General features: G+C 35.8%; 43 protein-coding genes, 1 pseudogene and 1 riboswitch (2 of these 45 only partly in view). Of the genes and pseudogenes, 35 read left to right on the forward strand and 9 right to left on the reverse strand.

The genetic code is table 11. From position 1 onward, the window contains the following. From D2K60_RS00805 to mqo, 3 genes are all read left to right on the forward strand, one after another. Nucleotides 1–327 carry the 3' portion of an efflux RND transporter permease subunit gene (locus tag D2K60_RS00805; RefSeq protein WP_117168101.1) on the forward strand. The gene continues 1,734 nt to the left of window position 1, outside the view, so the window shows 327 of its 2,061 coding nt (coding positions 1,735–2,061); its start codon lies off the left edge, out of view; its stop codon occupies nucleotides 325–327. A 27-nt stretch (nucleotides 328–354) separates the two neighbouring features. Beyond that, entirely contained in the window at nucleotides 355–2,178 is a 1,824-nt protein-coding gene (locus D2K60_RS00810) for a YhgE/Pip domain-containing protein (RefSeq protein ID WP_162880659.1), read from the forward strand. Nucleotides 2,179–2,480: 302 nt separating this feature from the next. Further along, a complete protein-coding gene (gene mqo / locus D2K60_RS00815; protein ID WP_117168103.1) occupies nucleotides 2,481–3,983 on the forward strand; it encodes a malate dehydrogenase (quinone) in 1,503 nt (500 codons plus the stop codon). A 113-nt stretch (nucleotides 3,984–4,096) separates the two neighbouring features. Here mqo and D2K60_RS00820 read toward each other — a convergent pair whose 3' ends face one another. Beyond that, nucleotides 4,097–4,816, reverse strand: a complete 720-nt coding sequence (locus D2K60_RS00820) for a MurR/RpiR family transcriptional regulator (RefSeq protein WP_117169059.1) — start codon at nucleotides 4,814–4,816, stop codon at nucleotides 4,097–4,099. A 245-nt stretch (nucleotides 4,817–5,061) separates the two neighbouring features. On the opposite strand from D2K60_RS00820, the gene D2K60_RS00825 reads away from it, so the two are divergent. From D2K60_RS00825 to D2K60_RS00855, 7 genes are all read left to right on the forward strand, one after another. Then, a complete protein-coding gene (locus tag D2K60_RS00825) occupies nucleotides 5,062–6,516 on the forward strand; it encodes a glycoside hydrolase family 1 protein (protein ID WP_117168104.1) in 1,455 nt (484 codons plus the stop codon). Nucleotides 6,517–6,835: 319 nt separating this feature from the next. Beyond that, nucleotides 6,836–7,972 (forward strand): N-methyl-L-tryptophan oxidase, encoded by a 1,137-nt coding sequence (solA, locus tag D2K60_RS00830; RefSeq protein WP_117168105.1) that lies wholly within the window; start codon nucleotides 6,836–6,838, stop codon nucleotides 7,970–7,972. 102 nt (nucleotides 7,973–8,074) lie between these two features. Beyond that, a riboswitch (SAM riboswitch) is annotated at nucleotides 8,075–8,176 on the forward strand. 120 nt (nucleotides 8,177–8,296) lie between these two features. Then, nucleotides 8,297–9,331: a methionine ABC transporter ATP-binding protein gene (locus D2K60_RS00835; protein WP_117168106.1), complete on the forward strand. Its 1,035-nt coding sequence runs from the start codon at nucleotides 8,297–8,299 to the stop codon at nucleotides 9,329–9,331. Beyond that, on the forward strand, nucleotides 9,321–9,983 hold the full coding sequence (locus D2K60_RS00840) for a methionine ABC transporter permease (RefSeq protein ID WP_117168107.1): 663 nt from the start codon (nucleotides 9,321–9,323) through the stop codon (nucleotides 9,981–9,983). Before D2K60_RS00835 ends, D2K60_RS00840 begins: the two co-directional genes overlap by 11 nt. A gap of 58 nt (nucleotides 9,984–10,041) precedes the next feature. Further along, nucleotides 10,042–10,854: a MetQ/NlpA family ABC transporter substrate-binding protein gene (locus D2K60_RS00845; RefSeq protein WP_117168108.1), complete on the forward strand. Its 813-nt coding sequence runs from the start codon at nucleotides 10,042–10,044 to the stop codon at nucleotides 10,852–10,854. Between the two features lie 381 nt (nucleotides 10,855–11,235). Beyond that, complete coding sequence (gene rpsN / locus D2K60_RS00850) at nucleotides 11,236–11,505, forward strand: 30S ribosomal protein S14 (RefSeq protein ID WP_117168109.1); 270 nt, start codon at nucleotides 11,236–11,238, stop codon at nucleotides 11,503–11,505. Between the two features lie 86 nt (nucleotides 11,506–11,591). Further along, nucleotides 11,592–12,665, forward strand: a complete 1,074-nt coding sequence (locus tag D2K60_RS00855) for a metal ABC transporter solute-binding protein, Zn/Mn family (RefSeq protein ID WP_117168110.1) — start codon at nucleotides 11,592–11,594, stop codon at nucleotides 12,663–12,665. A 175-nt stretch (nucleotides 12,666–12,840) separates the two neighbouring features. Here the strand turns inward: D2K60_RS00855 and D2K60_RS00860 are convergent, their stop codons facing one another. Beyond that, nucleotides 12,841–14,043, reverse strand: a complete 1,203-nt coding sequence (locus tag D2K60_RS00860) for a spr1629 family repressor/antitoxin (RefSeq protein WP_117168111.1) — start codon at nucleotides 14,041–14,043, stop codon at nucleotides 12,841–12,843. 38 nt (nucleotides 14,044–14,081) lie between these two features. Beyond that, nucleotides 14,082–14,808: pseudogene (locus D2K60_RS00865) on the reverse strand (spr1630 family ClpXP-sensitive toxin). 279 nt (nucleotides 14,809–15,087) lie between these two features. On the opposite strand from D2K60_RS00865, the gene D2K60_RS00870 reads away from it, so the two are divergent. From D2K60_RS00870 to D2K60_RS00895, 6 genes are all read left to right on the forward strand, one after another. Then, the gene (locus tag D2K60_RS00870) at nucleotides 15,088–16,215 is read left to right on the forward strand and encodes a YibE/F family protein (protein ID WP_117168112.1); all 1,128 of its coding nucleotides are present in this window, start codon (nucleotides 15,088–15,090) and stop codon (nucleotides 16,213–16,215) included. Continuing rightward, on the forward strand, nucleotides 16,212–16,982 hold the full coding sequence (locus D2K60_RS00875) for a YibE/F family protein (RefSeq protein WP_117168113.1): 771 nt from the start codon (nucleotides 16,212–16,214) through the stop codon (nucleotides 16,980–16,982). Before D2K60_RS00870 ends, D2K60_RS00875 begins: the two co-directional genes overlap by 4 nt. Nucleotides 16,983–17,125: 143 nt before the next feature. Then, nucleotides 17,126–17,761 carry an FMN-dependent NADH-azoreductase gene (locus tag D2K60_RS00880; RefSeq protein WP_117168114.1) on the forward strand — a complete coding sequence of 212 codons (636 nt, stop codon included), beginning with the start codon at nucleotides 17,126–17,128 and terminating at the stop codon, nucleotides 17,759–17,761. A gap of 236 nt (nucleotides 17,762–17,997) precedes the next feature. Further along, nucleotides 17,998–19,467, forward strand: a complete 1,470-nt coding sequence (locus D2K60_RS00885; protein WP_117168115.1) for a protein adenylyltransferase SelO — start codon at nucleotides 17,998–18,000, stop codon at nucleotides 19,465–19,467. A 129-nt stretch (nucleotides 19,468–19,596) separates the two neighbouring features. After that, complete coding sequence (locus D2K60_RS00890; RefSeq protein WP_117168116.1) at nucleotides 19,597–19,947, forward strand: zinc ribbon domain-containing protein YjdM; 351 nt, start codon at nucleotides 19,597–19,599, stop codon at nucleotides 19,945–19,947. Between the two features lie 148 nt (nucleotides 19,948–20,095). Beyond that, nucleotides 20,096–21,118: an NADP-dependent oxidoreductase gene (locus D2K60_RS00895; protein ID WP_117168117.1), complete on the forward strand. Its 1,023-nt coding sequence runs from the start codon at nucleotides 20,096–20,098 to the stop codon at nucleotides 21,116–21,118. A 67-nt stretch (nucleotides 21,119–21,185) separates the two neighbouring features. Here the strand turns inward: D2K60_RS00895 and D2K60_RS00900 are convergent, their stop codons facing one another. From D2K60_RS00900 to D2K60_RS00910, 3 genes are all read right to left on the reverse strand, one after another. Continuing rightward, on the reverse strand, nucleotides 21,186–21,317 hold the full coding sequence (locus tag D2K60_RS00900; protein WP_117168118.1) for a DUF4023 family protein: 132 nt from the start codon (nucleotides 21,315–21,317) through the stop codon (nucleotides 21,186–21,188). 218 nt (nucleotides 21,318–21,535) lie between these two features. Continuing rightward, nucleotides 21,536–22,147 carry a response regulator transcription factor gene (locus D2K60_RS00905; RefSeq protein WP_117168119.1) on the reverse strand — a complete coding sequence of 204 codons (612 nt, stop codon included), beginning with the start codon at nucleotides 22,145–22,147 and terminating at the stop codon, nucleotides 21,536–21,538. After that, nucleotides 22,144–23,955 (reverse strand): sensor histidine kinase, encoded by a 1,812-nt coding sequence (locus D2K60_RS00910; protein WP_240335251.1) that lies wholly within the window; start codon nucleotides 23,953–23,955, stop codon nucleotides 22,144–22,146. The genes D2K60_RS00905 and D2K60_RS00910 overlap by 4 nt, the downstream gene beginning before the upstream one ends. 198 nt (nucleotides 23,956–24,153) lie before the next feature. On the opposite strand from D2K60_RS00910, the gene D2K60_RS00915 reads away from it, so the two are divergent. The 3 genes from D2K60_RS00915 (at nucleotide 24,154) to D2K60_RS00925 (ending at nucleotide 30,977) form a co-directional block, all read left to right on the forward strand. After that, entirely contained in the window at nucleotides 24,154–24,510 is a 357-nt protein-coding gene (locus D2K60_RS00915; protein ID WP_117168121.1) for a nucleotide excision repair endonuclease, read from the forward strand. 122 nt (nucleotides 24,511–24,632) lie between these two features. Further along, the gene (locus D2K60_RS00920; protein WP_420818799.1) at nucleotides 24,633–25,592 is read left to right on the forward strand and encodes a TRM11 family SAM-dependent methyltransferase; all 960 of its coding nucleotides are present in this window, start codon (nucleotides 24,633–24,635) and stop codon (nucleotides 25,590–25,592) included. Between the two features lie 528 nt (nucleotides 25,593–26,120). Beyond that, complete coding sequence (locus D2K60_RS00925) at nucleotides 26,121–30,977, forward strand: LamG-like jellyroll fold domain-containing protein (RefSeq protein ID WP_117168123.1); 4,857 nt, start codon at nucleotides 26,121–26,123, stop codon at nucleotides 30,975–30,977. A 93-nt stretch (nucleotides 30,978–31,070) separates the two neighbouring features. Here D2K60_RS00925 and D2K60_RS00930 read toward each other — a convergent pair whose 3' ends face one another. Further along, a complete protein-coding gene (locus D2K60_RS00930; protein WP_240335204.1) occupies nucleotides 31,071–31,919 on the reverse strand; it encodes a methyl-accepting chemotaxis protein in 849 nt (282 codons plus the stop codon). 163 nt (nucleotides 31,920–32,082) lie between these two features. Between D2K60_RS00930 and D2K60_RS00935 the strand changes: the two genes are divergently transcribed. The 12 genes from D2K60_RS00935 (at nucleotide 32,083) to D2K60_RS00990 (ending at nucleotide 50,257) form a co-directional block, all read left to right on the forward strand. After that, the gene (locus D2K60_RS00935) at nucleotides 32,083–32,991 is read left to right on the forward strand and encodes an ion transporter (protein WP_240335205.1); all 909 of its coding nucleotides are present in this window, start codon (nucleotides 32,083–32,085) and stop codon (nucleotides 32,989–32,991) included. A 93-nt stretch (nucleotides 32,992–33,084) separates the two neighbouring features. Then, the gene (locus tag D2K60_RS00940) at nucleotides 33,085–33,375 is read left to right on the forward strand and encodes a DUF202 domain-containing protein (RefSeq protein ID WP_162880660.1); all 291 of its coding nucleotides are present in this window, start codon (nucleotides 33,085–33,087) and stop codon (nucleotides 33,373–33,375) included. 27 nt (nucleotides 33,376–33,402) lie between these two features. Continuing rightward, a complete protein-coding gene (locus D2K60_RS00945) occupies nucleotides 33,403–34,116 on the forward strand; it encodes an EcsC family protein (RefSeq protein ID WP_117168125.1) in 714 nt (237 codons plus the stop codon). A 267-nt stretch (nucleotides 34,117–34,383) separates the two neighbouring features. Next, nucleotides 34,384–35,418: a LacI family DNA-binding transcriptional regulator gene (locus tag D2K60_RS00950; RefSeq protein ID WP_117168126.1), complete on the forward strand. Its 1,035-nt coding sequence runs from the start codon at nucleotides 34,384–34,386 to the stop codon at nucleotides 35,416–35,418. 230 nt (nucleotides 35,419–35,648) lie between these two features. After that, nucleotides 35,649–36,908, forward strand: a complete 1,260-nt coding sequence (locus D2K60_RS00955; RefSeq protein ID WP_117168127.1) for an extracellular solute-binding protein — start codon at nucleotides 35,649–35,651, stop codon at nucleotides 36,906–36,908. A 75-nt stretch (nucleotides 36,909–36,983) separates the two neighbouring features. Then, nucleotides 36,984–38,267, forward strand: coding sequence for a sugar ABC transporter permease (locus D2K60_RS00960; RefSeq protein WP_117168128.1), 1,284 nt, complete (start codon nucleotides 36,984–36,986; stop codon nucleotides 38,265–38,267). Further along, nucleotides 38,267–39,109 (forward strand): sugar ABC transporter permease, encoded by an 843-nt coding sequence (locus D2K60_RS00965; protein ID WP_117168129.1) that lies wholly within the window; start codon nucleotides 38,267–38,269, stop codon nucleotides 39,107–39,109. The genes D2K60_RS00960 and D2K60_RS00965 overlap by 1 nt, the downstream gene beginning before the upstream one ends. Nucleotides 39,110–39,160: 51 nt before the next feature. After that, a complete protein-coding gene (locus D2K60_RS00970) occupies nucleotides 39,161–41,554 on the forward strand; it encodes a glycoside hydrolase family 31 protein (protein ID WP_117168130.1) in 2,394 nt (797 codons plus the stop codon). Between the two features lie 270 nt (nucleotides 41,555–41,824). After that, a complete protein-coding gene (locus D2K60_RS00975) occupies nucleotides 41,825–44,785 on the forward strand; it encodes an alpha-amylase family glycosyl hydrolase (RefSeq protein WP_117168131.1) in 2,961 nt (986 codons plus the stop codon). Between the two features lie 392 nt (nucleotides 44,786–45,177). Continuing rightward, nucleotides 45,178–48,411 (forward strand): DEAD/DEAH box helicase, encoded by a 3,234-nt coding sequence (locus tag D2K60_RS00980; protein ID WP_117168132.1) that lies wholly within the window; start codon nucleotides 45,178–45,180, stop codon nucleotides 48,409–48,411. Between the two features lie 157 nt (nucleotides 48,412–48,568). Continuing rightward, entirely contained in the window at nucleotides 48,569–49,546 is a 978-nt protein-coding gene (gene mmuM / locus D2K60_RS00985; protein WP_117168133.1) for a homocysteine S-methyltransferase, read from the forward strand. Nucleotides 49,547–49,639: 93 nt separating this feature from the next. After that, complete coding sequence (locus D2K60_RS00990; protein ID WP_117168134.1) at nucleotides 49,640–50,257, forward strand: acetate uptake transporter; 618 nt, start codon at nucleotides 49,640–49,642, stop codon at nucleotides 50,255–50,257. Nucleotides 50,258–50,322: 65 nt separating this feature from the next. Here the strand turns inward: D2K60_RS00990 and gdhA are convergent, their stop codons facing one another. After that, complete coding sequence (gene gdhA, locus D2K60_RS00995; RefSeq protein WP_117168135.1) at nucleotides 50,323–51,705, reverse strand: NADP-specific glutamate dehydrogenase; 1,383 nt, start codon at nucleotides 51,703–51,705, stop codon at nucleotides 50,323–50,325. A gap of 143 nt (nucleotides 51,706–51,848) precedes the next feature. On the opposite strand from gdhA, the gene gltC reads away from it, so the two are divergent. Both gltC and D2K60_RS01005 read left to right on the forward strand, forming a co-directional pair. After that, the gene (gene gltC, locus D2K60_RS01000; RefSeq protein WP_117168136.1) at nucleotides 51,849–52,742 is read left to right on the forward strand and encodes a glutamate biosynthesis transcriptional regulator GltC; all 894 of its coding nucleotides are present in this window, start codon (nucleotides 51,849–51,851) and stop codon (nucleotides 52,740–52,742) included. 183 nt (nucleotides 52,743–52,925) lie between these two features. Next, nucleotides 52,926–53,321, forward strand: a complete 396-nt coding sequence (locus D2K60_RS01005; RefSeq protein WP_117168137.1) for a (deoxy)nucleoside triphosphate pyrophosphohydrolase — start codon at nucleotides 52,926–52,928, stop codon at nucleotides 53,319–53,321. A gap of 48 nt (nucleotides 53,322–53,369) precedes the next feature. Here D2K60_RS01005 and D2K60_RS01010 read toward each other — a convergent pair whose 3' ends face one another. Then, nucleotides 53,370–56,273, reverse strand: a complete 2,904-nt coding sequence (locus D2K60_RS01010) for a DEAD/DEAH box helicase (RefSeq protein ID WP_117168138.1) — start codon at nucleotides 56,271–56,273, stop codon at nucleotides 53,370–53,372. 480 nt (nucleotides 56,274–56,753) lie between these two features. Between D2K60_RS01010 and D2K60_RS01015 the strand changes: the two genes are divergently transcribed. Then, nucleotides 56,754–56,984, forward strand: a complete 231-nt coding sequence (locus D2K60_RS01015) for a hypothetical protein (RefSeq protein ID WP_117168139.1) — start codon at nucleotides 56,754–56,756, stop codon at nucleotides 56,982–56,984. Between the two features lie 113 nt (nucleotides 56,985–57,097). Next, a protein-coding gene (locus D2K60_RS01020; RefSeq protein WP_117168140.1) for a GNAT family N-acetyltransferase crosses the window boundary here: on the forward strand, nucleotides 57,098–57,671 show its 5' portion. It continues 185 nt past the right edge of the window; 574 of the gene's 759 nt are visible here — the first part of the coding sequence; its start codon is at nucleotides 57,098–57,100; its stop codon lies off the right edge, out of view.

Below are 57,671 nucleotides of genomic sequence, written 5' to 3' on the forward strand. Positions count from 1 at the left end.
CAGCTTGCTGCGACAGTTGATTATGCGATCCTACTGATGGAAGCATATAAAGAAAATCGCAAGGAAATGCCTGCGCTTGAGGCGATTAAGAAAACAATCGACGAGAAAATTTTCTCAATTGCGATTTCAGCTTCGATTTTATCAAGTGTTGGTTTTATTTTATGGATCACGTCAAGCAATCCGATTGTAGGATCAATTGGGTTATTACTTGGACGGGGAGCGTTATTAGCGTTCATTATGGTTCTTTTATTCCTTCCTGCTATGCTGTTAGTGTTTGATAAAGTTATTGATAAAACAACTTGGAGAGCAAATTTTTTCAAGAAATAAGAAGAGAATGATTAAAGGGGAATGATGATGAGAAACAAACGGATACTTTATGTTTTAATGGCTATAATCCTTGTCGTGCCGTCATTTCTAGTAACTGCTAATTTGAGCAAGCATGTGGAAGCGGCAGAAGATGCAACCGGAGAATATGCTTCAAAGGATGAAGTTGTGTATGCAACACTAAGTCCTACTGGTGAACGGCAAGAAGTCTATGTTGTAAACATTTTTGATGTGATTAAAGAAGGAAAAATTGTCGATAACGGATTGTATTCTAATCTTAAAAATCTAACCAATCTATCGGAATTGGAACAAACAGAAGATAATACAGTCGCGTTTACTGCACCAGAGGATAAATTTTATTATCAAGGTAACCTAGAAAACGCAGAATTACCGTGGGATATTACAATTACTTATTTATTAGATGGTAAAGAAACAGAGGCAGCGGAACTTGCAGGACAAGACGGAAAAGTAGAAATAAAAATAGAAACGTCTGCCAATGAGAATGTTGATCCTGTATTTTTTGAAAACTATTTATTACAAATTTCACTTAACCTCGAACCAGAAATTTATGACAATATTGTAACGGAAGGTGGAGTGGTTGCAAATGCGGGTAAAAACAAGCAAGTAACGTTTACCGTTATGCCCGAACAAGCAGGAGAACTTACTGTCAAAGCGGATGTAGTTGATTTCGAATTACAGGGTATGGAAATTGCAGCTGTTCCACAATCAATGTCAATTGATGCACCAGATATGGATGAGATGACGGGTGAAATGGATACATTAACGAAAGCGATTAGAGACATTAGCAATGGAGTTGGGGAACTAAATACCGGCGTTTCTGATTTAAATAGTGGTGTAGCAAGTTTGCGTGATGGATCTGGTCAATATCTAGAGGGCATAACTGACGTCAACGGAGCATCTGATGGACTTATTGATGGTTCCATAGCAATTAACGAAGGTTTAACGCAGATGAGTAATTCGCTTCGTAATGGCTCGAGTGAAATGGACTTAAGCGGATTAAAAGAGCTACCAAATGGGCTTTCGCAATTAGCAGAAGGCTTGCATCAAACGTCGGATGGCTTAACGAAACTAAACGAGAACTACACTGTTGCTTATAGCTCATTAGATGAAGCGATGCTGGCAATTCCTGATTATAAGCTAACAGATGAAGAGATTGCAGACTTAAATGCGAGCGATGCGAATAGTGAAGTGGTTAAAAAGTTGCTTGAAACGTATCAGGCAACTCGTAATGCAAAAGGAACGTATTCCGCTGTAAAGGAAGCTTTTGCTGCAGTGGATCCAACACTTAATGAAGTGAGTGGATCAGTTACAGAAATAGCAAACACAATGGAAAGAATAGCTGCTGAAATTACAACGTCGCTAGAAGGTATGAATATGGCAGACTCTATCGGAGAGTTACAAGCAGGATTGGCAACCTTGTCTGCCAATTATAAAACGTTTCATGCCGGACTCGTAAGCTATACAGATGGTGTTGGACAATTATCAAGTTCGTACCAAGATGTTCATACTGGGATTGTGGAATTATCAGGAGGTACTAGTGAATTAGAATCTGGAGTAGAGGAGCTTGACGATGGTACAGATACATTGTATCAATCTACGAAAGATATGCCTGATGAGATGCAGGAGGAAATCAACCAGATGATTGATGATTATGATAAATCTGATCTTGATGCTGTATCGTTTGTCTCTGCCGAAAACGAAAAAATAAACTCCGTACAATTTGTGATTAAAACAGAAAGTATTGAAAAGCAAGAACAGGAATCTAATGAAGAGCAAGAAGAGGAAGAACCAAAAGGCTTCTGGGACCGGTTACTAGATTTATTTAAAAATTGATAGAAAGTATTTGGGGGAGCGTTTAGGCGCTTCTCTTTTTTTATGGAGAAAAGCAAGAGTATTAATCACTGTAGTTGATCTGTCTCACTTTGTGAAAGAGTCTGTTTTTAAATTGCATCAAGTAGTTTATAATTAGTAGATAAGAGCAGATAGATGAATCCATCAACAAACTCTACAAAATAGAGTTGTAATTGACACAGAAAAGATACGTTTCTAAGTTTTGTTTGACTATAATTACACCTGAATATTAGGTGGAACACTTCTGTCTTTTTTGGCGATTATTTGGGGAAAGGAACGCTATAATGAATAACCTATCAAAACCAACAGACGTTATCTTAATTGGTGCCGGAGTCATGAGTGCGACTTTGGGGTCATTATTGAAGGAATTAGCACCAGATTGGGAAATCAAAGCATTTGAGAAACTAGCAAATGCTGGAGAAGAGAGCTCTAACGAATGGAATAATGCGGGTACCGGCCATTCTGCATTGTGTGAACTTAACTATACAACGGAAAAGCCGGATGGTTCAATTGACACTAGCAAAGCTATTGAAATTAATGAACAGTTTCAGCTTTCCAGACAGTTTTGGTCTTATCTCGTAAATAAAAATATTATTCGTAATCCTCAAGATTTCATTATGCCATTACCTCATATGAGTTTAGTAGAAGGCGAAAGAAATGTAACGTTTTTAAGAAATCGTTTTAAGGCACTATCAAATAATCCACTATTTCAAGGGATGGAATTTACGGATCAACCTGAAAAAATGAAGGATTGGATGCCGCTAATTATGGAGGGGCGCACATCAAACGAACCAATAGCAGCAACAAAGATCGATTCGGGAACGGATGTTAATTTTGGTGCTTTGTCACGCTTATTATTTGACCACTTACAGAGTGAAAATATTAAAGTGAACTATAAGCATAGCGTTAAGGATATTAAACGAAAGTACAACGGCTTGTGGGAAGTGAAAGTGTATGACATTGCCAACAATAAAACGGAATACCATACTGCTAAATTCGTGTTTATTGGTGGAGGAGGAGGAAGTCTGCATTTATTACAGAAAACCGGTATTCCTCAATCAAAAAAAATTGGTGGATTTCCGATAAGTGGCCTATTTATGGTGTGTAATAACCCGGATATTGTAGCGCAACATCATGCGAAAGTATATGGTAAAGCTAAGGTTGGTTCTCCACCAATGTCTGTTCCGCATCTTGATACTCGATTTATCGATAACAAAAAAACATTGTTATATGGCCCATTTGCCGGATTCTCACCAAAGTTTCTAAAGACAGGTTCATACATAGACTTGTTAACTTCCGTGAAAGTAGATAATCTACTAACAATGTTGGCAGCAGGGGTAAAAGAGCTTCCATTATCAAAATACTTGATCCAGCAGGTTGTTCTATCAAATCAAAAGCGGATGGAAGAATTACGCGTGTTTATCCCAAATGCAAAAACGGAAGATTGGGATATCGTGGTAGCAGGTCAACGTGTGCAAGTAATTAAAGATACGGAGGCTGGTGGCAAAGGAACGCTTCAATTTGGAACGGAGGTCGTTACTAGTTCTGACGGCTCGATAGCTGCATTATTAGGGGCGTCACCTGGCGCATCTACCGCAGTTCACGTTATGCTTGAGGTAATAGCAAGATGTTTCCCAGAATATCTCGATGAGTGGGAGCCGAAAATAAAAGAAATGATACCGTCTTATGGTATAGCACTATCAGAAAATCCAGACATTTATAAAGAAATAGAAAGATCGATAGAGCAGGCGCTTGGCTTAAGCGCAAAGGACAAGGTATATAACTAGTTTTCTATTCGCCTGTAACAGGATTAGGGATGGCCTGATTTAAATTAGAATTTCAGTTTTGAATAATAAGAAACCTTAGTCCTAAATGAATCTAGGACTAAGGTTTCTGCTATTTATAGGTTATGTATTTCACGAGCGATAGATTCTAAGATATACATCACAGGGACTTGCGTTGTAATATTGGTTTGTTGATAGAATTCTTCAGACATATAATAAGGGATATTTATATCTGAAATTTTTGCTATGGTGGAAAGCTTATTATTTGTGATGCTAATAATTTTACTACCTTCTTGTTTAAGCTGATTTAATTGAGAAATGGTAAAGGCGTTTTCTCCTGAGACAGATAAGCCAATTGCTACACTGTTATACCTTAGTTTAGAGTGGATTGGATAGGAAAAATCTCTAATATAAGTGGAAAAGGATCCTAAACCAGAAAAATACCTCGCCCCATATTCAGCAAGAATACCAGAGCTACCATTCCCGATAAAAATAACATTATCTGACTTTGCTACAAGCGTTGCGACCTTTGTAATTCTTTCGTCACTTTCCCCGTTTAATGTTCTTTCAAAAAATTCAACCAGTGCATGTTGGGAGCTTTTAATTGTAGGCTTCTCACTCTTATCTAATTCCATTTTTAACTTTGTTTTAAATTCAGAGTAACCGTCACAATTTAATTTTCGACAGAAACGTAAGATTGTTGCTGTTGAAACATGGGTTTCAGCTGCTAATTCACGAATGCGCATATAGGGAACCTTATCTTTGTTTTTACTAATATAGTTGTATATAGAAGTTTCTAATTCATTGAAAGATCCAATGATCTCACTTGTAAATATCACTATTATCTTCACCTTCAGTCTGTTTGATAGTTGCATTTATTATAGCATAAACCGTCTGATAAAACAGGGCGTTACACATATGACACAAGTGACTACCTATGTTAAAACAAACAAGATCAATACGTTATATATACTTTTCTTGCTAATCAGCTTATGCTGATTGTAGTCTCACCTAGTGAAGAAATGACAGATGAAAAAATAACGAAATACTATTCTAGATAATAAATGTGGAGGTTACTTATATGAAAAAAACGCGTTTTCCAGAAGGTTTTTTATGGGGTGGAGCAACAGCTGCTAACCAAATAGAAGGTGCATATAACGAAGGTGGTAAAGGTCTATCAATTTTTGATATGGTTTCATTTATTCCTAAAGAGGAACGTGGGAATAGTATCGAGATGGATGTTACAAGTGAAAAGGAATTACAAGAGTTGTTAGAAGGAAAAAGAGGAGATAACTTTCCCAAACGCCGTGGGAATGATTTTTACCATCGCTATAAAGAAGACATTGCTTTGTATGCAGAAATGGGCTTTAAGACTTTCCGCCTATCGATTTCTTGGCCTCGTATTTTTCCAAATGGTGATGAAACAGAACCTAATGAAGAAGGTTTAGCATTCTACGATAAAGTGTTTGATGAATTATTAAAATACAATATTGAGCCGTTAGTGACAATATCTCATTACGAAATGCCACTTTATTTAGTGCAAAAATATAATGGTTGGGCAGATCGAAGTCTAGTTGATTTCTTTGTTCATTATTCTGAAACGTTATTTAAACGGTATAAAGATAAAGTTAAATATTGGTTAACATTTAACGAAATTAATGTATCAACTTTTTCTCCTTACATTGGAAGCGGAATATTGGTTGATCGTGTTGAGAATAAGGACCAAGCTGTTTATCAAGCGTTACATCACCAATTTGTGGCTAGTGCACGAGCTGTAAAGGCATGTCACGAAATTATTCCTGATGCAATGATTGGCTGTATGTTGGCGCGTATGGAGGTATATCCAGAAACGTGTAATCCAGATGATGTTTTAGCGGCATTAGAAGAAGATCAAAAAAATCTATTCTTTACGGATGTTCAAGTACGTGGTTATTATCCGAGTTTTATGTTGAACTATTTTGAGGAAAATAATATCACTATTGAAATGCATCCAGGAGACGAAGAAATACTATTACAGCATACGGTAGACTTTTTATCCTTTAGCTACTATATGACAATGGTTGCAAGCGGAGCACCAGATAAAGAGAAAGAAAAGGGGAACTTCTTTAGTGGCGTTAAAAATCCTTACTTAGAAGCATCGGATTGGGGATGGCAAATTGATCCTAAAGGTTTACGTCTTACATTGAAAAAGCTATATGACCGTTATCAAGTACCATTATTTATTGTTGAGAATGGACTAGGAGCTTATGATAAAGTAGAAGAAGATGGCTCTATTAATGACGATTATCGGATAGAGTATTTGCGTGCCCATATTGAACAGATGGGGATAGCGATAAAAGAAGGTGTTGACGTGATTGGTTATACAAGCTGGGGTTGTATCGATCTAATTGCTGCAAGTACGTCAGAAATGTCTAAACGTTATGGTTTTATCTATGTAGATCAAGACGATTACGGTAATGGTACATTAGAAAGAAAGCGAAAAAAATCATTTAATTGGTATAAAGAAGTAATTGCAACAAATGGTGATAGTTTATAAGATGAAATGCCGTCTTTAATTCCAGGGTTTTGAGACATATTTAGTTAAGAGCAACAAGGCCAGTGTATCGGGCAATGTTGCTCATTTTTTTGTATTAGAATCAATTCCATTATGCGCCAGCGGTTTTAATAAGAAAAAGTGCCTTCCTAAATCTTTTATAACGGGCAGTCAACTATAATAAGTTTGGGTAGGATACTCCCAAAAGGAAGAAAAGAACCGTTCCCCTGCATCTATTGAATTTTGTTTCAGATGGAGGTATGATTCTAGTTATTGAAATTATTATGACATAGAGGGATAACATTGAAGGAGGTCAAATAATATGGATTATGAGGTTATAATCGTAGGTGCAGGCTCGATGGGAATGGCTGCAGGCTATTACTTAGCAAAACAAGGGAAACGTGTGTTATTAATTGATTCTCATAACCCCCCTCATGCAGATGGATCGCATCACGGGGATACTAGAATCATACGGCATGCCTATGGCGAAGGGGAAAGCTATGTGGAAATGGCATTACGTGCGCAGGAACTATGGAATGATCTTCAAGAACAGGCAGACGAGCAAATTTTTATTCCAACGGGTGTTATTAATATTGCAAAACCTGATTCTCCATTTATGAAAAACGTAATTAATAGTGCGGAAAACTACTCACTTAATGTAGAACATTTAACTGCTGAGGAAATTAATCAAAGGTGGCCTGGTTTTGACGTGCCTGAAGGTTATATGGGTTGTTATGAAGTAGATTCAGGTGTATTAATGAGCGAAAATTGTATTAGAACTTTTAGGAACCAAGCGGAAGCGCATGGTGCTGTACTTAAGGTCAACGCGCCTGTAACGGCTATCTCTATTTTTGGAAATAGTGTAGAGGTGAAAACAGCAGAAGAAACTTTTACCGCAGAATCGCTAATCTTGGCTCCAGGTGCTGGTACAAGAAAGCTACTTCCACTAATCGGTTTGGATCTACCATTAGAAGAGCAAAGAAATACGTTTTCTTGGTTTCAAACAGAGGAAAGTATGTATCATTCTAATATGTTTCCGGCCTTTTCTTTTGAGTTACCTAATGAAACCTATTATGGATTTCCAAGCATAGCGCAGACAGGAGTTAAAATTGGCCGACATGATGGAGGGATTCCACGAGATATGGACAAAGCCATTGATCCATTTGGTACACAGGAACAAGATGAACAAGATGTTAGTAGTTTTGCTAAAAGTTGTATGCCTAAACTTGGCCAACACAAAATGGGAAAAGCATGCACATACACGAACACACCAGATTCAGATTTTATAATTGATCGGCATCCAAATCATGACCATGTGGTGATTGCCTGTGGTTTCTCTGGACATGGATTTAAATTTAGTAGTGTGATCGGAGAAATTCTAAGTCAATTATTGACGGGGAATAAGGAGTCAGCATTAGATATTAGTCCATTTTCGATAAAAAGATTTTCTGAATCATAGACTTTATAAACTTTGTATTCTGAAAGCTTTGTCGCATTTTGTTGACAATTATGTGAACAGTAGTTATTATTGATTAAACTAATGGATTTACTAATTAAATATTGCTTATCAAGAGAGATGGAGGGACAAGGCCCGATGACATCCAGCAACCTTCTTTAGAGAAAGGTGCTACATCCTACAGGAGATTATTCTGGAAGATAAGGTTTTTTAGATACAAGAACCTCTTTCGATAGAATTAGGTTCTTTTTTGTCTACAGAGTTAAAAATAGAATGAAAATAACTTGACCAGAAGCGTCTTTGAGCGTGCAAAAGGAGTAGAGATTCATGTTAGTGCTGGAAGGAATTCGGAAGGTTTATGGCGAGGGTGGCAATAACCCAGTTGAGGCTTTAAAGGAGATTAACCTTGAAGTGAAAAAGGGAGAAATCTTCGGTGTAGTTGGCTACAGCGGCGCAGGTAAAAGTTCCTTAATTCGTTGTGTGAATTTATTAGAAAAGCCGACCTCCGGTAAAGTTTTTGTGAACGGAAAAGATTTAACAAAACTAGACGCAAAGCAGTTAAGAGCTGAACGAAAGAAAATAGGGATGATATTTCAACAGTTTAATCTCCTACATTCGAAAACCGCTTTTGGAAATGTGGCAATGCCACTTATTTTAGAAGGGTATTCAAAAGATAAAATCGAAGAAAAGGTACTGCAACTTCTTTCTTTTGTTGGTTTAGGGGACAAGGTGGATCATTATCCTGAGCAGCTTTCTGGCGGACAAAAGCAAAGAGTTGGTATTGCAAGAGCACTTGCTACAGATCCACATGTCTTGTTATGTGATGAGGCTACTTCTGCGCTTGATCCAGATACAACAAATGCGGTATTGGAAGTGTTAAAGCAGGTCCGTGATGAGCTAGGTATTACGATTTTACTAATTACACACGAGATGAATGTAATTAGAGATATTTGTGATCGAGTCGCGGTCCTAGATGGTGGCATGATTGTCGAACAGGATACGACAATCAACTTGTTTACAGAACCGCAAACATCAATTGCAAGGAGCTTTGTTCGAACAGTGTTAAATGATGCACTACCTGAAGCAACATTGAAAAAAGTACTTGAAAAAGATGCGTCCCATTCTGTCTACAGAATTCTTTACAAAGGAGAGTCTGCTAATGATCCACTTCTCTCTGATGTTGCCAAGAAATTCCCGGTAGATATTAATGTTATCTATGGAACAATTACAGAGATCCAGCAACAGCCTTTTGGTAATATTATTGTCGAATTCAATGGTGAGCCAAATGAGATTAAAAACGTGGTTAACTATATCAAAAGGAAGCAGGTAACGATCAAGGAGGTGGTATCAGATGCAGTTTGATTGGGCATGGTTTTGGCCAGAACTATTCGGTTCATTAAACGAAACATTATACATGATTATTGTCGCTTTCTTTATTTCAATTTTAATTGGTATCCCACTTGGAATCATTTTAGTTATAACGAGAGAACGAGGCATTCTAGAAAATAAAGCAGTGTTTAACGTGTTGAATGTTATTGTGAATGTACTTAGATCCATTCCATTTATAATTCTAATTGTTGCAATTCTACCGCTTACCAGACTCATTGTAGGTACATCGATTGGTACAACTGCTGCGATTGTTCCGCTAGTATTTTATACGGCACCGTATATCGGAAGGTTGGTAGAAAACTCCTTACTAGAGGTTAGTCCAGGTACAATTGAACTAGCTGAGGCAATGGGAGCAACACCTTGGCAAATCATTTGGAGATTTCTTTTACCAGAAGCATTAGGTTCGTTAATTTTATCGCTGACTATTGCAATCATCGGTTTAATAGGTGCTACTGCTATGGCTGGTGCTGTAGGTGCAGGTGGTATTGGTGATTTGGCCATTTCTTATGGTTATAATCAATTCCAGACAGAGGTTATGATCATTACTGTTATTATATTAGTAATTATGGTTCAATTTATTCAATCATTAGGAAATTACTTAGCTAAGAGAATTAGAAGATCATAGGTTGAGGATGTATTTAATCCCTTACTATATAAAATAACTACAAGAAGGAGTTTACAAAATGAAGAAAATTTTATTTACGCTTACTGGACTATTACTTTTATTTATAGCAGGTTGTGGATCAGACAACGACACTGTTAAAGTTGGGACGACAACAGCCGAAACACCAACATGGGAGCTAGTGAAGGAACTAGCAAGTGAAGAAGGCGTAGAGATCGAAATTATTCAATTCAGTGATTATGTACAACCGAACATTGCTCTAGATAATGGAGAGATTGATTTAAATGCATTCCAAACAATCAGTTATTTTGATTCTTTCACTGAAGAGCGTGGCTTAGACCTATCTGCAATCGGAACAACGCCGATTTGGCCTATGGGTATTTACTCAGATGAAGTGGAGGAATTAAGTGAATTAGAGGAAGGTGCACAAATTATCGTGCCCAAAGAACCAACAAACTTAGGTAGAGCATTAATGCTCCTTCAAAAGGCGGAACTAATTACACTTGAAGAAGGCTTTGAAGGTGCAGGCGGTGTAGAAGCTATTGTTGAAAATCCAAAGGACTTTGAAATTGTACCTGTAACAGCTGGTCAAACAGCGCGTGGCTTAGAAGACGCAACAGCAGCAATTATTAACTCAGATGTTGCAATTGCTGCAGGATTAAATCCAACGGACGACCCAGTTTTCCGTGAAGATGCCGAAAACGTACCATACATTAACATTATTGCAGCACATACAGATCGTAAGGATGAAGAATCACTTCAAAAGATTGTAGACATCTATCACTCAGATGAAGTGACAAGCTTTATTGAAGAAGAGTACGAAGGAGCAGCTGTTCCAGTAATCCGACCGATTGAAGAAGTTATAGGCGAATAATATAAGAAGTAACCTTGTATGGGTGCTACACCCCAGAAGTTAGAGATTAATAATCTAACTTCTGGGGTGTTTTTTATTTCTAATCTCGTTGTATAGAACTGTTGATAAATGCACCTCGATTCCTCCTGTATGTACTAATTATATAAACAATCGAAGCATAGTTATGCGTTTAAAGAAATGTGCCATTAAACCTCCTTATTGCTATTTTTTAAAATAGAAGTATATATAAATACAATAAATCGTAATAGTTACTGTTTACAAACGAGGAAACATAATCTATAATAATCATTAAAACGAAATCATTACGATTTAAGTAAATGCGGGTTATGTTTTTTTAATTAACAAATCGTAATGATTATTATTTGTGAGGAGGTATAAGAAATGGCTAAAAAATCAAAGATTGCGAAAGAGAAAAAACGCCAAGAAATGGTAGTTAAGTATGCAGAGATAAGAAAGGAATTAAAGGCTAAAGGTGATTATGTAGCACTTAGTAAATTACCGCGGGACTCATCGCCAATAAGATTGAAAAATCGTTGTGAGATAACGGGTAGGCCTAGAGCATATATGAGGAAGTTTAAGATGTCACGTATTGCCTTTAGAGAGTACGCACATAAAGGTCAATTACCTGGAATAAAGAAATCAAGCTGGTAATAGACGTGGTTCGTAAGCAAAGTAGGAATTGTAAGCTTCGGGATATTTAAATACGTAAATGAAAATAAAAATGAAGGATGGGGAATATGAGAAAACACCGTATTATTATTGGCATGTTTACTCTACTAGCAATTCTTATTTTAGGTGGTTGTGGTGCAACAGAAACTAAAGAGAAGAATGATGAGGTCACAGTAACTGCTGAACAAACGAATGAAGTGTTAACTATTTACACAACGTTATATCCATTGGCATATTTTTCAGAACAAATCGGAGCAGACCATGTTGAAGTCGAATCAATTTTACCGCTTGGAGCAGATGCTCATACATATGAGCCAACCTCTAAAACAATGATCGACATTGCTGAGGCAGATGCCTTTATTTATAACATAGCCGAGATGGAAACTTATGCAGTGAGTATAGAAGAAGCATTGGAAAATGAAGATGTAACGATTTTAGAAGCAGCAGGAGATATTCCGTTACTTGACCATGTGCATGATCACGAGGGAGAAGACGGTGATCATGAAGCAGAAGAAGGAGATCATGACCACGAGGGAGAAGACAATGATCACGAAGCAGAAGAGGTAGAACATGATCATGAGGAAGCAGACCATGAAGAAGAACATCATGACCATGGCGATAAAGATCCACATATTTGGTTAGATCCTATTCGTTCCATTGAATTAGCAGAAAATATAAAGAATCAGTTAGTCGAATTAATGCCGAGTGAAGAAAAAGAATTCGAGGAAAATTTTCAAGATTTAAAAACAAGACTAGAAGAATTGGATATAAGTTTTCGTGATGAAATCGAGAATACAGCAAGAAAAGAGATTCTGGTGACCCATGCGGCATACGGTTATTGGGAAGAGGCATATGGAATCGAGCAAGTAGCAATTTCTGGTCTATCCTCAACTAATGAACCATCACAAAAACAATTAGAAGAAGTGATAGATGTAGTCAATGATCATGGTATTCGTTACTTGCTGTTTGAACAGAATATAGAGCCTAGAGTTGCGAAAGTGATTCAAAATGAGACTGACGTGGCCTCTCTAAATATTCATAATCTGTCTGTTCTAACAGAAGCCGACGCGGAGAATAATGAAGATTATTTTACTATAATGAATCAAAATCTTGAGACGCTATTAATAGCTTTAGAAGAATAATATAATTTACAGGGACATGATGTGAATCATTAGACTTCAAGTATCGGTACTTAACTGGAAAAAGTATAGTGGAATTCACGTCAAAAAACGCTCAGATTATATTCTGAACGTTTTTTGACGTGAATTTTATATGCTGACCTATAGATATGCAGCGTAACTAGCTGTTTTTGTTAGTTTAATGACGAACTATTCGAGAAGGTAACGCAGTGACATTTTCTAACCCGAAATCTTTTTCGCTTACCAAATAGTTAGAGAAGAAACGCTGATCTATTCCTGTTAAGCGATAAAAGAAAGAAACATCTACCATCCAATCGTTTTCAATCATTTGGCGTATATCTATCAGTCCTTTTTTTGCTACTAGATCAATAATAGTCTTTACCTTTTGAGGTGTCTGAATTGGGATAGTGTCATCAAGTGGTTCTATTTTTAAATACCCTTTTCTGTGAAGAGCTGCATAGAAATTCCTATGACTTTTTGCATCGAAAATCTCTAGATTAGCTGCTCTATACCCTAATACTTGCAGAGAAGTACCCCATTTCTTTTTCAAATCGATATATGCATCTGGATTCGTAAGATGTGATATATTACTCATGTCCGACACAAATGCATCTTCTGGTAAAAGGAATGCACCAGCAAATATATCTGCCTCTTTTTCAAGTGTTTTATGTTCCTTACGATCTAGGTTATTAAATTCCGCGCGGTAATGCAGTAATAAGTGACCTAGTTCATGCGCAATATCAAAGTTTCTTCGTACAGATGAACGTTTCATATTTCCTAAAATGATGTAAGGTCGTTCTTGACTTGTCCATAGGCTATAAGCGTCTATTTCATCTCCGAGTGCTTTTTCGAAAATAAAGACACCACTCTTCTCGACTAGAAACAGAAGGTCATCATTTGTGTCATCTCTAAATCCTAATCTATTACGGGCTAGATTGGCTACTTTATTTATTTGTGTAATCCTATCTTCACTTGTAGTGGATAGGTAGTGAAGGACATCATTTCTTAAATCAATAATTTTAAGTGATGGATAACTGATTTTAGCTGTTAAGTAATTTACAAACGTATCTAGATATTCCATATGTTTAGCTTCTGCCTGTGTTTTTGATATAACATGTATCAATTTGGAGCGATAAGCAATATGCTGCATTTTAATATTATCTCGTATCATCGTGCGCTCAAGAATATCCTGCGTGTAGAAGTACTTGCTTTTCACACCAAATGCATTTTTTAATGCATTAACCACTTGCATTTTTGGCGATGTGTACTTGTTTTCGTATTGCCAAACTGCTTGTTCTGTAACATTTAATAGTTCAGAGAGCTGTTTTCGTGAATATCCGCGCATGATACGAAGATTGGCTAAATTCTCACCAATAAACATATCGTTCCTCCTTACATAATCAGAAATTGTTAGTATATTCATTCATTTTGTTTTTCTGTTCCAATATCGAAAGCTGCTGGATCTATGATTTCATCATTCGCTGTAGGGGCAATAACTTCCCGCTCTTCATCTGTTAATTCCGCACCAGAGATATATGAGGAAAGCTCCTCTATCTTAATAGGCAATATTATCTGCTGGATTGGGTAAATAATGCATAATCTTTGATATTTGATATGCCTCATCAAGTTGATAAGTGAGAATATGAAATTCATCGTAGGTTTGGTAGTGATCTAACTCTTCTTTTACTTGGTTCTCTGAAACAAAGATAGAAAGTTGTTCGGAATGTTCAAACGCAAGTTTTTCCTCGGATTTTGGAAATGAATCTTTATTTATTTTTGAAAGTTCATGAAGATAGGTGCGAGAACGACCATCTGCTAAGCTATCTGGTGACTTTGCTTGTGAAAAGCACTGTTCATCAAAATAAGCCGCGTTTTTAATGAGAAATAACTTTTTCGTCTCTTCATGGATAAATTGGAGATAATCCCATGTTAGACCTGCCTTTGATTTCTTAAAAGAGAAACCATGATTGATACATTCTTCTGCTAATTTGTTCTCAATAAAATTACCCTTTGTCCATGCAAAAGCAGAGCTGATTTGCATTTTTTCTCTGCGTTCCTTTCGATGTTCAATATATTCTCGATAACCTTCTACAATCGCGTGTGCGATCATTTCGTTATCTTCCGAATTAAACTTGTACTTCTCCAATCCTCCCACTCCAATCTATCAAGATATAATTAATTCTATTTTATACGAAAACAGACAGTGTGAATATGATTTTTTTTAATTTAATTAAAGTAATATGATAAGTTTCGGTTTATTTTTATAGTTTCCTTATAGAAAATGCTAGAATAAGATGCAAAACAAACGGATAAGCAATGGTGACCTTGGGTATCATGATTCTAGAAATCGGATAAGCAAAGTCTGCTCAACCTGACTAATTATGATAAGATGTAAATTATTGCTCAAAAGATTAGGATGTGTAAGATGAATACGCTGATAAAAAAACTAAAACTAAAACAATATATCTTATTAACTGCACTAGCTATTTCTTTTATTGGTTCGCTTATTTTTGTTTATAACAATCATTCCTTCTATGATGAGTTGATTGCGGAAGTTATTGAAATAAGCGTGGAAGACCAAAGGGACGTAACAGATGAGCATCAAAATGAAGATGTTATCTACACACAACAACTTGTTGCAAAGATGCAGAATGGTGACTCAAAAGGTAAGCTTGTGCATTTAAGTAATGAGTACTCTGGATCTGGGATTTATCAACCAGAATTTCATGTTGGAGATGATTTATTTATTTCGATTGATTCTACCGAAAATAATGCTGATCTGGCTGGAAGTATAATTGATGTAAAACGAGACGAATCTTTATTGCTCGTTACGTGGGTCTTTATTTTTGTATTAATAGCAATTGGAAGGCGACAAGGGTTTTTCGCGATTATTAGTTTACTAGTTAATGCTGCTTTGATAGCTTATGCGTTAGATATTTATATCAAGACTTCTGATATTAGTCTCTTATTTATTATGAGTATCACCGTAATTATAATGACTGTGCTATCTTTGTTATTTATTAGCGGATTTAATGAAAAGACGTACGCTGCGATTGTATCAACGTTGCTTGGCACATTCGTGCTCCTGTTTATTACCATCTTTGTGCTTTGGTTAACGGATGAGCAAGGGTTGCGTTTTGAAGAAATGGCTTTTCTAAGTCGTGCACCTCAAGCGATATTTATGGCGGGTGTACTTGTTGGCGCATTAGGTGCTGTAATGGATGTAGGGGTTACAATGTCTTCTTCCTTGTTTGGCTTATATGAAAAAAATCATCGCATTTCTGTAAAAGACTTGAAAGAATCAGGGCTTGAAATAGGTAAAGATATCATGGGAACAATGACAAATATCTTATTTTTCGCATATGTAAGTGGGACGATTCCGACACTGCTTCTCTACTTCCTCAATGATGTTACGTTAGGATTTACACTTTCAATGAATTTATCATTGGAATTAACGCGTGCGTTAGCTGGAGGAATTGGTATTGTTTTAACCATTCCAATCGGCTTATATACTACAATTTTCTTTGTTAATAGAAAGAGGGCGAGATTATGAATGCTCTAGTAATCCTAGCTGGTACTCTCTTTGTATTGATGGCTGTCATTGGCGGAAAAAAGGGAGTACGTTCCTTTATTGCATTATTTATAAATTTTATCGTGTTGTTAATAACGGTATTGATTATGACTGATCAAAACGCCAATCCCATCGTATTAACATTGATAGCCTGTACGATCATTAGCTGTATAAATTTGTTCTTTATTAATGAAGTAAATATCAAAACCAAAGCAGCATTTGTTTCTACTGTCTTGACGACTGCTATTTTACTTGTATTCATTTTTATCGTTACAGAAAAAGCGATGATTCAAGGTTTTGGTGTGGAGGAAGTAGAGGAACTGTATATTTATTCTTTTTATATCGGAATAGATTTTGTGAAGGTAGCGGCTTCTGTGATAATTATGAGTACGATTGGAGCTATAACAGATGAGGCTATTTCTATCAGCTCACCAATGTTTGAGATACATCGTCATAACCCTACTATTACTAAAAAAGAACTTTTTCTTGCTGGATTAAGTATTGGTAAAGACTTACTAGGCACAAGTGCCAATACACTATTCTTCGCCTTTTTTGGTGGTTATTTAGCTTTGTTAATTCGGTTTAAAGATTTAGACTATTCGCTTGGAGAAATGATTAATTCAAAGGTGTTTGGTGCCGAGATGATCACGATTCTTTGTGGTGGAATTGGTGTTGCCTTGATAATCCCTATTACTGCACTGATTACGTCAACCGTTTTAGTTAAACCAGAAATAAGAAAAAAGACATAAGTTTCCAAACAGATTAGTTGACTTGAAATATTTAAGTGTTTTATGATGTTTATCATAGTTTATATCTCTAAGGTGAGATAGTATATTCATTTAGTGATTTTACAGACTAAAAAAATTTTAGGGAATAGAAAGGTGTTAAGATTATGGCTAAAGTATTGTATATTACAGCACACCCGCACGATGAAAAGGTTTCTTTTAGTATGGCTACAGGTAAGGCATTTATTGATACATATAAGGAAGTTAATCCTAATGATGAAGTAGTGCACATAGATCTTTACAAAGAGAATATCCCTTCGATTGATGCAGATGTTTTTGAAGGATGGGGAAAACTTCAGTCTGGTAAAGGATTTGAAGAACTTAGTAAAGAAGAGAAAGAAAAAGTAGGCCGTCTAAATGAATTAAGTGAAGAGTTTATCGAAGCAGATAAATATGTATTTGTTTCACCTTTATGGAACTTCTCTTTTCCACCTGTAATGAAAGCTTATATTGATTCTGTTGCGGTCGCAAATAAAGCATTTAGATATACAGCAGAAGGTCCTATTGGTCTTTTGACTGACAAAAAAGCTTTGCATATTCAAGCTAGTGGAGGAATTTACTCTACAGGCCCAGCTGCTGATATGGAAATGGGACATCGTTATTTAAATACCGTTATGAATTTCTTTGGCGTACCATCCTTTGAAGGTTTGTTTGTTGAAGGCCATGCTGCAATGCCTGAAAAAGCAGAAGCGATTAAAGAAGATGGAATTAACCGTGCAAAAGATTTAGCACATACATTTTAATAGAACAAAAAGAAGAACCTACATTTTAATGTTGGTTCTTCTTTTTTTAAAGGCTCTGCTAAACTATAGTGATAGCTGTCTTCATTTCCCTAAATGGATATTAAATTGACTGTGGTATACACTAAAAGGAATCAATTTCATTTGAGAAGTGATTAAGAAATTGTAATGCGCCGCATTTTCCATCAATTGTGAAGTGTAACTAGAATAGCATCAATATTTTTGAAAAGGGTGATAAAATGACAAAACATATAATAGAACCTGGTTGGAATTTAGAAAACACATATACGACACTTCCTAGTGTGTTTTTATCGAGGATTACTTCAAATCCTGTTCGCGCACCGAAATTGGTTATTCTAAATGAGTCATTAGCTGAATCTTTAGGTTTAAATAGTGATGCATTAAAAGCAGAAGATGGCGTCCAAGTGCTAGCTGGTAATCAGACTGTTGAAGGGGGAGTGCCTCTTGCTCAAGCATATGCTGGACATCAATTTGGCAATTTCACAATGTTGGGTGACGGAAGAGCTTTACTACATGGCGAGCAAATTACTCCTCAAGGTGAACGGTTTGATATTCAATTAAAGGGCTCAGGTAGAACACCTTATTCACGTGGTGGTGATGGCAGAGCAACGCTTGGTCCTATGTTACGGGAATACATTATTAGTGAGGCGATGTTTGCCTTAGGAATTCCTACTACCCGAAGCCTTGCTGTTGTGACAACGGGTGAGCAAGTTAGGCGTGAAACAGATCTACCAGGCGCGATCATGACTCGTGTAGCTGCTAGTCATCTACGTGTAGGAACGTTCGAATATGCGTTGAAATGGGGTGCGGATGACGATCTACAAGCATTAGCTGATTATACGATACAACGGCATTTTCCAGATATTGAAAAGGATGAACATCGTTATCTATCCTTGCTGAAGGAAGTCATTAAACGTCAGGCCGCACTAATTGCAAAATGGCAGCTAGTTGGCTTTATTCATGGCGTCATGAATACCGATAATATGGCCATTAGTGGGGAAACAATAGATTATGGTCCATGTGCATTTATGAATGTTTATAATCCTAAAACAGTATTCAGTTCAATCGATAGACAAGGTCGCTATGCTTATGGAAATCAACCGCCTATTGGTGGCTGGAATCTCGCTCGATTTGCAGAAACATTAGTACCTCTATTAGATGAAAATCCGGAAGAAGCGGTAAAGATAGCGCAGGATGAAATGGTTAGGTATGAAGAACTCTATCGTTCAAATTGGTTGCAGGGAATGAGAGCGAAAATAGGGATAGTCAAAGAAGAAGAAGAGGATGAAGCGCTTATTGTAGATCTTCTTCGTATGATGGAGGAGCATGATGCAGATTATACCAATACCTTTCGCGCACTAACATTTGATCATTATCAAGAGGAAGTATTTTTTGAAACTCCCGACTTTACTAAATGGAAGGAAAGATGGCGTGCAAGATTAGATATTCAACAAGAATCAAAAGATGCTACGCTCGAATTAATGAAAAATAGTAATCCTGCTGTTGTACCGCGCAATCATCAGGTGGAAGAGGCGTTAGAAGCTGCAGTGAAGAGTGGTGATTATAGCGTGATGGAGCAACTTCTTGCTGTTCTCAAAAAGCCATATGCACATACCTCAGAACAAGAAGAATACACTTCACTACCAGCTAAATCAGATCGTTACTACCAAACTTTTTGTGGCACATGATAGAGTGAAAATGGGGATTGAGTAAAGAAACTTTATCCCCATTTAACTGGTACATAGTTTAAATGATTTTTTTATCGTATAATATATAAATGGTGTTACTAGAGAAACAATGATTGGAGAATTGATAGTATGGTAGAGTTACCGAATTGCCCAGAATGTAATTCAGAATACACGTACGAAGATGGAAGTCTATTAGTCTGTCCAGTATGTGCACACGAATGGACTTTAGATGCTGATAATGAAAACAGTGAAGAAGAAAAAGTATACAGAGACTCGAATGGTCATGTTCTAAGCAATGGAGATTCTGTAACAGTAATTAAAGATCTTAAAGTAAAAGGTAGTTCAAATCCTTTGAAAATGGGAACAAAAATCAAAAATATACGTTTAGTTGCTGATGGTGAAGATGGACATGATATTGATTGTAAAATTGATGGTTTTGGAGCAATGTTAGTAAAATCTAAATTCGTAAAAAAACTTTAAAATGTTAAAGGCTATGTAGTGTCAGAGAGAATCTGGACGTTACATAGCCTTTTAAAATACGTTGTGCTGCGATCTGAATCAAAATAAATGTGTAAAAAACTAGAATCTGTTAAAATACCCCATAACAACTAATAAGGAGGACATGTACATGACAAAAAATAACCAAATCGTTTTAGCAAAAAGACCTCAAGGGATGCCAGATAAAGATACATTTAAATTTATTGAAACCGATGTAAAAGAACTTGAGGATAAAGAAGTACTGATCCGTACGATATATGTTTCCGTTGATCCATATATGAGAGGAAGAATGCAGGATGTAGCGTCATATATTGAACCGTTTAAAGTTAATGGCGTAATAGAGGGTGGCTCCATTGGCGAAGTAGTAAAGTCAAAATCAACTAGCTTTAAACAGGGTGATGTTGTTATCGGTTCTTATGGATGGCAAACGTCTTATATTGCAAATGAAAATGAAATAAGAAAAATTGATCCATCACTTGCGCCTATATCAACACACTTAGGTGTATTGGGGATGACTGGTTTAACTGCTTATTTTGGTTTGCTTGATATTGGTGAACCGAAAGAAGGGGAGACTGTTGTTATTTCTGGAGCAGCAGGAGCAGTAGGATCAATTGTTGGCCAAATCGCAAAAATAAAAGGCGCACATGTAGTTGGTATAGCTGGTTCAGAAGAAAAAGTCAAATTATTAAAGGAAGAATTAAACTTTGATGCAACAATAAATTATCGAACAACAGCTAACATGGAAGAAGCTTTAAAAGAAGCTTGTCCTAATGGTGTTGATATTTACTTTGATAATGTTGGTGGAGAAATCTCTGACGCAGTTTTAACGCAAATAAATAAAAATGCACGTATACCGATTTGTGGAGCAATCTCTTCTTACAATTTAAAAACATTAGATATTGGACCTCGTGTTCAAACAAAACTTGTTAAGAAAAGCGCACTAATGAAAGGATTTACTCTAGGTGACTACTCCAGTCGTTTTAATGAAGGTTCAACGCAATTAGCACAGTGGTTTAAAGAAGGAAAGTTAACATATCGTGAAACAATTAAAGAAGGCTTTGAGAATATTCCAGATGCTTTTCTTGATCTCTTTAAAGGAAATAATGTTGGAAAGCAACTCGTAAAAGTTGCAGATCGCAAATATGCTAAATAAGCTTGTTACGATCGATTAAAAAAAGAACGACACAACGTCAAGATTGAATTGACATTGTGTCGTTCTTTTATTTGTTTGTGTTATGTTGTTTACTAGGTAATTTACGATCAGCGTGTGCTTTGCCTTGACGCTTTTCAATCTGCTCCGCTTTGTGTTGTTTATCGTGCAATTTTTCAACGAATTCGTGTGTATCATCCATTTAAATCCCTCCTTTTTTTAGAATGTATTGATACGTTTTCCGTAGCAAGATGATTCATACCTTTTAGTTAGATTTTAGTCAGTCAATTTTAAAAGGAATAGTACGCTCTTAGCGGTTTTCTTATTTTAGGTAAAATTAAAAGACAATAGAAAATGTAAACCCTCTGCCATATTCAGCAGAGGGTTTACATTTTAAAAATAACTAGATGAAAACTTAAGTTAATTAATTAGATTAAATGACTTGGCCATAGTTGTCGCTTGCACTCTGTTTTTCACTTGAAGTTTTCCGAAAATATTAACAATATGATTTTTAACTGTACCTTCTGCTAACTGATATGTTGAAGCGATCTCTTTGTTTGTCAATCCGTTACTCATTAACTGCATGATTTCCAATTCTCTTTTTGTTAATGACTCAATTAGAGGAGATTCTACTTTTTGAGGCGTTATTTTTGCTACTGTTTCTATGTCAGCATTTTCTTCAGAGAGAAACCGTTCAATCGTTCGGGTGAGTCTTTCGAGAGAAATGGGCTTCACAATGTAATCGTAAGCATAGACATCAAACGCAGGTAATGCATACTCCTTGTGGGATGTGACAAATACCAATTTCATTTCACAGCCACTAGCTCTTAATCGTTTTGCAAAATCCAGACCATTTTCCTTATGCATGTTAATATCAATAAATACTAAGTCAACTTTACATTTCTGTAGATAGGAAAAGGCTACTGTCGTCTCTTGGAAAATTCCCGCGATTTCAATGTTATCAATCTTTCTAAGCATTCTTTTCATAATCAAGTGCATCGCTTTTTCATCATCGATAATGACTACCTTCATTTTATACTCATTCCTTCAACTTGTTTTGTAGAGTCTGCAGAAATTTCATTAGGAATTGGAGTAGAGAAATAAAAGGTGCTACCTTGATTAGCAACACTCTCAAACCATAATTCCCCACCATTAATTTGGACAAACTCTTTACATAAGGTGAGTCCAATACCAATCCCACGCTCTCCGGCAGTTCCTGTTAAAGATTCAGGATATATATCTCGATCCTGTAATAACGCATCAGCTTGGTCCAGTGGTATTCCTATCCCTGTATCTGTTATAGAAACAATCGCTTTACCATCTATCTGCTCTGCTCGTATTTCGATACTTCCTTTATAGTCTGTGAATTTAATAGCATTTGATAGAATATTTCTGATAATCAAGTCTAGTATTTCCTTATCAGCGTAAACAATCAAGTCGCTAGGTATTTCTGAAATGACTGTAATTTGTTTTCTCTTACTCTGAAGGTATTGTAAATCAACGTTTCTCCTGATAGCTTGTGATAAATTCCAGACTACAGGATTAAATAGCATGCCACCCTTTTGAGTTCGGAACCAGTCAAGCAAGCTTTCTACCAGTGAAAAAGCATTTTGGATTTGTTGTTCCATTTCAAGAGCAATTTCATCGTGCTTTTCCTGACTCTCTTGTAATTCCTCTCTCAGGATCTCCATCAAATTCATTAGTAATGAAAGTGGATCACGAATATCATGCGCAACAATTGTGAACATCTTATCCTTAAATGCATTCAGTTCAGCCAATTGTTTTGAGCTAGCAAGTAGCCTTTCTTCATTAACTACAGATTCAGTGATGTCATTTAACCATAGTGTTTTACCAACTATTCGCTGTCTCTTATTGCAAACATGTGAAAGATAAACGTTATAATAGCGAAAATCGGTATCGTTCGCTATCTGTATTTTTCGTGGCGAGGAATCGCCATCTGTAATAGTTTTAAGTAGTTCTGGATAGTAGTAGAGTATGTGAGTGGCTGTTTGTCCTATGCCTTTCTTATCAAGCTCTTTCAAAACCTGACTTGCGGAGAAGTTATAGCTTGTGATGTTATTATCTAGGTCAAGCACGATGACTGCATCTTTCATTGAATTAAAAACCTGTTTCAAGGCATGTGGAACCAATTTCATCATGTTAAATTGATAGATTCCCCATATAAAAAGTATACCCGAAAAAAGAAGTCCAAATGGAGAAAGGTCAAGAGGTGTTTCCATAAAATCGAGTAAATATATAATAGAAATGAGATAAGGTGCACAAGAACCTACCATCATTACTAAAACTTGCTTCTTCATAGGACCTGTTGCTTTTCGATACATCTGGATTAAAAATGCCATCCCCACAATAAAAAGTACGAAGGAATAAATCACGTGAATCATATAAAATGGACCAATTGTTAGTGAAACTAAAGAGAGGCCATTCAAATCGTTAAGCTGAATATTTCTATAAAATAAATGATGCCATTCATTCGTATAATGACTTACAAATGTAAGGATAGGTACAATTGCGAGCTTTAACAGTATCCATTTTCGTAGAAGTGCGTGATGGCTTGTGAATTGTAGCACCATAATAAACCAAATAAGTGTTCCAAAAGAGATGCCAATATATTCAACTCTAAGCCAAAAGGATATCTGCTGTAAGTCTGAACTAATTATTTCAAAAGCATAACCCAAAGAATAGAAAGCTCCTGCGCACATACCTAAAAATAGGCTAACAGCAACGGGAGATTCTCTTCTTCTCCATGCAAGATAGGCAATGTAAAGCAAACAACCAGTGATCAATAACAATAGTAAAAACAACACCTGCTCAAAGCTCATTTTCAAGGAAACCGCCTCTCATTATTTATCATTATATACTTAATATACCATTAAGTTAAGAAAGCTCGCTTTATTTTTTAAATATTTCGAATTTTACTTGTATAAGTACGTTATGAAACACAAAAAATAGCTATGATAGCAATACAGGACAATTTATGATAGCATTTAGAATAATACAGAAAGAGGAAGTGAGCATACGTGATAGAAATAACAATTCCGACACCGGATATTACAATTAAGAAAAAGGACCATCCAGAGTTAAGTAACATCTATGGATTTACTGACTTTCACCTTATACCTAGAGATAAGGGCGGTATTTTTATGTTTTACAATGATGATAATGAGTTGTTATTCGTTGGTAAGGCAAGAAAGTTAAGACCAAGAGTTAAGAAGCATTTTGAGGATTCTGTATCTGTAATAAAAGAACACAGACATGAAGTTACCAAAATTGAAGTATGTAAAATTGAAGAACCTGTCGATAGAGAAATTTATGAAACGTATATTGTTAATGAACTTAAAGCAAAATACAATATAGATAAGGCGTTTTTTAAATAAAGTCGATAAAACAGAAGCAATACGTGCAGTCAGATGTAGACTATGCCTATTGCTTTTGTTATGTTATAAAGGATATTTACTTGTTGGAAATGAAATTGATAACTTAAAGGATGACGAATAAATTGGATACGAATAACCTACAAACTTCGAATTTTTATGTATATAGTTGCTCATTTCCAGATGATGAGAAATCGTTATTTGCTTTGGAAATGCGCACTTTTTTTGGTAAAGAAGCAAAGTCTAACGTTTTAGAAAGTTCAGTAGAAGTTGATCCTACACGAAGCCCATTTCTTAAGGAAAGAATTTGTGTGATTTATGAAGGAGAAACGCTAGAAGATTTAATCAATCAAGTGAAAGACTTAGAATTGGCCGGAGATACATTTAAAATTATGTATGTTAAAAACCTTGGCTTGACGAAGAAAGAAAAGGAAGGTTTCGAGCTACGCCGTACAATAGAGAAAGATATTGGTCTACATGTTCCAAGTGAAGCTGATTTTCATAATCCAGATCGGTTATTTGGTGTTATGTTTGTAGAGGGACGTTGGATATTTGGTGACTATGTTAAAAATGAACCAGTTTGGCTACACCATCAAAAAAAGCCACATAGTTACTCGACAGCGCTTAATACACGTGTTGCAAGATCTGTTGTAAATATCGCTATTCCAAAAATTGATGGTATCAAAGCGATTGATCCATGCTGCGGAATCGGGACTGTATTAGTTGAGGCTCGATCAATGGGTGTTGATATTGTAGGTAGTGATAGAAATTACCTCATTCTAGATGGGGCACGAGAAAATATTGCACACTTTGGTTTTACAGGAGAAGTGAATCTAGCGGATATCCGGGATATCACAACGAATTACGATGTAGCTATTATTGATTTGCCTTATAATTTGTGCTCTGTCATAACGCATGAGGAACAAATTGAGATGCTCGCAAGTGCTCGTAGATTTGCGAAGAAAGTAGTAGTTATAACTGTTGAACCAATTGATGAAATTTTACTAACGGTTGGTTTTACAATAGTAGATCGAGCGGTGGCTAAAAAGAGATTATTCACACGTGAAATTATTGTCTGTAACTAAGCGAACTTTAGTTTAACGAAGGGCTAAATAATTAGAGTTATATAGCCCTTCGCCTCTATTTCTTTTGATGATGCTCCCATTTAAATCAAAGTGAACCGTACAACTTGAATTGATTTCCTGATGATTTAATATATCCTCCAATTACAAGAAGAAAATCCTGTTGACAATTAGTGTCTTGTGTATTATGTTAAGTAAAGCCGACAAGCTTTTAACTTATTGACAAGTATTTTGTAAGCGGTTTATAAGTTGTGGGTACATCTACTATATTGGAGGTTTTATATGACGATGCTATAATCTTTAGCAACAATTTGCCGTTTGGTAAAGGTCACTCAGCCACTTGAATTTATACCACATCTAAGAGCCTTCTTCCCTGCTCTATTTTACATACTCAGAAAATGAACCGAATCTAGTGTTCTTAACAACAAGAAAATCTTTATTGAAGTTATCGTCTTAGATATTCAATAAAGGTTATTATAGGGCGAAATGACTACGCTTTCAAAATTGTGTTAAGAGAGGAGAAAGAAATTAATGCGTAATTTTTCAAAATTATTTATAGCTGCTTTTTTATTACTTGTTTTATTAATACCGACAACTGTATTAGGTAATGAAGGAGGGGCAGAACTTGACGTGCCTGAATTTAGGAATGCCTCTGTTCATGACCCATCTATAATTAAGGATAAAGACAGTGATACTTACTATGTATTTGGTTCACATGTTGATGGAGCAAAATCGATCGACTTAATTAATTGGGACTCATTCACAAATGGGTACACTACTCCAGATAATCAACTTTATGGTGATTTATCTAAAAACCTTGCTGAATCATTTGCATGGGCTGGGGAAGATGATGCTGATAGTAGCGGTGGATTTGCTGTATGGGCACCTGATATTTTTTGGAATAAAGATTATCTGAATCAAGATGGAACAACTGGTGCTTATACGATGTACTACAGTGTTTCTTCTACGTATATCCGTTCTGCAATTGGGATGGCGGTTTCAAAAGATATTGAAGGACCGTATCAGTACGTTGATACAATTATGTATTCTGGCTTTACGAACTATGAAGCATACGATAATAGTAGTGATGTAAATAAACACTGGGAGAATACAAATATTGCAGATCTAATAGATGATGGCATATTTGATGAAGTGAATCCAGACTGGTTTACGAGTGAAGAGACTGGTAATTATAACAATGCACTTTATACAAATGCGATTGATGCAAATATTCTTTATGGTAAAGATGGAGCATTATGGATGACTTATGGCTCTTGGTCTGGTGGTACTTTTGTTTTAGAACTAGATAAAGAAACGGGTCAACCGCTCTATCCAGGAGTTGATGGACAAACAGAAGATGGAAGAATGATTGATCGATATTTCGGTACTAAAATTGCTGGTGGATATGGAAGATCTGGTGAGGGAACTTATGCAGTCTATGATGAGGACGCTGGCTATTACTATCTATATATCACATATGGTGGCTTAGCTTCTGATGGTGGCTATCAAATGCGTCAATTTAGATCAGAAGATATCGAAGGTCCGTTTGTAGATGCTGCAGGGAACGAAGCGGTTTTCCCAGAGTCATTTGACGAAGGTGTTGGGAATTTCCCTTCAATGGATGATCATAAAGAAATAGGAAATAAAATGATGGGTAATTTCTTGTTTAAACGGGATCTTGGAGAAGCTGGCACTGGAATTGGAACAGGCTATGCGGCACCAGGACATAATTCTTATTATGCGGATGCCGATACAGGGAAAGAGTTTTTAGTTACGCATACGCGCTTCCCAGAACAAGGGGAAACACATGAAGTTCGTGTACATCAAACATTTAAGAACACGGATCAATGGCCGGTACCAACAGCATATCGCTATGCAGGTGAAACAATCGAAACTGTTTCTACTGAAGCTATTACTGGTGATTATAAGTATATTAACCACGGAAAAGAAATCACTGGAGATGTAACTGACTCTACATGGGTAAAATTAAATGCGGATAATACAATCTCTGGTGCTGTATCAGGTACATGGGAATTGTATGAAGATTATCGAGTGAAACTATCGATTGGCGAGAATACCTATGATGGTGTATTTATTCGCCAATGGGATCCTACTTCCGAAAGCTGGGTCATGACTTTTAGTGCGATGTCAGGTGAAGGTGTCGTTATTTGGGGAAGTCATGTGGAAAGTTCGTCAGATGACGAATTGGTAGCAGCAATAAAAACGGAATTAAGTGACACGATTCCAACTACTGTCATTAGTGATGTATCACTTCAAACGGTAGCAACAAGAGGAACACAAATCTCATGGGAATCTTCAGAACCTGAAGTATTATCAAATGATGGAACTGTCGTTCGACCGAGATTTGGTATGAGAGACGCGCCTGTTGAGCTTACGGCAACAATTACATTAGGTGATGTTACTGAAACATTGGCTATTACTACTACTGTTTTAGCTGAGGCTGAAGGTGGCTTATCTGCTTATTACAACTTTAGTGATAATTTGATAGATCAATCTGGCAAGCAAGACGATGCTACAGTGACTGGTAACAGAATTAACAATGAAGGTGGATCGATTACATTTGAAGACGGTGTAGTTGGTCAAGCAGCAAAGTTTGATGGTGAATCTGGCTTGCGTTTAGCAGATGGTTTAATTTCGAGTGACACGTATGCTGTATCTTTATGGATGAATCCAGAAGAAATTACAGGGTTTACTACAACGTTCTTCGGGGCGAGAACAGAAAGCAACTGGATTAGTTTTGTACCAAGTGGACCAGTTGAGTCAAAGTCGGAGTTATGGGTGCATAACGGCGCTGATTGGTATGATGCAGTGCCGAGCACAAATATTCCTGCTAATGAGTGGACACACGTTGCTTTTACAGTTAATAAAGGCAACATTGTTGTTTATATCAATGGTGAAGCACAGTTCACGGGTGATGCATTCCCAGATATATTTACATCTTTAGATGCAGTCTTTGGTCTTGGTGTTAACTATTGGGATATCCCGTTTAAAGGTTTAATGGATGAGGTTCGGATTTATGACGGTATGGCACTTTCAGAAACGGATGTCAACGACCTTTATCAAAATCCAATTGGGTTAACAGCTAACTATGATTTTGATAATGATTTAGAAGAAAAAACAGGCAAATTAGAAGCAGGAACTATTACAGGAGATCGTATTGATAACACAGGTGGTACCATTTCTTATGATAGCGGTATAGATGGTCAAGCAGCTGTATTCAATGGCGAATCTGGTATACGTTTACCAAATGGATTAATTGATACCGATGCGTATACTGTATCCTTGTGGTTAAATCCAGAAGAAATAAATGACTTTACCACAACATTCTTTGGTACAAAAACAAACAGTGAATGGGTTAGTGTTGTTCCGATCAGCCCAATTGACGGTGATGTAAAAAATACCAATCTAATGGCTGATAGTAATGGTGCGAGGTACAATGCATCAATCGGTGAAACGATTCCAACTAACACGTGGACACATGTAGCTTTTACCGTCGATAATGGAGAGATTACGGTATATATTAATGGTGAGCAAGCATTTACTGGCACGGACTTCCCTGATGTGTTTAGTGGATCAGATGCAAGTTTTGGCTTAGGTGTTAACTATTGGGATGCGCCATACAAAGGCTTAATGGATGATCTGCGTATATATGGTGAAACAGCAGTATCTGAAGATGATATTAAAGAATATTATGAGCTTGTATTAGGAGAATATGAAGAACCTGAAGAAGAGCCAGAACCAGAACTTGATACAACAGAACTAGAAGCATTAATCGAAACAGCGAAAGGGTATTCTGAAGAAGACTATACAGACGAGTCGTTTGCTGAATTACTAGTAGCAATAACAGAAGCAGAAGAGGCACTTGTATCGATTGATTCAGAAGAGTCTTTAGTTGCAGCAATAAATGCACTACAGGCATCAATTGATGGACTGATAGAACAGGTGAAAGAAGAGCCAGAACCAGAAATTGATGTAACTGAGTTAGAAGTATTAATTGAAAAGGCAAAAGAAGTAAATACGGATGGTTATACAGAAACTACGTTTGCAGCATTAAAAGAATCAATTAAACAAGCGGAAGAAGCGCTTGTATCGATTGATTCAGAAGATGCTGTCGCAGCGGCTATATCAGAACTACAACAAGCAATTAATGAACTAATTATTGCAGAAGTAGACGCGGAAAAAGTAAGTGATATCGGAGAACTAGAATTCGTAGACAATGTCTACAAAACAAATCTAGATGCAAAGATTACTGTTCTTACAGCAGAAGTTCTTGAAAAGTTAGAAGCTGGAACTACGGTTGAAATGGTTTATGGCAGTGTCAAGGCAGCCATTCCAGTAGAACTCTTAAAGACTGGAGAAGATGTTACGTTTAGTTTTAATACTGTATCAGGTATGACAAGCGTTATACATTCAGATGCTTTAAGTACCTTGTATGACTTTACATTAACTTCAGGTGATGAGGATATTAGTTTGGACACGCCAGTAACATTAACCTTTACTGTTGATCCAACGAAAGTAACTGATTGGGAAAATGTACAAGTTAGCTATATAAACGAAGATAATGAGAAACAAGAAGAGATTATATCAAGTTCATATGATGCTGAAACGTTTAAAGTAGTTGCAGAAGTAAACCACTTTAGTATTTATGGTGTCTTTGAAATAACAGAAGTAGACGTAACAGACTTGGTAACATTAATTGAAACAGCAAAAGAAATACTGGTAGATGGGTATACAGAATCTTCTTTCAGTGCATTGCAAACAGCATTAACAGCAGCGGAAGAAGCGCTTGAAACCATTGATTCAGAGGAAACATTAACTGCAGCTATAACAGCATTACAAGCTGCAATTGATGGACTGGAAGTGGTAGAACAAGAGCCAGAACCAGAAATTGATACAACGGAGCTAGAAGCATTAATCGATACTGCAAAAGAAATAAATGCGGATGGTTATACGGAAGCCTCTTTTGCATCATTACAAGCAGCGATTACAGAAGCGGAACAAGCGCTTGAATCGATTGATTCAGAAGAAGTATTGACTGGAGCATTAACTGCATTACAGGCTGGGATTGATGGACTGGAAGAACTACAGATAAAAGAGCCAGTAGTACCATCAGAACCGGGAGAGCCAACTCCAACTCCGGTGATAGATGAAACAGATGAGACTGAGGTTAACGACACGGATAGTGAACAAGATAATTTGGTAGAAGAAACAGATACAGACGAAGTGTCTGAAGAAGAAAGTACTGGTGAGAAATTACCGGAAACTGCAACAAATCAATTTAATTGGTTAGTGTTAGGTGGAGCATTACTTGTTATTGGTTTTGGTAGTTTCATAGTACTACGTAGAAGAAAGAATCAAGTGAATTAATACTAGTAAAGTAAAAGAACCCTTTAGTTGCAAGATGCAGTTAAAGGGTTCTTTTTTATTCGCTAATCTTTATTAGAGTATTACAAGCCGTTTTTATAAATCAGATGCGTATTTATTGAGCTTTTTACTCATCGCTTCAATTTCATCGATGAAAGCAGAGATTTCTGTAGTAGAATGTGCTTGGTTTTTCCCGAATGAAACCATTTTATCAATGGAAACGGTGATTTCATCTACTGATTTCTGGGTGTTTTCTAGAACGTTTTTAATTTTTTCTGTAGAAGTGATCGTTTCTTCTGATAACTTGCGAATTTCCTTCGCGATAATTCCAAAACCATTCCCTTTATCACCCGCATGTGCAGCTTCAATTGCTGCATTTACACCAAGTAAATTCGTTTGAGAAGCAATTTTATTGATAAAATTTATTACTTCCCCTGTTTTCTTCATTTCTTCATTTGTATGATGCGACTGATCGAGCAACGTGTTACTTAGCTCAGACAGCCCAATTGCGCTTTCAGATATAGTTGTTACGCGATCATTCGCCTGTGTTAGAGATGTAACAATTTGATCTGATATTTTTCTTAACTCTCTTTCGCTTTGCTCCTGAACTTGTATAGCGATGGCTCCTACGACTTTCCCGTTTTCTAGTATTGGATTTGCCATACCAGTGAAATGAAAGCCATAAAAGTCTTTCGGAACAATATCTTTGATTACTTTATTGTGTTTTATGCAATCTGCTAAAGGTTCATTTGGATCGATCTTTTGTCCTTTTTTAACACCTAGATCGACCTTTTCCCCAGGATAATAAGCAAGCCATTCTTCTAGATTAGTTACACCAATTGCCATCTTTGGAAACATGGTATGGAACATAGGTATTACATCTAAGTATTTCTCTAAAATGTTTCCGTTATTTTGATTCGCGTGTATTGGTTTTGTTTGAGTCAACTTTTATTTCATCCTTATCTGCGCAAGCCTTGTAGTTATTATAGTATATAATAATAGTGCTAGTTGAACAATGTAAATGACTGACAAGAACCATGTATACATAGAATGATAGAAATGAAAAATAGCTTACTAGTTTTGCCGTTTTGCAATGAAGCGTTTATAATTGATAAGCAATAAAAAAAAGCGAATAAAAAATAAAAATATAGATGCCATAGATGAAACAAACGGAGCATTATTAATGAAAAATGGAATGGAAGTGATAAGTATGAAGAATATTCTGTTGCGAGTTAAATTGAAACAATTGGTAAACAGTAAGAACTTTCAAGCGATCATAATTGGTATTATTGTATTTAACGGACTTGTTATAATAGCTGAGACATACTTCAGGGGCAATGATCTATTACAACTTTTAGATAGAGTAATAGTTTGGATCTTTGTCGTAGAATTAGTCTTGAAAATAGCTGGACTTGGTTTTAAAGGGTATTTCTCTAAAGGATGGAACATATTTGACTTCGTAATTGTAGCGGCAAGTTTACTGCTTTATACAACCAATTTCGTAAGTGTAATTAGATTGTTAAGGGTATTACGTCTATTAAGAATGATCCCAGCAATTCCGGCTTTGCGTAAAATAGTCGATGCTTTAATGAAATCCATTCCTGCCTTAACTGGGATTTTAGGTTTGTCTTTATTGATTTTCTCTATATACGCGATTATTGGAACTACTTTATATAGTGAAGTGCTTCCGGCAGAATTTTTCGGTAGCTTTCATGAATCGCTTTTTACATTACTACAAGTTGTAACGTTTGAATCATGGGCTAGTCAGGTTGCTAGACCGATTATTAATGAAATGCCATGGGCTTGGACTTATTTTGTAACCTTTATCATCATTGGTGCATTGGTTATATTAAATCTTGTTGTAGCTGTTATTCTAAGTTACTTAGGTCAAGAGGATGATAATAATCGTGAGGAGCAGATCGAGCGCATATATAAAGAAAACCAAGAAATCAAGCAGGATATAAAAGAAATGAAGCAATTAATTCTAGATGGCCATAAGTTAAAAGAAAACAAATAAAAGTGTTTTAGTGAATGGCAGTACTTTATTATGGCGAAAATTATTAAGATAGATTATATAGTGTAGATATTACTTTAGATGAGGTGTAGTAATATGGATAGAAACAATGGTGCGTTAAACGACGCTCCTTCTGTTGGTGATTTACTTGCCATGGAAAGAACAAGATTAGCTAATGATCGAACGATACTAGCTTATATTCGTACATCATTGGCATTCTTTGCTACGGCAGCGGCACTTATCGAATTTTTTGATCAGAATAGAAAATTAGAAATCATAGCTTACATCACGATTTTTTTTGGGGTAGTGATTCTAATTTTTGGGTTTTATAGCTACTGTCGTTCAAAAAAACTAATTAAAAATGTAATGCGTAATACTGAAAGCTAGCTTAGCAATATAAAGGGGTGGCACATTATGATGGAACATCAAGAGAAGGTACGTGAAGATTTAGTCATTTGGCGACGAAAAGTATTAAAACAGTCAGGTTTATTTAATCAACTGTCTAAAAAAGCCCAAACAAAAATGAATGGGTTAATTCCAGAAAAGGTGCATACGGTCATTACCAATAGTGTTAAGAATATGGTTAAAGCAACTTTAGCGGGTTCTAATATGATAACGAATAAAAAACAAGCAAGTGAGAAAAGTCTGTATGAACGGGATGAGCTTTTAAAGGAGAAACTTATTTCTTATCGAAAAACAGCGGTTGTGGAAGGTGCTGGTACGGGAGCTGGTGGTATCTTTTTAGGCCTTGCTGATTTTCCATTGTTATTGTCAATTAAAATGAAGTTTTTGTTTGATGCTGCAGCTGTTTATGGATATGATGCGAATAAGTATGAAGAACGTTTATTCATGCTCCATGTCTTTCAATTGGCTTTTTCTAGTGATGATAAACGCAGAGAAACGCTTGCTATTATTGAGAATTGGGAAGAAGAAAAAGAAACACTCGTTGATATGGATTGGCAAGTCTTTCAACAAGAGTATCGAGACTATATTGATTTAGTTAAAATGCTACAGCTGATTCCAGGTTTTGGAGCAATTGTCGGGGCATATGCGAATCATAATCTCTTTGACACGCTAGGTGAGACAGCAATGAATGCCTATCGCATGCGTTATTTAGCAGTTAAATGATTGAAGGATTAGTTTTTTATAAAGAAATGATATTGGAAAGTAGCTCTGAAAGTTGTTGATCCGTCAATACAAAAATAAATACAGGGATTAATATATTTATCTCACAAAGCCTCCCGGTCAATTTTGTCAGGGGGTTTTTTGTTTTTATATCGAAATTAATGAACTAGATTTTGGTATAAAAAATAATATTTATTAGATTGAGTATTGACATAAAAAGGTTAGTATAATAAAATCAAAATTAAGTTAACCGGTTAACTGGAGGTAGCAATGAATAAAAAAGCAACTATAAGAGATGTAGCACAATATGCAGGAGTATCAACTGCAACGGTTTCATATGTGTTAAATGGTGTAGACAAAGTATCAAAAAATACAATAATAAAAGTTCATGAAGCTGTTGAACACTTGAATTATTATCCAGATTTTACTGCAATTAGTTTGTCAAAAAGGAAATCTAATTTGATCGGCATTATGCTCCCACTAATTGAGGATTCACCAGCGTCAGTATTCAAAAATAATCTTTATTATAATGAATTTGTAAGCGGTGTAGAATTAGTAGCTCGTAATCGTGAATTTGATACAATGATTGCGGGAGTGGGTAATCCTGAAGAATGTCGACAATGGGTGAAGAAAAGAAATTTAGATGGCTTAATATTTTTAGGGATGTTTCCGAAAAAATTATATAAGGAAATGAAGAAATTAGATATTCCTATTGTTCTTATTGATACGTATGAGAAATATACTGATTTATTTGATAATGTGCAAGTTATGGATGAGCTAGGTGGTTATTTAGCTGCAAAACATTTAATTAATCTAGGTCATAAAAGTATTGCGTTTGTGGCAACTAATCTTAAATTAAGTCCGGTTGACGAGAAACGCTACTTTGGATTTAAGAAGGCCCTGAAAGAGCATGGAATCGAGTTAGATAAGAATCTGATCTTTGAGACCAGTGATATCACATTTGAAATTGGTGTAAATGTAGGAGAACGAATTCTTAAGACTAAACAAGAATTAACAGGTATTGTTACAGTATCTGATATTTTAGCAATTGGTATCGTAAAAGCATTCCAACTAAAAGGAAAACAGGTTCCAAAAGACTATTCGGTTGTAGGATTTGATGATTTAAGTATAAGTAAATATATTACACCGAGTTTAACAACTATAAGACAAGATATTTTTGAAAAAGGTAGATCAGCTGCTGATTTACTAATTAATTCAATACAATCATCAGCTGTTGATATGGATCACCAAACTGTTGAACTGCCAGTGGAACTCGTTATTAGAAACTCTACTAGAGAATTGTAGTGAATATAAATTTAAGTGAACTATTCAAGTGTTATCATTCATAATAGGTAACACTTCGAAGTAGTAATAGATGGTTTAATCTTTTCGCTTTGTTTGTAAGCGCTTTATATAAAAAAAGGATATATTTTTTTGATGTTTAGTTAACCGGTTAACTAAACAAAGGGGGTGAAATTCTAGAAACTAGAAGTTTGTTATACATCAAATAACCTATTAAAAGGAGAGAAATTATTATGAAGAAAAATGTAGTCATTTTATTTTCGTTAATTCTTACTATGTTCCTAGTTGCATGTGGACCTGATAGAGAGACGAATTCAGATTCCTCACAGGATGTTGAGTCAAATTCCGAAGAAACAGAAAAGCCAGAAGAACTAATGGTCTGGATACCTGAAGATCAGTCAAGTGCTGTAGAGGAAATAACAAATGGATTTACTGAGGAGACGGGAATTAAAGTAGAAGTCGTTCCGTTTGCTATGGATGAACAAGAAGAAGCGATGTCACTTGACGGGCCTTCAGGAAATGGACCCGATCTATTCTATCAACCGGGTATTGGGAATTTATCATTAAAAGGATTAGTTCAATCTATGGAAATCGATCAGAAAATCTTAGATACGTATTCAGAGGGATCGGTCGAAGCATTGAGTTATGAAGGAGATGTATATGGACTTCCAGCTGTAGTAGAATCTCTTGCACTTTACTATAATAAGGAACTTGTACCTGAAGCTCCAGAGACGATGGCTGAGTTAGAAGCAATTGCTGAAAAATTGACAGATGTACCAAACGATGAATATGGATTTCTGTATCCAGCAGCAGATTTTTATTTTTCCTTCCCTTTTATGGCTGGTTATGGAGCTAACATATTTTCTGAAGAAAACGGTGTTTTTGATATTAATGACGTTGGTTTAGCGAGTGAAGAAGCGATAGAAGGTGCAACAATGGTTCAAAATTGGTTTGATAATGGTTATATACCGACTGGTATTACGATGGATGTTACTAGCGGATTATTTAATCAAGGTAAAGTGGGAGCAATTGTTAATGGCCCGTGGGCATTGACAGAGCACAAAGAAGCTTTGGGTGATAATTTGGGTACTGCACCATTACCGCAACTTGATAATGGAGAATATCCTATCACATTTTTAGGTACAAAAGGCTGGATGCTTTCTGCTTACTCTGAATATCCAGAAGAAGCAACTGAATTAGCAATCTATTTAACAAATGAAGATTCTTTAAATCAATACTATGAAGAAACAGGTGAAATGCCAGCAAAATCTTCAATCTTAAGTAGTGACGAATTTCAAAACGATCCGTTATTAACTGGTTTCGGAACGCAATTAGAGCGAGCTAAACCATTTCCTCCTGTACCTGCACTTTCGGCAGTTTGGGACCCAATGGCTGATGCTTTGACATTCATTACAGAAGGTGAAGATGCTGAAGAATCTTTAACAAATGCAACAGAAACAATCAAACAAGATATCGAACTAAATTATAAATAAAATAAAATACCTAGGTGTTATCTTTTCGAAATGAGATAGGATAATATCTAGGTTCAAATAAGGGAGGGATGCTCCATGGCATCTGGTAAAACTCATCCTCATAGTATTAAGTTAGCAACTATACTATCCTTTTTACCCGGACTTGGACAATTATATAACAGAAGATATATTAAAGGTTCCATTTTCCTTGTGATAACCTTTTCTTTCTTTATGGTTTTTTATGACATACTAAATGTTGGTTATTGGGGACTCTTTACATTAGGAGAAATTCCAACAGTTGATGATTCAAGGGTGTTATTAAGCCAAGGTATTATAGCTCTTATCGTAACATCTTTTGCAATAACATTTTATGTCATAAATATAATAGATGCACGTAGAGATGCAAAAAAGATTCAAAGTGGTCTGGAAATCACATCGTTAAAAGCAGCTTTTGTAAATGCCTGGGATGCATCATTCCCTTACTTATTGACAGGTCCCGGGTTATTTCTGTTGATATTTGTTGTTATTTTCCCATTATTGTTTATGGCATTTCTTGCTTTTACAAACTATACATTAATGAATTCTCCTCCTAAGAATTTACTTGAATGGGTTGGGTTTGATAACTTTAAAGCCTTATTAACTATTCCTATGTGGAGAAATACATTCTTTTCCGTGCTTTCATGGACATTAATTTGGACTTTTGTAGCAACAACGCTACAAATTGGCTTAGCTATGTACCTTGCGATGATTGTGAATGATTCAAGAGTAAAAATGAAGAAATTAATCCGAACTGTCTTAATCTTACCTTGGGCAGTACCAGGATTTGTAACAATTCTTATATTTACTGCTTTATTTAATGACAATTTTGGTGCAATTAATCGAGATATTTTAATTCCGCTTTTTGGTTCAGGAGTACCTTGGTTAAGTGATCCCTTTTGGACACGAGTAGCTTTGATTGGAATACAAACTTGGTTAGGATTTCCATTTGTTTTTGCGTTATTCACTGGTGTTCTTCAAAGTATCTCACAGGAATGGTATGAAGCAGCAAATATGGACGGTGCAAGCAGTATACAGAAATTTAAATTTATCACATTTCCACATTTAATGTTTGCAACCGCTCCATTATTAATTATGCAGTATGCAAGCAATTTTAATAATTTTAACATCATCTATCTATTTAATCAGGGTGGACCTGCTGTTAAAAATCAGAATGCAGGTGGGTCTGATATATTGATTTCGTGGGTATATGATTTAACGTTTGAATCAAGCCAATTCAGTATTGCAGCGGCGATATCGCTCATATTAGGTTTGATTGTAGCTGTATTTGCCTTTTTCCAATTTAGAAAGACTGCATCGTTTAAAGAGGGGGGGAAAATGTAATGAAAAGAAAAACAAGTAACATTTTACAACTGGTAGGTATTTATGGAAGCCTTCTAATAATGTTTATTATTATTCTTTATCCACTTTTTTGGACTTTTGGATTATCACTTAATCCCGGATCTAGTTTGTTTGGAGCAGACATGATTCCAGATAACTGGTCATTTAAACATTACAAATGGCTTTTTACTGATCCTGATAGTGATTATTTAATATGGTATAAAAATACATTAATAGTTGCGTTTGCTGCATCTATAGGCTCTACTGTTCTTGTTACATTGGTTGCTTATGCCTTTTCAAGATACCGATTTGTAGGGAGACAATATGGTATATTTGCCTTTTTATTACTTCAAATGTTCCCTGTATTAATGGCTATGGTAGCCATCTATATTTTACTGAATCTTGTAGGTTTATTAGATTCATTACTAGGTTTAATTTTAATTTATATTGGTGGTTCAATTCCAATGAATGCTTTCCTAGTTAAAGGTTATTTTGATACGATACCAAGGGAACTGGATGAATCGGCAAGAATGGATGGCGCAGGGCATTTTAGAGTTTTATTTACCATTATGCTTCCACTAGCAAAGCCAATTCTTTCAGTTGTAGCACTATTTAATTTTATGGCACCGTTTATGGATTTTATTTTACCGAGAATAATATTGCGGAGCCCTGAAAATTATACCTTAGCGTTAGGGCTATATAACTTTGTGAATGCGCAGTTTGCAAATAACTTTACTAGATTTGCTGCAGGTTCAATTTTAATTGCTGTTCCGATTGCTGCAATATTCCTAATGTTACAACGCTACTTAATTACGGGATTAACTTCGGGAGCAACAAAAGGATGACGCCTAAGAAATATAGGCTACTAGAGAAAATGAATACATGGAGGGAACATTATGCAAGATACTAGCTTTGCTATATTGCCAGATAATCAGCATGAAAGTAAGAAGATAGATTATAAAAGTATAGGAAGACTGGTTTCATATACAGCTGTAGGAAACAATACGTTAGAAATAACATGTGAAAATGGATTTGTTTCGATTATTTTCTATCGCGATGACATTGTGAGAATTGTGATGAATCCTAAAAATAAACCTTCTAAAAAGACTAGTTATGCAGTTGTGATGGAACCTGAAAATATAGCACTATCGATAACGGAACATGTTGATGAAATAGTAGTATCGAGTAATAAGTCTGTACTTGTTATCAAAAAAGAAATGCTTAAAATTTCTATTTATAATGAAGATGGCAATCCTGTTGTAGAAGAAATAGAGAATGGTTTTGGATTCAATGAAAACCAGGAATTAATTTGCTATAAAAAAATGGATCATGATGATCATTACTACGGATTCGGAGAGAAAACAAGTTTCTTAGATAAACGTGGAGAAAAGATGACGATGTGGAACTCAGATGTTTACGCTCCACATAATCCCGAAATTGATGCGTTATATCAATCAATTCCTTATTTTATGACAATTCGTCATGGGAAGGCCCACGGAATATTTTTAGATAATCCGTCTAAAACTGTTTTTGATATGAAATCATCTACAGAAAGCTATACATTTACAGCGGAAGCGGGACAACTTGATTACTATGTTTTCATTGGACCGACACCAAAAGAAGTCTTAGAACAGTACACAACCATTACTGGGAAAATGCCTATTCCACCTAAATGGGCACTAGGTTATCATCAATCACGTTATAGTTATAAAACAGAACAGGAAGTAAGAGATTTAGTTAGAAGTTTTAAGGAAAAAGAGATTCCACTTGATGCTATCTATTTAGATATTCACTATATGGACGGGTATCGTGTATTTTCTTTCGATGGTGAACGGTTTCCAAATCCCCAAAAATTAATACAGGAATTAAAAGATTCTGGTATACATGTTGTCCCAATAGTTGATCCGGGTGTAAAAGAGGACCCTGAGTATTCTGTTTACCAAGAAGGAGTTAGGGGAAACCATTTTTGCAAATACTTGGACGGTACTATCTTTCATGGTGATGTGTGGCCAGGAAATAGTGCATTTCCTGATTTCACTAGTAGTAATGTCCGTCAATGGTGGAAAGATAGTCATAAATTTTATACGAATTTAGGAATCGAAGGTATCTGGAATGATATGAATGAGCCAGCAGTTTTCAATGAAACAAAGACAATGGATCTTAAGGTAGTCCATGACAATGATGGTGATCCCAAAACACACCGAGAGTTGCATAATATGTATGGTTTCCTTATGGGAAAAGCGACATATGAGGGTATGAAAGAACAATTAAATGGGAAGAGGCCATTTTTATTGACCCGTGCAGGATATGCTGGAGTACAAAGATATGCTTCAGTATGGACGGGTGATAATCGTAGTTTTTGGGAGCATTTACAAATGGCGCTTCCAATGTGTATGAATTTGGGTGTGTCAGGTGTGCCGTTGTGTGGTCCTGATGTAGGAGGATTTGCTCATGATTCCAATGGTCAATTACTTGCTCGTTGGACACAATTCGGCACATTCACACCATATTTTAGGAACCATAGTGAATTAAAATCTGTTCGTCAAGAGCCTTGGTCATTTGGTGATAAGTATGAAAAGATAATTAAGAAATATATTCAAGAACGATATGTATGGTTGCCATATTTATATACGTTGTTTCAAGAATCAAGTGTTACAGGATTGCCTGTTATGCGTCCTCTAGTACTTGAATATCCGAATGATAAGCATATATTTAATTTATCTGATCAATTTATGATAGGTTGTGATTTAATTGTAGCTCCAATATTAACACCAGATACGTACCAACGTGTGGTTTATCTACCAGAAGGGAATTGGATTAATTATTGGACGGAAGAGATGTTACAAGGCGGCAAACACCACCTTGTGGAAGCACCTCTGGAGGTATTGCCTATTTTTGTTAAGCAAGGGGCAATTATTACGCAAGGAACTGTGAAAAGTTCTACAGAGACAAAGGAAAGTGAAATGAATATCCATGTTTATCCTGAAGAAAACAAAAAAGTTACATATAGGCATTATGAGGATGACGGAAAGTCCTTTGCCTATGAAGATGGAAAATTCTTTGAATGCAAGATACATGCTACATTAGAGAATAATAGATTAGAGATTATCATTGATACTGAGAATGAACAGTATCGACCAGATTGGGTGAATGTAGTCATAACTATTCATGGAGTAAATAGTGATGTTGAATTAATAATAAATGGAAAAAAACATAAAAATATAGGATTGCTTACAAGAAATATAGTTCAAGTTTCAGTAGACAGAACGAATTTCGTAACAAATAGTTAAAAAGAAAGAGATATAAATCGGCTAATAAATTTGGTTTTATAGTTTTTCATATTATTTACCTCAAAATCTTTAGAGAAAGACAAAACGTTTATACAACGGAGTGTTGAAATCATTGTTTGAGGTATTTTTTTGCGAAAAAATGCAAACGTTTGCATTAGTGGGACTTAAATATTAAGGGAGGTGGTTGTTCATGTAGTATCTTAGTCAATTAATTTTATGATATGTGAGAATTAGATTGATTTATTTTAAAATTCAGGGAGGTAAGAACCATTGATTAAACCTAAAAACAAGCGTTGTTTAGCTATTAGTATAATATTTATTATGTTATTAAGTTTGCTTCCAAACTTATCGGCGATACCAGTTTTGACTGCACAAGAACTAGAGTTAGAAGCTATCTCGGATAATCATCTGCGCGTCCACTTTGAGAGCGGAGACCTTAATGTTGATGATTTAAGATTATGGATCTATGAAGATGTGGCTACATGGTCAGAAGAATTGGATGTTTGGCCAAATGGGATGGAATTTCCAGATGGACAGATGACAGATTACGGTCCATATGTGGATATAGAACTTGCTGAGGATCCGGAGTTAGTAGAGATGATTGTTTTATATGAAGGTGAACAATTACTGGACTCCACAACAAGAATTGAAATGATCTCAGAAGAAATGAATGAGGTTTGGGTATCAGAAGGTGGTGAAGTTTCCCTTCATGAACCAGTTGAATTAGAAGACAATCATATTCGAGTTCATTGGAATAATGAAGATGGAGCCTATGAACCTTGGGGATTATGGCTTTGGGGAGATGTGCTAGAACCTTCAGGTGAATGGCCAATTGATGCGCAACCATTTTCAGATGATCAAGTTGGAAAATATGGTGCATATACAGACGTGGAATATATTGAGGATGCTGGTCAACTCAGATTTCTTTTTGCCAAACGTGATGATTCAGGCGAACAGTTCGGAGATTTTACGTATTCTGATTTAGCAGACCACGACCAGATCTTCATTAATGGACAAGATAATACAATTTATACTAACCCATATTATGTGGCGGCGGAAGAAGAAGTAGAGTACAAGGATGGAGAGTATAACATTTCCGTTAGTGGAGAAGTTTCATCTTCACTGAATTATAATGAGAATGCTGTACTAACAGTGGAATTTGAAAATAATGATGAAGTTGGAATTTATGAAATCTTTGCAGATGTCAGCGCATTAGGTGGACCGAGTAAATTGCCAATTTATACAGAAACAAATGAAGTAACCATTTCTGTTCGTCACGATATAGAACCAGGTGAGAAAGCGGTTCCTTTAACGGTTGTTGACGAGGAGTTTGGAACATATATAGGTTCTACAACTGTCCAAGTGGATCCAAGACCAGATAAAAATGATGATTTTGACTGGGATGAAGCGATGATTTATTTCATGTTGACAGATCGTTTTTATGATGGAGATTCGAGCAACAATGATCCTTATGGCATTGGTTATGAAAATTACGAAAATGAGCGTGGCACATATCAAGGTGGAGACTTTAAGGGGATTACTCAAAACCTCGATTACTTAGATAATTTAGGTATTAACACTATCTGGGTCACTCCAATAGTCGAGAACATTGGCCATGATCTTGGATCTGTAGATGCTGGTGAAGCCAGTCCGGGTGCATTTTTTGGCTATCATGGATATTGGGCAGAGAATTTTGAAGAACTTAATCCTCATTTAGGTACATTAGAAGATTTCCATGAATTGATCGATTCCGCAGCAGAGCGTAACATGAAAATCATGGTTGATGTTGTATTAAATCATCCTGGTTATGGTCTTAAGGCTGATGATGAAATTCCTGAGGAAGAACGTCCAGTTGGCTACCCAACAGATGCTGACCGTGATCGTTTTGATGGAATGATCCGTGAAGAGTCTGGTTCTACTGACTTAAACATGGAATTATCCTACTTACCTGACTTTTTAACAGAGGATCCTGAGGTAAGTAAACAACTGATTGATTGGCAAACTAGTTGGATTGAGCGTTCTACGACCCCTAAAGGAAACAAAATTGACTATTTCCGTGTAGATACAGTGAAGCACGTCGATGATTATACTTGGCAACAATTTAAAAATGAGTTAACGTTACTAAAACCTGATTTCAAGATGATTGGCGAATCTTGGGGTGCTGGTCATAATAATAACCATGGTTACCTTAATACCGGTACAATGGACTCACTTCTTGACTTTGAATTTAAAGCAAGTGCAAGAGATTTTGCCCAAGGAGATCTAGAAAGCGTCAATCAAGATCTTGAAGAAAGAAACGCAATCATTAACAATACTGCAACACTTGGTCAGTTTCTTGGCAGCCATGATGAGGATGGTTTCCTTTATCATGAGTTGGATGGAAATGAAGGAATGCTTAAAATAGCAGCGGCACTTCAAATTACGGCTAAGGGCCAACCGGTAATTTATTACGGGGAGGAACTTGGTCAATCTGGTGCAAATAACTGGCCGGTATACGATAACCGTTACGACTTAGCTTGGAATGATGTAGAGGGTAACGATATTCTGGAGCATTATCAAAAACTATTGGCATTTAGAGGGGATAATTCAGAAATCTTTGCAAGAGGCGTAAGAAGTCAAATTGCTGGTTCAGATGAGGAGCAATTTCTTGTATTTGACCGTACGTATAATGGTGAAAATGTTTACGTTGGCTTGAACGTTTCAGAAGAGGAACGTGAAGTAACGCTTGAAGTTGATCCTGGTGTGACAGTAATGGATAGTTATAGTGGAAAAACGTATGAAGCTAATGGAACAGAATTAGTAGTAAGTATTCCAGCAATGGTTGATGGCGGTACGGTCCTTTTAGCAATGGCTAGTGGAGATGAGTCACCAGACGAAAACAATGACACAGATTCAAGCGAAGGAGAGCCAGATTTGAGCGGAGGAGAGCCAGATTCAAGCGAAGGAGAGCCAGATTCAAGCGAAGGAGAGCCAGATTTGAGCGGAGGAGAGCCAGATTCAAGCGAAGGAGAGCCAGATTCAAGCGAAGGAGAGCCAGATTCGAGCGAAGGAGAGCCAGATTCGAGCGAAGGAGAGACAGATTCTGCGGAAGAAGAAACGGAATCTGAAATAGACAATGATCAGCAATTACCGGAAACAGCTACGGACACTTACAAAATACTGTTATTTGGAATTATGTTGCTCTTAATTGGTGCAGTTACATTTGTAGTGGTAAGACGAAAGATTAATTAACAAGAATAATATTTTTATAGAGGCGCTCGTTAATTTGAGCGTCTCTTTTTGTGTGAAAATATGTGTCATCAATAAATTTTGGATATATTTCAACCAAAGGGCAAGGGCTGTTTAATTCAACAAAAACTAAGAAAATAGGGTCAGAACCTATAGATGAATAATTCCAGTTACTTGCAAATTAGTAGTGAAATGACCTAATAGATTACTGGTTAAGCTAACAGGATCTTCCACGAAAGATATTAATAAGTGCGAATCATTCCTGTTGCTGACAATGTTTTAGTTAGTTTTAGCAATATTTTTGTTAAAAAATAGATTTACTGACTAAAATGTGCCAGAACGTGTGTATAATGAAGGGATAAGCAAAAATTTAGAGAATAGAAAGTTGATGAAATATGAGAAGTTTTCCTATTTTAAAAAACAAAATAAAAGAGTCATTTTCTGAGCCGATTTATCGTCAAGGGCAAGCCTATTTTAATAACGGACATATTCGACATCTCTATTATGAAAAAAACCAGAATAAATGGCAGGGAAAGATTGTTGGAAGTGATGAATATGCTGTTAGCATTCAGATAAATGAACACGATATGTCGTATGAGTGTGAGTGTTTAGCATCTTCGGAATATGGTGAATGTAAACACATTGTTGCTTGTCTATTAGAAATCGAAAGAAGACAAGGGAATCGTAGTTATATGCCAGATGAAAATATACAAAAAAAAGTGCAACAGAAGATGGTCAATCAATTTATTAACACCTTCTCAAACTTTTATCAGTCAGAAGGTTATAATCAAGAACATATAAACAAGCATCAATTACAGGTTGAATTTATTGTGAAAACAATGTCCAGATCAGCAAGTTTATGGACACTTGAATTGAAAATAGGCATAAAAAGAACCTATGTAGTGAAGGATTTGAAACAGTTTCTAAAAGCTGTAGAGCAACAGAAAAACTACTACTTTACTGATAACTATACGTATGAACCGATGGAACAAGTTTTTAAAGATGAAGACTTTGAGTTGATACATTTATTAATTGATGTAAGTAGAAATGAAGAGGCGTATATCGATCCCTATTTTTCTTATCGGAAAGAGGATCGTGTTGTATACGTTCCACCGATGGTTGTTGATGCATTTTTGTCGAAATTACTACAGACTACATATACATTTGAGAATGGGGATCAACTCTATAACCAAATAGAGCTTATTGATGAAGACCTACCATTTAATTTTAAATTGGATAAAGGTGAAGAGGAAGAATTTCGTTTAAATGTAACAGAAATGATCGATATGTCGTTTTTTGAGCTCTATAATTATGTATTAAAGGATAATTGCCTGTATAAGTTAACTACCGAGCAACAAAATATCTTATTAGAGATTTCATCTGGTTTACTTCCGACTGATCCATTCTTAGATGACGAACAGTATATTACAATCTCGGCTGATCAGATTGAGTCATTTCTATCTGTTGTGGTACCTGAAATGAAAAAGGTAGGACAGATAGAGATGGCAGAGCAGGTTTCCAATCAAATTATCCAACATCCATTAAAAACGAAACTATTAATTGATCGAGAAGAAGATACGTTGCTAGTAGATTTAGAATATCACTATGGTGAGAAGATAATTAATCCATTTAATGAGTTTGGACCAGATAATGATGAAACAAAAGAATTGATGATTCGTGATACACGGAAAGAACAACAAATCATGTCTGTTATTGAAAGTGCTTTATTAAAATTTAATGGAAAAAAACTTTATGTCGAAGGGGAAGAGGAAATCTATAATTTCCTCTACCGATCGGTTCCTTTTCTAGAGGATAAAGCAGATATCTTTTTAACAAATGCAGTGAAGGACCTTCTATTACCAGAAAGCCAAGCGCCAGAGACAACGTTTGATTTTAATAAAGAAGGTAGTTTGCTTGAAGTTAGTTTTGATATGAAAGATATCGGGCAGGAGCATATTCAGAATATTTTAGACTCTGTCATTGAAAAGAAAAATTACTACCGTCTTCCTAATGGAACATTTGTCTCAATAGAAGGTAATGAACAGTTTCAACATATAAGACAGCTGTATTCTGAATTAAATAGTAGCGAAACGGAAATTAGGTCAGGTTCCATACAGCTTCCACTTTATCGCGCAATGCAAGTTGATGATATCCTCAATGGAGGAAATAAGAATAAAGTGCGAATTGGAAAGCAGTTCCGTCATCTTATCCAAACATTAAAAAATCCGGATGAATTAGACTTTGAACTTCCAACTGATTTACAAGCAGAACTTAGAGATTACCAAGAAATTGGATTTCAATGGTTAAAAACATTAGCGCATTATTCGCTAGGTGGTATTCTTGCAGATGATATGGGTTTAGGTAAAACTGTTCAAGGGATTGCTTTCTTGTTATCAGAAAAAGAGGAGTCAAAAGAAACAAAACCAGCATTAATTGTAGCTCCAGCCTCACTAGTTTACAATTGGAAAATGGAATTTGATAAATTTGCACCTAGTCTTGATGTTGAAGTTGTTATCGGGACACCAATTGAACGTGCAGCAATTTTGGAAAGAAAAGTTGTACCAGATGTTTTTATCACTTCTTATCCAATGTTACGTCATGATCTTGATTGGTATAAAGATGTTCAATTTAGCTCCTTTTTCTTAGACGAGGCACAGGCGGTTAAAAATGCTGCAACCAAAACATCAAAAGCAGTTCGGACGATTCGCGCACATAAACGTTTTGCATTAAGTGGAACACCAATTGAAAACTCATTAGACGAACTGTGGGCGATCTTCGAGGCGATTTTGCCTGGATTTTTCCCGTCACATGCCTTGTTCCGTAAACTTTCACCTGAAAAGATTTCTAGAATGTCCCGTCCATTTATTTTACGACGTTTAAAGAAAGATGTCTTAACAGAGCTTCCTGATAAAATTGAATCGACGCATGTATCTGAGTTAACAACGGAACAAAAAGAATTGTATCTCGCTTATTTAGAAAGAATTCAAAGGGAAACGAAGCAATCATTAATGGGCGAAGGGTTAAATAAGAGCCGAATTAAAATATTAGCTGGGTTAACACGTCTACGTCAATTATGTTGTCATCCATCATTATTTATTGAGAATTACCAAGGTTCTTCGGGTAAATTGGAACAATTAATAGACATTGTAGGTAATGCCTTAGAGAATAAAAAGCGGATGTTAATTTTCTCCCAATTTACAAGCATGCTTCACATTATACGTGAAGAGCTTACGAGACAGGGTGTAGGCTTCTTTTATATTGATGGACATACACCTTCTAAAGAACGCGTTGAATTGGTAGAACGTTTCAATCAAGGCGAGAATGATATATTTCTTATCTCTTTAAAAGCAGGTGGAACTGGATTGAACTTAACTGGTGCAGACACCGTAATTTTGTATGATTTATGGTGGAATCCTGCTGTAGAAGATCAAGCCGCAGGAAGGGCTCATCGTATGGGACAAAAGAATGTTGTGCAAGTGATTCGATTGATAACCAAAGGAACAATCGAGGAGAAAATTGAAAAGCTTCAACAACGTAAAAAAGAACTAATTGAAAGAGTAATTCAACCAGGTGACGCGATGCTATCGAGTATGTCAGAGGATGATATAAGAGAACTGTTGAGCATATAAGGTAAAAGGGGAGGTAGCTATACGCCTCTGTATTCAAAGTAAGCTTGTACGTTTGAATATAATATAGATCGAAAATGATGATTTTAATTAGAAAATGAAGTGAATTGATAGCTTATATACGGATAAAATAGGAACAGATAGAAAAGAGGTTTGGTGGATGTTGCATACTAATAATCCAATTGAAAGGATTCTGCAAGCGCATGAGATAATGATTTTAGATGGTGCCTTGGCAACAGAGCTTGAAATGCATGGGTGTGATTTAGATGACCCACTGTGGTCTTCACGGGTGTTACTCGATAACCCTGAGTTAATATATAACGTTCACCTGGAATACTTTCGTGCAGGTGCAGACTGCGCAATAACCGCCAGCTATCAAGCGACAGTCGAGGCTTTTTCTAAGCGTGGGCTAGAGGAAAATGATGCAATAGAGTTAATAAAGAAAACAGTCTACCTTGCAAGAAGAGCAAGAGATAATTTTTGGCGAGAAGAAGGGTCACTTATAAAGAAACGACCGAAACCACTTGTTGTAGCCTCCGTTGGACCATATGGCGCTTTCCTTGCAGATGGATCGGAGTATGTGGGCAATTATGGTGTGACGGATGAAACATTAGAAATATTTCATCGGGAAAGAATGCAGGTGCTAATTGAAGGGGGGGCTGATCTGTTAGCTTTTGAAACGATACCATCTTTACAAGAGGCAAAAGTAATAAGCCGCTTATTAACAGAGTTTCAAGATACATATGCCTGGTTAACTTTCACTGTAAAAAATGAAGAAGAAATTAGTGATGGCAGTGCACTAGAAGAATGTGTACATGTGGTAGAGGATAATATGCAAATAGCGGCAATTGGCATTAATTGCTCGCCAGTTTCTGTAATAACGGGAGCAATCACTAATCTGACTGCACATACAAAAAAACCAATCATTGTTTATCCAAACTCTGGTGAAACGTACGATCCGGAAACAAACAAATGGCATGGACTAAAGTCATCTGATCGATTCGATGCAAAATCGGAAGAATGGTTTCAAGCTGGAGCACGAATAATTGGTGGTTGTTGTAGAACAACACCGCATCATATTAAAGAACTTTCAAAAAAATGGCGCCCTTCTGTTGATGTATCGGGTAGTTTAAGTTAGTTCATTTAATAACGAATAAAATTAATTAGGGATTGACACAGCAGTCCTTATTCGGTAAATTACTATAGTATGTTTTATTTTAAGGAGGACACAATGGAGACTCAGAAATTGACAGAAGTAAAAATCGCAACAGCAGATCCATCTGCCCTTGGCCTATTTGGTCTTGCAATGGTAACGTTTGTAGCATCATCACAGAAATTAGGGTTAACAGAAGGACTATCGTTAATTTTACCTTGGGCATTTTTCTTAGGTGGACTAGCACAATTATTTGCTGCTGTTCAAGATGCCAAGCATAATAATATTTTTGGAACAACAGCATTTGGCGCATTTGGCCTATTTTGGTTTGGTGTCGGAACAACTTGGTTAATACAGTTAGGTGTATTCGGAGAAACACTGGCAGCAAACGCAGACCCTAAACAACTTGGATTCGCCTTTATTGGCTATTTAATCCTATGTCTTTTCTTGACAATTGGGGCTATGGAAACACATAAAGTACTATTCTTTATCTTCGTCTTTATAGATTTCTTATTTATTGGACTAGCTTTAAGTACGTTTGGTGTTATGTATGAAGTGACACATATGTTAGCTGCAGTATCAGAAATGTGTATTGCCTTGCTATCCTTTTACGGTGCAGGTGCAATTGTCTTAAACAAACACTTTGGATATGTATTCCTGCCGATAGGAAAGCCATTTGGAATTTTTAAAAAATAAATAAAAGTAAAAAAGATGATTCCTGCGTAATAGGAATCATCTTTTTTATTATCTATACGGTTATTTTATACTACCCCTTGTGAAACCATTGCATCGGCTACTTTAACAAAGCCAGCTATGTTAGCACCAACAACGAAGTTCCCAGGAGCTCCATATTCTTCTGAAGATTTAACACATTCACGATAGATGTTTTTCATAATTTCCTGTAACTTCGTATCGACTTCTTGGGCTGTCCAAGCTAATCTGGCGCTATTTTGTGCCATTTCTAATGCGGATACAGAAACACCACCAGCATTTGCAGCTTTAGCAGGTCCAAATAGAACGCCCTTATCAATAAAGAGATCAATTGCTTCTTGTGTAGAAGGCATGTTTGCTCCTTCACCAACAGCCTTTACGCCATTGGATAATAAAAGATTAGCAGCTTCTTTATCAAGTTCATTTTGTGTTGCACATGGTAAAGCAATATCACAAGGAAGCGACCAAATACCTGCACATCCCTCTACATAGATAGCGTCCGGATGAATGGTAACATATTCGGATATTCTTTTGCTTTCTACTTCTTTTAATTGCTTGACCGTATCTAGATTTATACCACTCTTGTGATAGATATAGCCGCTTGAATCACTACATGCGACAACTGTTGCACCTAATTGCATTGCTTTTTCCATAGCATAAATCGATACATTACCTGAACCAGATATAACAACAGTGTTATTGTTAAAGTTTAATCCTTTGCCTTTTAACATTTCTTCGACAAAATAAACCAAGCCATATCCTGTTGCTTCTGTTCGGCCTAAACTTCCACCAAAATTAATGCCCTTACCGGTTAAAACACCAGCCTCGTAAGCGCCGCGTGATTTCTTGTATTGACCAAACATATAACCAATCTCTCTCGCACCAACACCTATATCACCAGCTGGGACATCAGTATCTGGTCCAATATGTTTACTTAGCTCTGCCATGAAACTCTGACAGAAGCGCATAATTTCTAAATCTGATTTACCTTTTGGATCAAAATCAGAACCGCCTTTACCGCCACCAATGGGTTGACCAGTTAACGAATTCTTTAATATTTGTTCGAATCCTAAAAACTTGATAATGCTAGCGTTTACTGAAGGATGAAATCTTAATCCGCCCTTATATGGACCAATAGCACTGTTGAATTGAACACGAAATCCTCGATTTACTTGTACATTTCCCGCATCATCTACCCATGGAGCTCTAAAGTGAATCAGTCGTTCCGGCTCTACAATTCTTTCTAATATTCCTTGCTTAATGTATATTGGATTCTTAACAAGTACAGGTACTAAAGAATCAAAAACTTCTTTAACAGCCTGTTGAAATTCGACTTCGCCTGCATTGCGCTCTTGTACGATTGAATATATATGGTTAACGTATTCCTTAACGGTTTGGGTGTTTGTTTCTTCAACTCTGTCAATTACTTTGATATTAATCAGCTCCTATTTCTATTTAAAAATTCAGTATATTGCTATTTACTGCTATTTAATTTTATAATTAGTAAATGATAGTTACAATATTTATAAACGATTAAATCAATGCGTTTAACGCATGAATGAATGGAGTGGTTAGTATGGAAATGCGTCAAATCAACTATTTCATGGAAGTTGCTAAGCGAGAACATATGACAGAAGCAGCAGAAGCCTTACACGTGGCGCAATCCTCCGTCAGTAGACAAATTGCTAATTTAGAGTCTGAATTAGGAGTAGACCTTTTTATACGAGATGGAAGGAGAGTTAAATTAACGCCTATCGGTAAAATGTTTTTAATGCGAATGATAAAAACAACAAATATGATGGAAGAAGCAAAAAGAGAAGTAAAAGAATACCTGAATCCAGAGAGTGGAACTGTCAGAATTGCGTTTCCAATTAGTATGGCAGCCCATACATTACCATCGATTATTTATGCTTTTCGTATGCGATATCCAGAGGCGAAATTTCAAATGAGCAACGCCCTGTATTATGACTTAATAAATGGTGTTGTACATGGTGATTTTAATCTTGCTATGATTGCTCCAATGCCATTAGAGGAGCAGGAAACGAGAATAAGTGGAACAGCATTATTCACAGAAAAGATAATAGCACTTGTTCCCGTTAATCATCCAATAGCTAACAGAACCTCTATCATGCTAGAAGAATTAAAAGATGACCCGTTTGTCGTTCTTCCTGATGGATTTGTATTTCGCGATAAGGTTGTCGATGCGTGCAGGGTAGCGGGGTTTTCACCGAAAATTGCATTCGAAGGCAAAGACATTGACGCTTTAAAGGGATTAGTTTCAGCTGGTTTAGGTGTAGCATTAATGCCCGAGATGACATTGGTTGATAATACACCACAATCCACCGTGATGGTTCCAATAGGCAACTCAAATCTAGCTAGAACTGTAGGTGTAATTTACCCAACACATCGAAAAATACTCCCTACGGAAGAGTTGTTTTATGATTTTTTACTTGAAACATATGAAAAATAGTTCTAATTTACTGTCTCCATTGTAGAATTTCGAATAAGTGGTGGGATACAAAAAATTCAATATAACGTAGTGTTTTATATATATAGAATCCTATTGTATACTATTATAAATAGATGCAAATTTGGTATTCACACAAGAAGTAAGGAATAATACAGTTGGGGTGTATGAAGGGATGGGATTAATTTGAAAAAGACAGTAAAAGTAGTCGCTGCTATTATTGAGAATGATATGAACGAAATACTATGTGCATTAAGGTCTCCAAATATGTCTATTCCTAACATGTGGGAATTTCCTGGTGGTAAAGTAGAGGAAGGTGAAGATCTATATGCTGCTGTGGTAAGAGAAATAGATGAGGAAATGGATTGTAAAGTAGTTGCGCAAGAATTATTCAATGAACATACTCATGAGTACGCTGCATTTATAATTAATTTAATTGCTATTAAGTGTAAAGTTGTCGAGGGTACACCTATTAGAAGTGAACACTCAAAACTTATTTGGTTAAAAAGAGAAAACTTGACCTCGTTAAAATGGGCGCCAGCTGATATTCCTGCTGTGGAGCAGCTAATCAAAGAAAAATAGCCTTCTTAAAATTAATGAAGGCTATCTTTTGTTATTATTGCTTGTATCTTAATCATTCAATCCAGTTTTAATGTAATTATAAAGCTGATTATGAAGGGGTTTTTCCATAATCATATTCATACAGACTACTGGAAGTTCTTTTCCGTTTTTATCTGCCATTGTAGTTTGTTCGATACTTTGTTTATTAGGGGTTGCTTCACCTAGGTAATAAAAATCGGTACCTTCATCATCATCCTTTTTAACAAAAATATGAATAACATTCCCCATGCTTGTTGCGTTTATAATTTTTCGGACTTCTTCTGATTTCAAAGTTCTATTACTTCGAGAGAACCATTTAAGTACTTCAGGATCTAAGAACTCATCACCATAATTGACACTAGAATCGATGTTATCATCTTTATGATATGTAATAAAGATGGGGCAAGTATTATGTTTTGGTTTATATCCATACATAGTAGAACTTTCATCTTTTTCCCAATTCAATAGTTTGCAAGCATCTTTTCTTGAATACTTTTCATATAACGTTAGTTGTTTATTGCGTTGGTATGACTTGCTTTTTTCTTTGGCACTATTAATAATGTCGACAACCAATTTATAAAAGTATTTATTACTTTTTAGGTTATTTGTAATCAGTTCATTAAACACATACTTTTTTTCGGTATTCAAATAGATTAGCGGTATATCTCCGTATTTTTTTGTGCTATTTTGAGTAAAGAAAGATAAATTAAATATATTATTTACAGAGGTGATGGTTGAATTATCCGCTACACAACCCATATCTTTTAGATAATTAATGTACGCTTTATATTCAACTTCTCCCTTGCTTAAAAGTAAGTCTAATAAGATAACTTCGTGACTTCTTTTACCGTCTAGAACTTCTAAAGATAGCATGGACAAGACTTTATTTTCGTAGTCAGTTAACAAAGGAACTTCTTTTAATACTTTTACTAGAAATTGATGATAATTAAAATATTTATTTGTTATAACAATAGGATCGATGGACTGATTCATTATAAAGTCATATAAGTATGGAACTCTTCCTATCTTGTTCCTTAATTCACTAAAGGCATCTTTTAAAAGTTTTAGTGTGGTTAGGTTACTATTATTTATAGCATTAAAGATGCGCATTTTTGCTATTTCTTCAAAGTTGACGGTTGAAACACCTTTGATGTAACTAGTGTTAGTGGTGTTTCTACGAATATTGTCTTTGTTTTGCGACTGATCTCCTGAAAGAGCTATCGGTATAAGGTAGTTATTATTATAATTACCAATAAAATCAATGATAGTTACGAAATCCTTTGAATCATGCTTACGTAATCCTCGACCAAGCTGCTGGATAAAGAATATACTTGATTTTGTTTGTCGTATCATTACAACTTGATTAAGACTAGGGATATCGATTCCTTCGTTGAATATATCCACAGTTAATATATAGTCTAGTTTACCATTTTCAAGTTCATTTACTCGAAGTGTTCGCTCTTCCTGCGAATGATCTCCAACTAGTGAAACTGTGCGTAAACCTCTATTGTTTAATGCTATAGATAGACTCTTTGCCTCTTCTTTTCGACTACAGAATATCAATCCTTTTACTTTATCACCGGAAAAACCATAGTAGTTAATTTTTTCGAGCATATGGTTCACGCGTTCACCTGTTACAAGCTTTGATAAAATGGTTGCGTCATCGATTATTTCACCATTATATTCTAAATCTGTAACTCCAAAATAATGGAATGAACAGAGCATATCTTCCTCCAACGCTTCTTGCAATCGAATTTCATATGCAATATTATAATCAAACAATTCATATATATTGAAATCATCTGTTCGTTCAGGTGTAGCTGTCATTCCCATAAAGAACTTGGGTTTAAAATAATCTATCACGTTAAGGTATGATTTAGCGCCTGCTTTATGAACCTCATCTATTAATATATAGTCAAATGTATCATTTTTGAATTGTTCCATGTTTTCATTTTTAGATATGGTTTGAATTGTGGCGAAGATATATTTTGCTTCTGTTTGTTTAGTTGAGCCTGAAATAATACCGAAATCTTTATCAATACCACCAAGTATTCTTTTGAAGTCTGATTTAGCTTTATTTAGAATTTGTTCGCGATGGACAATGAAAAGCATGCGTTTAGGTCTAAAGCTTCTTACATCAAATGCTGAAAGGTATGTTTTTCCTGTCCCAGTCGCAGAGATTACAAGTCCCTTGGTTTTGCCTGATTCACGTAGTGATTGAATTTGCTTTAAAGCTGCTTGTTGCATTTTATTAGGTACAATTTTCAAAGCATCTTTAATCGTGTTAGTAGAGTAACTAGTGGGTAATTCTATTAATCTATCATCTTCTCTAGTTACTATTTCATTTATATAAACCTCTTCATAGTTTAATATCCACTGCTCAGTTAGTGGTTGTGCGCGACTCCATACCTCTTCAAATTGATTTTTAAAATGGTGAACGATATCTCCATTATCATGTGAAGTAAGTTTTATATTCCATTCATAATTCACTTTAAGAGCTTGAGCTGTTAAATTTGAACTTCCAACTATTAAAGAATAGTAGTTTTCGTTTTTGAATATATACCCTTTGGAATGAAAACCTTCTATATCGGTCAATCTAACTTCAACATTCTTTATCTTTAACAGTTCTCTGAATACCTTAGGATTATTAAATTTTAAAAATGTTGAGGTCAATATTCGTCCTTGTACTCCTTTATTTTTAATATCTAATAAATGAGATTTTAATGTTGCAAGCCCGCTCTCTGTAATGAAAGCAACTGAAAAAATAAAGGAACTACTATTTTCAAGTTCTTCTAACAGTGAATCCAAAACATTTATATTGTTTTTCGGATCATTAATTAAAAGTTTCGGCATGTAGCTTCCGGACGTACTATGGTTTTGATTTATAAATCCTTTATGCAAGGAATTCTCTAGGTTTTGAATAAAATCCTCCATGGTTGCCCTCCATTCACATTCACATTAATATTATGATTTTCTAAGTAAAGCGTTTATTTTAGCATTTCATATAAAACCAATTTTTATTTTCATAGAACACATAGTTAAATTGGGAATTGCAACAATATTTATATGACAATAGTAGTATATAGTTTTTATCTTAACATAGCGGGGCAATCAATTTTAAAATAACATTTGATTGTTATAATCGATTAAACTTTTCTGGGGAGCTTTAAAAGTATTCAAAGATATGACGAATAAAGCAATTTTCTTAGCAACTGCTTATAATCAAGAGGATTACTGATCATTTATAAGAATCGATGTTGTATTCAATTTTGACTGTAATAAATAAGCTTATACGTAAGCTCTTTACGCCTTATCTCGTTTTATTTAAACTAAATTCTGTGTTAGAATTTATAACAGTGCGATTGAAAAGGTTTTTAAAACAATTATCAGGAGGAGATTACGATCTCATTTGAAATGGCACCAAGATGCAAAACGTGTAGACTTGTAGCAACAACAGAGGTTGAAGGTGAAACACTATTAACTGTTCTTCATAGTGAGGATGGATTTGTTTACTTTAACCTAACTGACTTAGAAAACCAACGAGAAGATATTCAAGTGTATATAAAAAAACTACAGCCGAAGATCCTATCAGGAGATTATTGCGCTGAGTTAATTGATATGGAAAAAGAAGAAGTTTGTTGCTAAATAATGAAAGCTCCTCATTTGAGGGGCTTTTTGTTTAATGTTTTATTATCAATTTTTAAATAAAATTAAATTGTTCCGTAATGGGGCATTGACTATAGATAAGGAGAATATTAATGACACAAATAACATTCGATGATATATATACAATTGGAGAGATTGTGGTTGAAAATGCGCAATATAGACACTACCATTACCCTGAGATGTTAATCCGGTATGATAGCAATTTCATTGAATTCAAACAATTACCATCTTTAACTGAATTTAAAGAGGCTGAAAGTTACTTAAGGGAATATCACCTGAAACAGGGCCAAAAACATGTGAAATTCTATTTTCCAGCTAATATAAAGCCAACAGTAGAACTAATTGCACTACTGACTGATACGGGCTATGAAATAGGTTTTCTAGAACTGTACACCATTCAGCCGAAAGACTTTCCTTCTGTGAGAAACAACCCAGATATTTCTATTCAAGTAGTGACAGATGATAATTTTGAAGTGCTACTTAATATACAATATCAGCATGACCTAAGCTACGGAAGTGAATTTGCAATGCAGAAGGCTGATCTTATAACACGGCAATTTGAAGATCAAAATATCCATCAAATTTTAGCCTTTTATAAAGGTGCTCCAGCAGGCTGTGTAGATGTCATTATCTCTAGTGAAACAGCAGAAATTGATAACCTAACTG

Source organism: Paraliobacillus sediminis (genome assembly GCF_003426055.1).

Bases quoted from the DNA above. Each gene is read 5' to 3' on its own strand.
- D2K60_RS00810 (WP_162880659.1), top strand. From the start codon at position 355: ATGAGAAACAAACGGATACTTTATGTTTTAATGGCTATAATCCTTGTC.
- mqo (WP_117168103.1), top strand. From the start codon at position 2,481: ATGAATAACCTATCAAAACCAACAGACGTTATCTTAATTGGTGCCGGA.
- D2K60_RS00825 (WP_117168104.1), top strand. From the start codon at position 5,062: ATGAAAAAAACGCGTTTTCCAGAAGGTTTTTTATGGGGTGGAGCAACA.
- solA (WP_117168105.1), top strand. From the start codon at position 6,836: ATGGATTATGAGGTTATAATCGTAGGTGCAGGCTCGATGGGAATGGCT.
- D2K60_RS00835 (WP_117168106.1), top strand. From the start codon at position 8,297: ATGTTAGTGCTGGAAGGAATTCGGAAGGTTTATGGCGAGGGTGGCAAT.
- D2K60_RS00840 (WP_117168107.1), top strand. From the start codon at position 9,321: ATGCAGTTTGATTGGGCATGGTTTTGGCCAGAACTATTCGGTTCATTA.
- D2K60_RS00845 (WP_117168108.1), top strand. From the start codon at position 10,042: ATGAAGAAAATTTTATTTACGCTTACTGGACTATTACTTTTATTTATA.
- rpsN (WP_117168109.1), top strand. From the start codon at position 11,236: ATGGCTAAAAAATCAAAGATTGCGAAAGAGAAAAAACGCCAAGAAATG.
- D2K60_RS00855 (WP_117168110.1), top strand. From the start codon at position 11,592: ATGAGAAAACACCGTATTATTATTGGCATGTTTACTCTACTAGCAATT.
- D2K60_RS00860 (WP_117168111.1), bottom strand. From the start codon at position 14,043: ATGTTTATTGGTGAGAATTTAGCCAATCTTCGTATCATGCGCGGATAT.
- D2K60_RS00870 (WP_117168112.1), top strand. From the start codon at position 15,088: ATGAATACGCTGATAAAAAAACTAAAACTAAAACAATATATCTTATTA.
- D2K60_RS00875 (WP_117168113.1), top strand. From the start codon at position 16,212: ATGAATGCTCTAGTAATCCTAGCTGGTACTCTCTTTGTATTGATGGCT.
- D2K60_RS00880 (WP_117168114.1), top strand. From the start codon at position 17,126: ATGGCTAAAGTATTGTATATTACAGCACACCCGCACGATGAAAAGGTT.
- D2K60_RS00885 (WP_117168115.1), top strand. From the start codon at position 17,998: ATGACAAAACATATAATAGAACCTGGTTGGAATTTAGAAAACACATAT.
- D2K60_RS00890 (WP_117168116.1), top strand. From the start codon at position 19,597: ATGGTAGAGTTACCGAATTGCCCAGAATGTAATTCAGAATACACGTAC.
- D2K60_RS00895 (WP_117168117.1), top strand. From the start codon at position 20,096: ATGACAAAAAATAACCAAATCGTTTTAGCAAAAAGACCTCAAGGGATG.
- D2K60_RS00900 (WP_117168118.1), bottom strand. From the start codon at position 21,317: ATGGATGATACACACGAATTCGTTGAAAAATTGCACGATAAACAACAC.
- D2K60_RS00905 (WP_117168119.1), bottom strand. From the start codon at position 22,147: ATGAAGGTAGTCATTATCGATGATGAAAAAGCGATGCACTTGATTATG.
- D2K60_RS00910 (WP_240335251.1), bottom strand. From the start codon at position 23,955: ATGAGCTTTGAGCAGGTGTTGTTTTTACTATTGTTATTGATCACTGGT.
- D2K60_RS00925 (WP_117168123.1), top strand. From the start codon at position 26,121: ATGCGTAATTTTTCAAAATTATTTATAGCTGCTTTTTTATTACTTGTT.
- D2K60_RS00940 (WP_162880660.1), top strand. From the start codon at position 33,085: ATGGATAGAAACAATGGTGCGTTAAACGACGCTCCTTCTGTTGGTGAT.
- D2K60_RS00945 (WP_117168125.1), top strand. From the start codon at position 33,403: ATGATGGAACATCAAGAGAAGGTACGTGAAGATTTAGTCATTTGGCGA.
- D2K60_RS00950 (WP_117168126.1), top strand. From the start codon at position 34,384: ATGAATAAAAAAGCAACTATAAGAGATGTAGCACAATATGCAGGAGTA.
- D2K60_RS00955 (WP_117168127.1), top strand. From the start codon at position 35,649: ATGAAGAAAAATGTAGTCATTTTATTTTCGTTAATTCTTACTATGTTC.
- D2K60_RS00960 (WP_117168128.1), top strand. From the start codon at position 36,984: ATGGCATCTGGTAAAACTCATCCTCATAGTATTAAGTTAGCAACTATA.
- D2K60_RS00965 (WP_117168129.1), top strand. From the start codon at position 38,267: ATGAAAAGAAAAACAAGTAACATTTTACAACTGGTAGGTATTTATGGA.
- D2K60_RS00970 (WP_117168130.1), top strand. From the start codon at position 39,161: ATGCAAGATACTAGCTTTGCTATATTGCCAGATAATCAGCATGAAAGT.
- D2K60_RS00980 (WP_117168132.1), top strand. From the start codon at position 45,178: ATGAGAAGTTTTCCTATTTTAAAAAACAAAATAAAAGAGTCATTTTCT.
- mmuM (WP_117168133.1), top strand. From the start codon at position 48,569: ATGTTGCATACTAATAATCCAATTGAAAGGATTCTGCAAGCGCATGAG.
- D2K60_RS00990 (WP_117168134.1), top strand. From the start codon at position 49,640: ATGGAGACTCAGAAATTGACAGAAGTAAAAATCGCAACAGCAGATCCA.
- gltC (WP_117168136.1), top strand. From the start codon at position 51,849: ATGGAAATGCGTCAAATCAACTATTTCATGGAAGTTGCTAAGCGAGAA.
- D2K60_RS01010 (WP_117168138.1), bottom strand. From the start codon at position 56,273: ATGGAGGATTTTATTCAAAACCTAGAGAATTCCTTGCATAAAGGATTT.
- D2K60_RS01015 (WP_117168139.1), top strand. From the start codon at position 56,754: ATGGCACCAAGATGCAAAACGTGTAGACTTGTAGCAACAACAGAGGTT.